This window comes from Thalassovita sp. (assembly GCF_034670005.1).
GTDB lineage: Bacteria > Pseudomonadota > Alphaproteobacteria > Rhodobacterales > Rhodobacteraceae > Thalassobius.
Genome location: NZ_JAXMOH010000005.1, coordinates 167517 through 215155 on the forward strand (window position 1 = coordinate 167517; position 47639 = coordinate 215155).

Below are 47639 nucleotides of genomic sequence, written 5' to 3' on the forward strand. Positions count from 1 at the left end.
CTTCACCGGATCGCCGTGGCGCAAGTTGATTTCCAACTGACCGGCGCCGCCTTCTTGGGTGATGCCGTCGATTTCGAAGCCCTGAGCTTCGGCGAAATCGTAGATATCGTCGATCACTGGGCCGAATTCGTCGACAGCAGTCATCGAATAGGCCTGCCGTGCTGCGGCGGGGCGACCGGAGCGGCCCATCATCGGTTCGATTTTCTTGGCCGGATCGGTATTCTTGGCAACGAGGAAAAATTCCATCTCCGGGGCCACCACCGGGTCCCAGCCCTGCTTGTGATACAGATCGACCACCCGTTTCAGCACGTTGCGCGGCGCATAGGGGATCACGTCGTTTTTGCGGTCATAGGCGTCGTGGATCACCTGCAGCGTCCAGTCGCCGGTCCATGGCGCGGCAGTGGCGGTTGACATGTCCGGTTTCAGGATCATGTCGCGTTCGATGAACCCCTCTTCGCCTGCGGCTTCGCCCCAATCGCCAGTGATGGTCTGGAAAAAGATCGAATCGGGCAGGTGGAAATAATCCTGCTTGGCGAATTTCGAAGCTGGCACCGCCTTGCCACGGGCAATCCCGGGCAGGTCAGAGATTATGCATTCGACCTCGTCCAGACGGCGGTCTTCGAGATAGGCCTGTGCGGCTTCGGGCAGGCTGTCCATGAAGTCATTCATCTGATTTTCCTTTGAAAAATGCGGCCATCTTTTGCGCCAGCCCGTGATCGTCCAGCGGTTGATCCAATTGTTCTGAAATCTGCTTGATCATGGGGTCGGGCAGCACGCCGGGCGCCCGGTGTTGAAGCAGCCCTTCCATCATGCGCGTGGTGAATTCCGGATGCGCCTGTACCGTCAGGATACTATCGCCATAGATCAGCGCCGCATTGGCGCAACTGTCATTCGAGGCCAGCACCCGCGCCCCTTCCGGTGCGGTAATGACCTGATCCTGATGCCAGGCGTTCAGCACCACCTCGTCATCACCGAAACGATAGCGTTGCGGTCCGGCGATCCAGCCGTGGTCGAATTTCTCCACCCGGCCGCCGAGGGCCTGCGCGATGATCTGATGACCAAAACAAACCCCGATCATCGGCTTACCCGATGCTTTCACATCGCGGATGAAGCTTTCCAGCGGCGCGATCCAGTCATGGTCTTCGTAAACCCCGTGTTTCGACCCGGTGATCAGCCAGCCATCGGCTGCGTCCACGGAGGCGGGGAATTCATTGTCCACGACATTGAAGGTTTCAAAATCAAAGCCATGCCCCTCGAGAAGTTTGGCGAACATGGTGGCGTAATCGCCCAGTTCGCCTTTCACTTCATCGGGCGCATGGCCGGTTTGCAGGATGCCGATTTTCATGGGTCACCAGTTTGTTCGATAATTGCGAAAGTATGTGCGGGTTAGGGAGAGGACGGCAAGGGGCGCAAGCGCCCCGTCACACCGTGTCGAGGTATATCTCGACACGTTCCGCTGGCGTCAGCTCACCCATGTAATGCAGCTCCTGCCGCTTGGTCAGGATGAAATTGCGGATCAGTTCGGGCGCAAAAATCCGCTTGATGACCTCGCTTTGTTCAAAGGCGTCGATCGCCGCGCCCCAAGTGTTGGGTACCTGTGGCAGGTCCAGCGCATAGGCATTGCCGGTGATCGGGTCTTGTGGTTCTATCCCGTCCTCGATCCCGGTCAGTGCCGCACCCAGAATCGCCGCCAGCATCAGGTAGGGGTTCACATCGCCCCCCGCAAACCGGTGTTCGATCCGCCGCGCCTTGTGGTCGCCGGACGGAACCCGGATCGCCGCAGTGCGGTTTTCATAGGCCCAGCAGATCCCGGTCGGCGCATGTGCGCCCGGCACCATGCGGTCATAGCTGTTCCAATGCGGCGCAAAGACTAATGTGCTGTCGGCCATCGCATTCAGGCAACCGGCTATCGCGTGGCGCAACGTGTCGGTGCCTTTTGGGCCGCCATCGTCAAAGACATTGTTACCATCCTGATCCAGCACCGAAAAATGGGTGTGCAGCCCGGACCCGGCGTAGTCTTCGTAGGGTTTAGCCATGAAGCTGGCCGCAAATCCGTGACTGCGCGCCAATCCCTTGACCAGCATCTTGAACAGCCAGGCATCGTCGGCCGCGCGCAGCGCGTCGTCGCAATGCATCAGGTTAATCTCGAACTGACCCAGACCCGCTTCGGAAATCGCGGTGTCTGCGGGAATGTCCATTTCTTCGCAGGCGTCATAAAGGTCGGTAAAGAAGTTGTCGAACGCGTCCAGCGCCCGGATCGACAGCGTTTCGGCGCCTTTGCGCCGCTTGCCGGATTGTTCGCTGATCGGAATTTGCAGTTTGCGGCCTGAATCGTCGATCAGGAAGAATTCCAACTCTACCGCGACGACCGGGGTCAGTCCGCGTGCCTTGTAGCGGTCCAGTACCGCGCGCAGCGCCTGACGGGGGTCGCCATCATAGGGGCTGCCATCTTCGCGGAACATCCAGATTGGCAGCAAAGCGGATGGGGCAGACAGCCATGGCATCGGCATGAAGCCGCGCTCGGTCGGTTTCAGCACGCCGTCGCGGTCGCCGCTTTCGAACACCAGCGGGCTGTCGTCGATATCTTCGCCCCAGATGTCGAGATTAAGTACCGACACCGGAAAACGGGTGCCGTCTTCGACCACCTTGTCGGCAAAGCGTGTTGGAATCCGCTTGCCGCGCGGCTGACCGTTCAGGTCGGCGGCGGCTACACGGATGGTGCGCACCTCGGGATGCTTTCTCAGCCAGTTTTTCATATTCATCGTCATACGCCTGATGAGGCCGTGCCCGTGCGGGAAACGCAAGCCCGTAGAAACGGGGGCGTTCAAGCGTCAGGTCCATGCCCTTGGTCCTAGTTATTTGATCAAAATTTCTGTGATGGGTTGTAGCAATCCAGTTTAACGGAGTTTTCCCGCAAACAGTCACCCAAAAATTTGATCAAATATTGTCTACTACCGGATCAGGTTCGGACGCAAGCGAATTTTTCGCCGTAATCCGTGTGGCAAATGCCGGTTCAGACGGCGGTTCATCAGACCAAAGCACGACACCACGATCAAAGTCAGCAGGATGAAATAGCCCGCCAGAATCGGGTAGGGGATGAACGGGTTAAAGGTCTTGTCAGCGAAATAATTGGCGTAATAGAGCGCATCGCCCTTTTGCCGCCATGCCGGGAAGCCGGAAAAATACACCAGCGTGGTGGCGTGAAACAGAAAAATCGCTTCGTTGGTATAGGCCGGCCAGGCCAGCCTGAGCATGGTCGGCCAGGTGATTTTGCGGAATTTTTTCCAACCCGAGAACCCATAGGCATCGGCGGCTTCCAGATCGCCCTTGGGTACTGAGCGCAGCGCTCCATAGAAGATTTCACCGCTATAGGCGGCAGTGTTGAAAAACAGTGTCACCAACGCCCCCAGCCAGGCGGCGGTGAAGGGCGCGAATATCGGGCTGACCTGTTTCAGGCTGAGAAACAGGAAATAGGCAAAGAAGAACTGAATGAAGAGAGGCGAGCCGCGGAAAATGAAAATGAACCATTCCGACGTTTTGCGCAGTAGCGGGTGTTCGGCGTTTTTGCCAAGCGCCAGTGCGGTGGCCAGAAAGAACCCCGACAACAGCGCCAGCGTCCCGAAATAGATGTTCCAGATCATCCCCGACCCGATCAGGGTGAATTGCTGGCACAGGGTGAAATCTTCTTTCGGCAGCAGTCGCGCGCCCACGCCGATCGAACGCAGTGCATAATCCTGAATGGTGATCCAGCAGCTCATGCTTTGGCCTTTCTCTGCTTCTCACCGCTCAGCGTCGCCTGTCCGTTGCTGAGTTTGACCATCAGTCGTTCCAGAACGACTTCGGACAGTTTGGTAAAGACCAGATAGAACACCAGCAGCGCCAGGAAATACCACATGCGCCAGTCGCCATGCGGGTAGCTGGTGAATTTCGCGGTCTTCGCCCCGCCCAGTTCCCGTGCCCAGTAAACGATGTCCTCGACGCCGAGCAGGAACAAAAGAGGGGTCGCCTTGATCAGCACCATCCACAGGTTGGACAGGCCGGGCAGGGCATAGACCCACATCTGCGGCACCATGATGCGCCAGAATGCCTGTCGGCGGTTCATGCCGTAAGCTTCGGCGGTTTCCATCTGCGCATGTGGCACTGCGCGCATCGCGCCATAAAGCACATTGGCGGCAAAGGCACCGAACACGATGGCAAAGGTGATCACAGCCAGAGTGAAGCCATAGACTTCGTGCACCCATTGCGCCGCGCTTGACAACGGCATTTTCGCCGCGTCGCAGACCACGAAATCGTTGCCCTGCCGGATAGGATCGGTCCAGTCAGGGCACAGTGTTTTATGCCTGATCCATTCAATCGCCTGATCGAATGCAATTACGAAGAACAGGAAAAAGGCGATATCGGGCACGCCCCGGACAATCGCGATATAGGCTTTGCCGATCCAGGCAAGCGGCAGCACACGTGACCGGGCAAGCATCGCACCGACGAATCCAAACCCCAGCGACACCGGCGCGGTGATCGCCAGCAGCAGAAGAACCGTGCCGAAAGACACGTAGAAGCCCATATGCTTACCAGTAGTGAGGTAGCAAGACAGCCAACTCAGGCCGGACAGCGTGTCGGGATCTGCGCAATAGGAAAAAATGGTGAGCCTCGCTTGGACGGAGAGGGCGGGTTTGAATATTTGTGGAACAGTGTCAGGGGGAAGGCAGCGCCTCCCCCTGACAGGGGCGCTTAGAACGTGGCGCCGATTTCCCATTTTTCGATCAGCGCGTTCAGGCTGCCGTCGTCTTTCATCGACTGGATAGCAGCATCGAACTTAGCTTTCAGTTCGCCATCGCTTTCGCGCACGCCCATGCCGACACCGCCACCGATCAGCTCTTCCTTGCTGAGCAGCATCAGGTCGTCGTTTTCGTCCGCGATCGGGGCCAGATAGGATTTGTCGGCCAGAACCGCGTCGGCTTCGCCATTGCGCACGGCGGCGATGGTTTCGTCGGGGCTGGAAAATTCCACCAAAGTCGCGCCGGACGCCGCGACGAACGCGGCCTGAATGGTGCCGGTCTGCGCCGCGATCACGCCGCCGGACAGATCGACATCGTCAGTCATCGCCATATAGGCGGAGGGATCGGGCTGCGAATAGTTCTGGGTGAAATCGATCACCTCGTCGCGTTCGTCGGTGATCGACATGCCGGCGATGATGGTGTCGTAGTTACCCGATACCAGGTTGGGGATGATCGAATCCCATTCGTTGGTGACCCATTCGCAGGTCAGTTCGGCGCGCTTGCACAGCTCATCGCCCAACTCGCGCTCGAAGCCGTCGACTTCACCACTGTCGTTGATGAAGTTCCACGGAGGGTAGGCGCCTTCGGTTCCCATACGTACGGTGTCGGCCATGGCCATCCCGGCGGTCAGCGCCAGAGCAGCCGTGCTGAGGATCAGCTTTTTCATTCATGTTCTCCCAATGTTGAACTTCGGTTTATTCAGCCGGACCCGTGCTTTTACCCATGCACGGTGGCCGACAGAAACTGTTTGAGCCGTTCGCTTTTCGGTGCGCCGAACAGCGTCTCGGGCGGACCCTGTTCTTCGACCAGACCCTGATGCAGGAACACGACATGGCTGGAAATATCCGAGGCCATTTTCATGTCATGGGTCACGATCAGCATGGTGCGGCCTTCGGCGGCCAGATCCCGGATCACCCGGATCACTTCCTGTTCCAGTTCCGGATCCAGCGCCGAGGTCGGTTCGTCGAACAAAAGCGCCTCGGGTTCCATGCACAATGCCCGCGCGATCGCCGCGCGCTGCTGCTGGCCGCCGGACAATTGCGCCGGGAACACGTCGCATTTGTCGCCGATCCCGACTTTGTCGAGATAGCCGCGCGCCGCCTGTTCCACCTCGGCCCGGTCGCGGCCCAGCACGGTGACCGGAGCCTCCATCACGTTTTGCAGGATGGTCATATGGCCCCACAGGTTGAACTGCTGGAACACCATGCTGAGATTGGTACGGATGCGCAGAACCTGTTTTGAATCCGCCGGTTGCCGCGCCAGACCTTCGCCATGCCATTTTACCGGTTCGCCCTTGAACAGGATTTCACCCTGCTGGCTGTCTTCCAGCAGATTGGCGCAGCGCAGAATGGTGGATTTACCCGATCCGGAGGATCCGATCAGAGATACCACATCCCCTTTGCGCGCGATGATATCGACCCCCTTGATCACTTCAAGGCTGCCATACGCCTTGTGCAGGCCGTTGATTTCGATGACTGGATCCTGTTCGGACAAAGCCGCCCCTGTTCTTTCTATCCCCGTTTGAAGCAAAGAATAGGGACGAAAAAAACGATCAGTGCAACTTTCAAAATGGGAAAACCTACAGAGAAACCGCCAAATTGACCCTCGGTCATCTGCAATTTGTCATTTTTTCGTCAAAGCAGCCAGCCTGCGCCGGGGCGTCTTCAGCCGGCTTTTTCCACCCGTTGCCGGGCCAGCGCACTGTCGCGGTCGTTGATGCCCAGCAGATTCGACACCATCCGCAATAACGCGTCTTCGTGCTGATCGCGCACACCATCGGCCAGAACCACCGACCACAGCGCCTCGATCACGCCGATGCGGTCGTCATAGGCGACCGCGTCCTTGATCGCGCGGGTGAATCTCACGGTGTCTGGGGCTTCGGCTTCCAGCTGTTCGGCCTGGCAACGAAGGTCCTGCACCCCGGCCGGATCCAGCCGGTACCGGGTGGCGGCGATCCTGTCGATCCGGGTGATTTCATCGGGGTCATAGCGACCATCGGACCGGGCGACGCGAACAAGAAGCGCGGTCAACGCCAACCGGGCATCCGGGCCATTCATCGGGGCGGGGGCTGGTTGCGCCAGCCGTTTCAGAAAATCAGCAAACATAGTGAGGATATAGACCCGGCGGGGTGGCAATCCAAGTCGGCATCACGCGCTTTCCTGTGCCCGGTTGCGGGCGGTCAGATTGTCGGCCTCGCTCAATCCCAACGCGTGCTGTACCCGGGTGACGATCTCGATCTCCTCGTTGACCTGAGCCCCGTCTGACAGCACCACCTGCCAAATTGCTTCCAACGCCATCAGGCGGTCTTCGAAATCGACGCCCTCGCGGATCAGTTCGGCAAAGATTTCGGTCGGCGGCGCGCGTTTTTCCAGCTTTTCGCAAGTGGCGCGCATCTTGGCGGCCGCGACCACCGACAGGCCATTGATATGGGCCAGAAGCCGGTCGATGCGTTTGATTTCCTCGACCTGATAGCTGTGATCGGACTTCGCGACCCTGACCAAAAGCGCGCCCAGAGCCAAGGCTGCATTTGGCTCTGGCAATTCTTCTTGTGCTTTATGCCCGGTCAGGGCGTTGAGGATGTTTGCAAACATATCCACAGGATAACGCATTTATGCCGCAAGTGAGAAAGCGAAATTTATCCGAATCGCCTCGGGCCGGGAAAAAAGGTAGGGTTGGGTACTACCTGTGTTTCGCCGGACCCCGGTTTCAGCCGTCATAGCCCGCAACGATCACCAGATCTCCGGTGGAAATCGGATCACGAAGCGCTTTGGCCTTCTGGTAGCCTTCTGATTCGTAACAGGCCACCGCGGCCTCATAGCTGGGGAATTCGATCACCACGGTTCGGGCGCGCGATGCGCCTTCCTTGGTCACCCCGGGACCGCCCCGGACCAGAAATTTCGCGCCGTATTCGGCGAAGGGCGCAGCATTTGCCCGTTTATAATCTTCGTAACGCGCGGGATCGTCGATATCGACATGCGCCACCCAGTAACCTTTGCTCATTTTGGCTCCTCCTGATGGCCGCGAGGGTGGAGTGTTTTCCAAAAAAAGCAAAGTGCGAAATAAAATTAAGTAGCTTTGGACTGAAAAGTCACGAGTTTGCCTTTTTCACACCCAAGTTTTCCCGCCAATGCCAGTAAATAATGACTGAAACGACTTATGGACAAAATCCAAGGCTAGCAGGTAAACGCTATGTTCCACATCAGACACAAGACCGACAACGCCCCGTCAGAAACCGGTCCGTCTATTATCCCCCGTGACGACGGAATTGAACCGATCCGGGCCGAAGCTTTGGCCTTCGACTGGGGGGATGGCGATCTGCGCTATCTGGGACGGCTTATGGCCAAGCTGGGGCTGGACCTTGCCACCGCGATACGGGTGTTCCTGAATGGTAAACCCGAACAGTTCAATTATCTGGACTGCTACGAGGTGCCGCTGGAACATACCGCGCGGGTTGCCTTGCTGGATTGTCTGCACAAGAAAATCAGCTGTGGCTTCTATTTGCCCGATCCGAATATCGGTCTTGGCCCGGTCCGGGAAGAGGCGGGTCAGTGGATCGCACGTCAGTCTGAGGATCGTGATCAGGGGCGGCAGGGGCGTTGGGTGTTCGACGAAACCCGGCTGGAATCGATTTCGGATCTCGCACCGCGCCCCATCCTGATGGCCCCCCAAACGCGGCCCAGATCGAGCCTGCTGCGGACTCTTTTCGAACCGATCTGGCTGCATAGCTGAACCGGCATCGATTCGAGACAACTCGATCTGAAGCCGTGTCTCGCGCCCATTTGTACGGGTGCCCCCACCATGAATCTCGCATTGCCAGCCTGCCACCATGCAGCGCTGGCCTGCCCCTGTGTCGCGCAGACCCCGTGCGCCTTAGACCAGGCGCGACGTTTCCACGGCGGCACGCACGAAATCAGCGAAAAGAGGATGCGGATCGAACGGTTTCGACTTCAGTTCAGGATGGAACTGAACCCCGATGAACCAAGGATGATCGGTCCATTCCACGATCTCGGGCAACCGGCCATCGGGTGACATGCCGGAGAAGTTCAGCCCGCAGGCCTCCAGCTTTTCCCGGTATTTCATATCGACCTCGTAGCGGTGGCGATGGCGCTCGTCGATTTCGGTGGAATGATAAACCTGGGACACTTTCGACCCTTGTGTCAGGTGGGCGTGATAGGCGCCCAACCGCATCGTGCCGCCCTTGTCGTCATCGGCTTTGCGGCGCACCTTGGCATTGCCCTGCACCCATTCCTTTAGGTGATACACGACGGGTTCGAATCGCTTTTTACCCGCCTCATGGTCGAATTCCTCGGACCCGGCGGTTTCAATCCCGGCGACATTGCGCGCCGCTTCGATCACCGCCATCTGCATACCCAGGCAGATGCCGAGATAGGGCACCTTGCGTTCGCGGGCGAATTGCGCCGCCTTGATCTTACCTTCGGTACCGCGTTCGCCGAACCCGCCGGGCACCAGGATCGCGTGGAACCCTTCCAGATAGGGAGCCGGGTCTTCATTGTCGAAAATCTCGGCATCGACCCATTCGACATTCACTTTGACCCGGTTGGCCATGCCGCCATGAGTCAGCGCCTCTTTGATCGACTTATACGCGTCTTCCAGCTGCACGTATTTGCCGACAATCGCGATATTGACCTCACCATCGGTGTGGTGAATCCGGTCGACCACGTCATCCCATTTCCGCATGTCGGGGCGCGGGGCAGGGGCGATGTCGAACGCATCCAGAACCGCCTGATCAAGCCCTTCACGGTGATAGGCCAGAGGTGCTTCGTAGATCGATTTCAGGTCATAGGCCGCGACCACCGCCTCTTTGCGCACGTTGCAGAACAGAGCGATCTTTTCGCGCTCTTTCTCGGGAATCGGATGCTCGGACCGGCAGACCAGAATGTCCGGCGCGATGCCAATCGATTGCAATTCCTTCACGCTATGCTGGGTCGGTTTGGTTTTTAGCTCACCGCTGGCGGCCAGATAGGGCAGCAGCGTCAGATGCATGAAAATGCACTGTCCGCGCGGTTTGTCATGGCTGAACTGGCGGATCGCTTCGAAAAACGGCAGACCTTCGATATCGCCGACAGTGCCGCCGATTTCGCACAGCATGAAATCGACCTCGTCCTCGCCGATGGCCAGGAAATCTTTGATCTCGTTGGTGACATGTGGAACCACCTGGATTGTTTTGCCCAGATAATCGCCGCGCCGTTCACGTTCCAGAACATTTGAATAAATCCGTCCCGAAGACACCGAGTCGGTCATCCGAGCCGGCACCCCGGTGAAGCGTTCGTAATGGCCCAGATCCAGATCGGTTTCGGCACCGTCATCGGTAACGAAGACCTCGCCATGCTCGAACGGGCTCATCGTGCCGGGATCGACGTTCAGATAGGGATCGAGCTTGCGCAGGCGCACCGAATAGCCACGGGCCTGCAGCAATGCGCCCAACGCGGCAGAGGCAAGCCCCTTGCCAAGCGAGGAAACAACACCACCGGTAATGAAGATGAAACGAGCCATATTGAAGGCATCCCCCGTGAATTTCGATTGGTGATAGCACACCAAAAACCAAGCCCCTACGGTTCCGAAAAACCGTAGCACCACGGGACTCAAGCCATACTAGATTCGTGAATAATTAGCAAGACGACCGCAAGATGCTGTTGCGGTCATCTTTGATGTCTCAATCGCTTGTGGTCAGTCGGCGCGCGGAACCAGTGGCGCGTCGTCACCCGACGACGGCGGCAACAATCCACTCCCCGCAGCGGGGGCGGTCGTTTCGGCTTCGGCGCCGGTTTCTTGTGTCGTGGCGGCATCGGTGCCGACACGATCCAGAACCGAGCTTCCGGCCGATTTTTCCGCCGCGATAACGGTCAACGCGATCGAGGTGCAGATGAATCCGATGGCCAGGACCCAGGTCACTTTGCCAAGCGCGGTTGCTGCCGCGCGGCCCGTTACGGCCCCGCCGCCACCGCCCATGCCCAGACCGCCACCTTCCGAGCGTTGCATCAGCACGACACCGATCAGCGACAGCGCCAGAAGAAGGTGGATGATGAGGACGACGTTTTCCATGGAGCAGCCTTCGGATTTGTTCGATGCGGCTACTTAAGGTCTATGGCCCGATGGCGCAACCCCGAAGCGCCGGGCCAGACGCAATTCCGATCCCCGGACTTGTTCCTGTGTGCGCAAGGTATCACAAAGGCGCCATGAGCACACAATACCAGATTCGCCCGGCCACTCTCGACGACGTTGCCAGCATCGCGCAGGTTCAGGTCGCCAGTTGGAACACCACCTATCGCGGCATCCTGCCCGATGCCCTGATCGACCGGATCGGGATCGAGGATCGCGCCAAATCGTGGCAGAAAATCCTGACTGAATTCACGCAAAGCGGTCAGGGTGGTGCGCTGGTGGTCGAAACCGATGGCCGTATCGTCGGCTTTGGGTCGTACGGCCCGCAACGGGATGCGGTGCTCGTGGCAGAGGGATTTGGCGGCGAATTCACCTCGCTCTATCTCGAACAATCCCATCAACGCACAGGTCTGGGCCGGGCGCTGATGGGCGCGATGGCGGCGGAACTGATCAAATCCGGGGAAACCGCAGCGGCGCTTTGGGTGATTTCGGCCAATACGAATGCGGGTGCGTTCTATCGGGCGCTGTCCGGGGAAACCGTGGCCGAACGCGCGGATCCACAAGGCGGGGATATGAATGAACACGCCTATGGCTGGTGTGATCTGTCCGCTCTGAACGGATAACAGGTAACGTTTTCAAGGACCGCTGCGCTCTGGCTCAGCGCACGGGGCGATTATTCGTCCACATCGTCAATATCGTACTGCCCCGACAGCATCCGACGGATGTGGCTCCAGCTCAGCCCGATGCCCAGAACGATCGACAGCGCCAACAGCGCGATCCACGTGTTCATTGTCGGATTGTGCAGATCGAGCATCTTGTAATCATACAGAACCCAGATCAGCGCAGCGATCACCGCCAGAACCAAAAACATGCCGAAGCCGCCTATCGAACGCAGCGTGGCGCGCAGATAGATGATATAGCCGATCGTCAGCAACAGCCCCAGCAATACCGCCATTGGCAATTGGTCGGCATAATGCGTCATCGCCCAAGTGGTATAGTTCCATTCCGTCGGGTTGAACGTGGCTGCCAGTAATATGAAAGCCACAACCCAGCGCAGCAATAATCCCATCTTGTCCCTCTTGCACAGCCCGGCGCGTCGGTCATGAATCGCGCAAACGGCGGCCCCTGTCCAGTGCCGCGGCGAATTTCCGGTTTCCCTGTGGTATCGTGGGATATATACGGACGCGGGTTTGATCCAGAAAAGGAACCAGTAATGGCAAACGTCGTCGTGGTCGGCGCCCAGTGGGGCGATGAAGGCAAAGGCAAGATCGTGGATTGGCTGTCGGAACGCGCCGATGTGATCGCGCGCTTTCAGGGCGGCCACAATGCCGGCCATACCTTGGTGATCGATGGCAAGGTCTACAAACTGCACGCGTTGCCTTCTGGCGTGGTGCGCGGCGGCAAGCTGTCGGTGATCGGCAATGGCGTCGTGCTGGACCCCTGGCACCTGATCAGTGAAATCGAAACGGTCCGCGCCCAGGGGGTCGAAATTTCTCCCGAAACCCTGATGATCGCGGAAAACACCCCGCTGATTCTGCCGATCCACGGCGAATTGGACCGCGCCCGTGAAGAAGCCGCCAGCAAGGGCACCAAAATCGGCACCACCGGTCGCGGCATTGGCCCGGCCTATGAGGACAAGGTGGGCCGCCGGTCCGTCCGTGTCGCCGATCTGGCGGACCCGGCCACGCTGGAAGCCCGGGTCGACCGCGCGCTGCAGCACCACGATCCGCTGCGCAAGGGGCTGGGCATCGACCCGGTTGACCGTGACGCGCTGATCGCCAAGTTGAAGGAAATCGCGCCGCAGATCCTGCCCTTCTCCGCTCCGGTCTGGAAGGTGATGAACGAAAAGCGCAAGGCGGGCAAACGCATCCTGTTCGAAGGCGCGCAGGGCGCATTGCTGGATATTGATTTCGGCACCTATCCCTTTGTGACCTCGTCGAATGTAATCGCCGGGCAGGCCGCCACCGGGGTCGGCATCGGCCCGGGATCGATCGATTACGTGCTGGGCATCGTCAAGGCCTACACCACCCGCGTCGGCGAAGGACCTTTCCCGACCGAACTTCTCGACGAAGACGGTCAGCGGCTGGGCGAACGCGGCCATGAATTTGGCACCACCACCGGGCGTAAACGCCGCTGCGGCTGGTTCGATGCGGCGCTGGTGCGGCAAACCTGCGCCACCAGCGGGGTCAACGGTATTTCGCTGACCAAACTCGATGTACTGGACGGGTTCAATGTGCTGAAAATCTGCGTCGGTTATGACCTCGACGGTGAACGGCTGGATTATCTGCCCACCGCCAGCGACCAGCAGGCGCGCTGCAAACCGATCTACGAAGAAATGCCCGGCTGGTCGGAATCGACCGAAGGGGCGCGGTCGTGGAACGATCTGCCCGCCAACGCGATCAAATACGTTCGCCATATCGAAGAACTGATCGACTGTCCTGTCGCCCTATTGTCGACCTCGCCCGAACGCGATGACACCATCCTCGTTACTGACCCGTTCGCAGACTGATGGCGCTTAACTACAAAGCCCGCCGTCGCTGGTCCTTGGTCATCCTGCTGATCGGCCTGCCCGCCTATATCGTGGTGGCGGTCAGCGTCGTGAACATGATCGACCGCCCGCCGATCTGGCTGGAATTGCTGATCTATATCGGTCTGGGTATCGTCTGGGCACTGCCGTTCAAGGCCGTGTTCAAAGGGGTCGGACAGGCCGACCCCGACGCCCCTCAGGACGATCAGGACTGACCCTGCACCTGTTCAAGTTCTGGTGAACAGACGTTTTCATTCATTGACCTTCCTGCGCTGGAAGGTGGTTCAACCGGACCGGAAACGCGCTCAACAGGGCAGGAACAGATCATATGAACAAGAAAATCTTCGCGGCGGTTGCTATCGCGGCTGCCGCTGGTGTTGCCTACTCTTTCATTGGTACAACACCCGGTGGTGAGGCCGGCTTCGCGCAGGCAGAGCCGCCGCGCGGTACGCAGATCGTACAGGTGACCCTGCCTGCAACCTTGTCTGAAACGGCCCGGATGGGCCAACGTGCATTCGATGCGAAATGCGCCAGTTGTCACGGCCCAAACGCGGCGGGTCAGACCGGAATTGCCCCGCCATTGATCCACAAAATTTATGAACCGGGCCACCACGCGGACCTGTCCTTTGTGATGGCAGCAAGGCGCGGGGTAAGGTCACATCACTGGCCGTTCGGCGATATGCCTCCGGTCGAAGGTGTCACCGATGCGGATGTGAAAATGATCGTGCGCTATATCCGCGAAGTCCAACAGGCGAACGGAATTTTCTGACTGGGAGTCAGGCGGCAAATACCATTTTTTGGAAAATGGTATCCCGTAGGGGAATCGAACCCCTCTTTCCAGGTTGAAAACCTGGCGTCCTAACCGATAGACGAACGGGACACGCTGTGGTGTGGAGCGCTTTCTAAGCAAAAGGCATTTTTAGCGCAAGTGCCAAAATGCGTCGTTTGCAGCAATTTTTTTAACGACAGTGCGGCACAGAATTCCGCCGCGAAACCGCCCCGATTGGGGGGCAGTCCCGTCGGCGGACCCGGTTACAGCGCCTTGCCTTCGAAATCCGCCGCCGAATGGCGTTCGGGAACCTGTTCGTTTTCGTTGCCGCGCAGCCGGTTGACCATCACCCCGCGCTTGACCGCCGGACGGGCCGCGATTCTTTCGGCCCAGTCCTGAACATGGGTGTAACGGCCCACATCCAGAAACTCTGCCCCATTGGGATAGGACTTGTCGCGCGCCAACTGGCCATACCACGGCCAGATCGCGATATCGGCGATGGTATACTCATCGCCCGCGATATAGGGCCGTTCGGCCAACTGCCGGTCCAGAACATCAAGCTGGCGTTTGACTTCCATCGCGTAGCGGTTGATCGGATATTCGAATTTTTCCGGCGCATAGGCAAAGAAATGGCCAAATCCACCGCCGAGGAACGGCGCGCTGCCCATCTGCCAGAACAACCAGTTCAGCGCTTCGGTTCGCCCCGGGCCTTCTGCGGGCAGGAAGGCGCGGAATTTGTCGGCCAGATGCAGCAGCATTGAACCGCTTTCGAACAGCCGCAGCGGGGTTTCCCCGGTCAGATCCAGCAGCGCCGGGATCTTGGAATTGGGATTCACCTCGACAAATTCCGACCCGAACTGGTCGCCGTTGCCGATATTGATCGGCCAGGCGTCGTATTCCGCGCCTGAATGCCCGGCTTCCAGCAGTTCTTCGAACATCACGCTTACTTTCACCCCGTTGGGCGTGGCCAGTGAATAAAGCTGGAAATCGTGGTCGCCACGGGGCAGGGCGGCATCATGGGTTGCCCCGGCGATGGGGCGGTTGATGCTGGCGAATTCGCCGCCGTTTTCTTCGTCCCAGGTCCAGACCTTGGGCGGAACGTATTGCGTCGTCATGTGATCACCTTGAAATGCGGGGTCAGAAACAGGGCCGTGCAGCCCGGTCCGTAGTTATAACGGCGTTTTCGCCACTGTCATGGTCCCAGACGAGCAATCCTCTGTGCGAAAGTGCACATTGACGCGCAATACGACGGAATGTCTGCGATAAGACAGAGAATGTCGATGAGAAGGGGAAACGCGCTACGGCAGTGAATGGCATCCCGTAGGGGAATCGAACCCCTCTTTCCAGGTTGAAAACCTGGCGTCCTAACCGATAGACGAACGGGACATGCCTGTCGCGTGCGCGGTATGTAGGCAAAGCCCGCCGCCGCCGCAAGCGGAAAATGCCGCAGTGGTGGCGGAATTCGACGCTCAGAGCTGTGTGGCCTCGGCGGCGTCTTCCAGCCGCAGCTGAACCGATTGCCGCCCGCCCCAGCTGTTGATTTCCAGCCGCCCGGCCAGATGGAACCGCGCGCCGCTGCGATCCGACAACCGCGGACCCAGCGGCCCGTCGAAAGCTCCGAAGCAAATCGCGTCGATCCGTGCGCCCAGCCCGTCACCGAAACTGAGCTTGAGATGCGATTCGCCAACCCGCTTGGCGAAACTGATCTGAACGTCCGGAAATACATAGCGCGGGGCAGGGGCGCTGGCCCCGAACGGCCCGGCCTTTTCGATCTGTTCGACCAATTCGACCTGCGCCGCGCCCGGCATCAAAATCCCGTCCAGTTTCAGATCCGCCGGTCCGGCATCGCCCGCGCCCTGCCGGGCCAGCAATTCCGACAGCCGTGTCATCGCGGCGTCTACCTTGTCGCGGGCCACGGTCAGACCGGCGGCCATCTTGTGACCGCCCCCTTTGATCAACAGACCCTCGGCTGCAAGCCGCTGAATACTGGCCCCCAGATCGACACCGCTGATCGATCGGCCCGATCCCTTGCCCTCATCCCCCTCCAGCCCGATCACGATGGCAGGGCGGTTGGTCATTTCTTTCAGCCGGCTGGCCACGATACCGACCACGCCGGGGTGCCACCCTTCACCCGCCGCCCAGACCAGCGGCGCGTCCAGTCCCCGGTTTTCGGCCTGCTCGATCGCCGCCGCGCGCACGGCGTTTTCGATTTCGCGCCGTTCGCTGTTCAACTCGTCCAGTCGTTCAGCCATTGCCCGCGCCTCTGCAGGGTTGTCGGTCGATAACAGCCGCGCGCCCAGATCGGCGGCACCGATCCGGCCCCCCGCATTGACCCGCGGGCCCAGTACAAAGCCCAGATGATAGGACGTCGGGGCCTGATCTATCCGGCCTACATCCGACAGCGCCACCAGCCCGGGCCGCGCCCGTCGCGCCATGATCTTCAACCCTTGCCGCACCAGCGCCCGGTTGACCCCGATCAAAGGCGCCACATCGGCCACCGTGGCCAGCGCGACCAGATCCAGCATCGCCATCAGGTCGGGGCCCTGCGCGCCCTCGCCGCGCATCTGCCGGTTCGCCTCGACCAGCATCAAAAACACCACCGCGGCGGCACAGAGATGCGCCAGGTCGCCGGTTTCGTCCTGCCGATTGGGGTTCACCACAGCCAGACAATCGGGCAGGGTTTCGCCACCCAGATGGTGGTCCAACACCACCACATCGGTGCCCCTGGCTGCTGCAATCGCAGCGTAGCTCAGCGTGCCACAATCGACGCAGATAATCAGATCGTGATCGCGCGCCAGTGCTGCCATCGCCGGTTCGTTGGGGCCGTAGCCTTCGTCGATCCGGTCCGGCACGTAAAGCGTCGCCTGCCGCCCCATCCGGCGCAACCAGTCGATCAGCAGCGCCGCAGAGGACCCGCCATCGACATCGTAATCGGCGAAAATGGCAATCTTTTCGCGCGTCTTCACCGCACGCAGGAAACGCGCGGCGGCCTTTTCCATGTCTTTCAGGGACTGTGGGTCGGGCAGCAGGTCGCGCAGCTGCGGGTCGAGGAACCCCGGAACCGCCTCGGGGGCGACGCCGCGCCGCGCCAGTGTCTGGCACAGGGGGCTGGGCAGGTCAGTCTGCTGGCGCATCGCCTCAGCCATCCGCTCGACCTCCGGTCCCGGTCCGATCCAGCGCCGCCCGGTCAGCGACCCCTCAACCCCCAGATATGCCCGCTCACCCGTTTTCAAAAAGCCTCCTGGCCTTTTCGCTGTTCCCAAAATACTCCCGCCAGAGGCGTCCCGCCACAATCGCCGTCGTGACGGTCCAGGCGGGGATCACACGCTTTCGATCCGCAGCGCCACCGGCGCTTCGGCCATCACGTCGGTTTCGGCAATCGCGGCCAGCGCGGCGTCGACATCAGCCCGCGTCGCTTTGTGGGTCACGATCAGCACCGGAGCCTTATCATCGACATGGCCGTATTGCCGCATCCGGTTGATCGACACGCCTGCCTCGCCCAGAATCGAGGCGATCTTGGCCAGCGCCCCCGGTTTGTCCTTCAACCCCATCCGCAGGTAATACGGCGCGGGCAGGGTGGATTTGCCTCGTGTAGCCTGTTTCAGGGTTGTGGCGGGCTGACCAAAGACCGGGTAGCGCACACCGCGCGCTATATCGCAAACATCGCCCATCACCGCGCTGGCGGTCGGGCCTTCGCCCGCGCCCGCGCCGCGCAACACGATCTGACCGACGCTGTCGCCTTCGACGACCACCATGTTGGTGCCGCCTTCCAACTGGCCCAGCGGGCTGTCGGCAGGCACCAGGCAGGGCGACATGCGCTGTTCCAGTCCGCGACCGGTTAGCTGCGCCACGCCCAGCAGCTTGATGCGATAGCCCATATCGGCGGCCTGACGGATATCTTCCAGGCTGATCCGCTGAATCCCTTCCAGTTCGACCCCGTCGAAATCGACCTGAGTGCCGAAGGCCAGCGCGGACAGGATTGCCAATTTGTGCCCGGCATCAATCCCGCCCACGTCGAGATTGGGATCGGCTTCCAGATAGCCCAGCTTGGCGGCTTCATCGAACAAGGTGTTGTAGCCCTGTCCGGTGGCTTCCATCCGGGTCAGGATGTAGTTGCAGGTGCCGTTCATCACCCCCATGACGCGGCTGATTTCGTTCGCTGCCAAACCCTCGGCCAACGATTTGATGATCGGGATACCGCCCGCCACGGCGGCCTCATAGCGGATCACCCGACCCGTCGCTTCGGCCTGTTCTGCCAATGCCTGACCGTGACGGGCCAGCAGCGCCTTGTTGGCCGTGACCACGTCTTTACCCGCGGCCAAAGCGGCCTCGATCGAGGCCTTCGCCGGGCCGTCTTCGCCGCCCATCAATTCGACATAGACGTCGACATCGTCACGCTGGGCCAGCGCGACAGGGTCGTCTTCCCAGCCATAGTTCGACAGGTTGACGCCGCGATCCTTGGTCCGCGACCGGGCCGAAATGGCGCTGATCGTTACCTCGCGACCGGTACGTGCTGTCAGAAGAGCCGCCTGTTGACGGACGATTTTCACGACGCCGACACCGACGGTGCCCAGCCCGGCAATGCCAAGGCGCAAGGGGTGGCTCATCTGGCCCTCCTGACTGTTACGGATCTTTGACAGGCGATGTACCGGGTCTTGCTGCCCGGCGCAACGCGGCAATTGGCGGTCCGCGGCAGCGTCGCCTTAATCCACCGCAAGCTGCCGCAACCGGGCGGCGCGGGCGCGCAGCGCCCCGGCACGGGCTTGCAGGGCGGCATCGGTATCCTCGGTGATAGCGCTCTGTGCATTGGCCGCCAGAATCGGCTCCAGCGGCAACAGCGCCGGAAAATCGGCCTGTCGCGCCGCCGGTTCAATCCGGTCATCCAGATCGGGAAAATCGGCGCAGCCGGTCAGGCCGGTCAGGGAAAGGGCAATAAACAGGGCGGTGGTCGCGCGCATGGCGAACTCTCATCAGCAGGGCTTGTCCCGTTCTTGCACCAGAACCGGTCTTGCGGCAAGAGATAGCGATTCGTCGTTGGTGGTATTGGCGGGCAGATGCCTCTTTGATTTGAACGAATGTTCATATAAATTCCCCGCATGGCCAGAACAGCAGGTTCCCATTCCGATATCACCGGTCCGCGCGTGCTTGATGCGGCGATGCGGCTTTTCGCGCGCCACGGCTATGCTGCCGTATCGATGCGCCAGATCGCCAAGGAGGTCGGCGTGCAGGCCGGAGCGCTGTACAATTACACCCCCGATAAGCAATCGTTGCTGTCTGATCTGATGCGGCGTCACATGGATGATCTGCTAGCCGCGCGCGCCGCGCACCGGCACCCCGGCACCGCGCTGGAAAAGCTTGAAGAGTTTACCCGGTTCCATATCCGCTATCACCTCGACCGCTCGGACGAGGTGTTCATCGCCTATATGGAACTGCGCAACCTGACGCCGGAAAATTTCATCGCGGTCGAGGCCCTGCGCCGCCGTTATGAAAACGAACTGGAATCCATTCTGCGGCAGGGAGCAGAGGAAGGTGTGTTTGCCATCACTGATAGCCGGATCGAAACCATGGCGGTCATCGCCATGCTGACCGGCGTGACCACATGGTATCGCGCCGAAGGCCGGCTTTCGGCGGACGAGGTTGAAGGCATCTATTGGGACATGGTGCGCAAGGCCGTCTCGGTCTGAGTGTCGCAAAGCCTCTCGCATTGCGACGACAGACCGGCTATCAGCGGCGCAACAGGCAAAGAGGTGCGAAATGGACGGTTCGGGACAACAGAAAATTCTGGCCACGGCACAGGCATCAGTTCTGCGGCGCTGGACGGGGATCGGTTTGCTGGTGCTGCTGGGGGCGATGATGGTCGCGTTGGCCTTCAGTATCCCGTCCGCTTCGGCGCTGGGACTTCAGGTGGTCCTGATCCTGCTCGGCGCGGCGATGATTGCCTTTGCGGTCAAGATGCATGGCGCGACCCGGCTCGGCCTGCAACTGACCGAAAGCGCCCTGTGTGATAGCGATGGTACCGAAATCGCCCGGGTCGAGGATATCGTTAGCGTCAATCGTGGCACCTTTGCGTTCAAGCCGTCGCATGGCTTCATGCTGCTGCTGGCGCAGCCGCGCGGGCGGCGCTGGCAACCCGGCATCTGGTGGCGGATGGGCCGGCGGGTCGGGATCGGCGGGGTGCTGCCCGGCGGGCAAACCAAAGCGATCGCCGAAATTCTTCAGGTCATGATCTCGGAACGGTCGGACGGCTGATCCCCGGTCAACTGTCCGGGTACCGGTTCCAGGCCAGTTGCGGGGCGAAACGCGGGCTGGTGAAAGACATCTGGTAAATATCCGATTCATTCAGCCCGACCTCGAAGAGCGGCGTGAAGTGGCTCCAGGATTCGACCACGATGATGCGTTCATTGTCGATCAACGAAGGCAACCGGTCTGTCATCGTATTTAATTCGGTTTCGGTCAGCGCCACCGCACCACCGCGCGCTTCGGACCAATCCAATGAATAGGCGGCTTCTTCTTCGTCCCACATCGCCACGGTGATGCGGATGCGGGGCGATGAATTGCCCTTGGCCAGAAACGTGAACAGCGATTGCATACTGTCGATATAGCCGTCATCGACCGCCGCCGTTTCGCGCGACAACAGGTCACCAACGGTGAAATTGGCTTTGATATTGACGCTGGTCTGCCGGAAGGCGTCGAAATAGACATAGCTGGCCAGGAACGCCCAGAAAAGGAACGGCACCACGATTACCGCTTCCAGCGCGACCGTGCCGTCGCTTTCTTTGGCAAAGCGGCGCAGCAGGGCTTTGATTTTACACATAATCCGCATCACATCGGCTCCTGAACAAAGGCGGAAGACGCCACCAAGGCATATTGCCCCGCTCCATCCGTCACCAACTTTTTGCCCAATCCGACCGATGGGAACAATGGGTTGACCTTGAAACAGACCCTGAGCAGCATCAGCTCGTTTTCCTGACCGTTTTCGAACGTGCGCACCGGCGACACTTCTTCCGAGGCATCGGTGCAATCGGCTTCCTGCGGCGGCGCGACCCAGTTGCGCGGATCGAGCTGGATCATTTCCAGCCGCAAATTATTTTCGCAATCGTTCAGGATCGACGCCAAGTCGCAGATCTCCTGCTTGATTTCGTCATGCTGCGGTGCCAATCCGGTGCCAAGGCGGATATCGCGTACCACCAGGTCGGTCGCCCGTTCGATGATCGTGGTGCGCATGGTGATCAACCCCAGTTCCCACGATGACCCCATCAGGACCACGAAGATCGGGAATACGATCACGAACTCGAGCGTGGCAGAGCCTCTTTCGCTGCGGCGGAACCGGGTAAGGAAACGTTTGAACATACTCATTGCGTCAACCTCAGTTTACTGATTGATGCGGCGATGGATTCGAACGCGTCACTGATATCCAACCCGTTCACGTCGAAATGATGGCTGGCAGAGCTGGCACATCTTTCCAGCAATCTCTGGCCGCGGCGGGGGGCCTCGAAACCGATCGTGAATACCACGACGCCTTGGTCCTTTGCCGCGTTGCAGACATGTCTGGCACGCTGATCCTTGGCGGAGGCGTCTTTCTTGGAATAGGCATTGGTAAACCAGGTCGACCACCGATTGCCCTGATAGGAATGGTTGATATCGGCGTTATAGGCCAGCGACACTTGGTTGAAGAGTTCGGGATAGGTCAGTTGAACCGCATCGCCGGGTTCTTCCACCGTATTGCAACCGCTCCAATATGAGCATTGCTGATAGCTGCCGTTGCCATACGGGTGATCGTACCAGTCGCCGTACCAGTTGTTCGCGCTCGGCCACCAGTATTCGGTGCTGTTTCCGTTGCTGTGCTGAACCGAATAGTGTTCGCTATCGAAGTCGAACTCGCCGGTGTCGCGGTAGCCGTTGCCATTGGTGTCGCCGGTAACCGGCTTGTACCAGACATCTGACAGACCGTCGCGCATCGACGGATTCAGCATGTATTGGTCGGTGTTCTGACCGTCCGTCATCAACACGATGATCTTGAGGGTGGTGTCGTCGTCATAGGCGACCGGACGGTCGGTAAAGTCGGCATCGACCACGTTCTTGTTGATCAAAGCATTGACCACCGGCCGGGTGCTGGGGTCCAGCAGCAGCGATCCCCATTTCAGCCCGATATCGATCGACGTGTTGCCCTTGGCCTGCAGCGCGTTGATACGTTCGTGCAGCAGGTTTTTGTCGTTGGACAGTGGCAGGATCTGCGCATAATCCGCGATCGGGCAGACCCAGTATTGGTCCCGGCTCGAAACCCGTGGCCAGACATCGAAATGCCCTGTCAGTTCCAGCATCTCGGTCTGCGACACGCTGCTGCTGCTGAACTGGTCGTCGTTGAAATTGACGCAATGGGAATAATCGTGTTCGGCGGTCGTGGTGTATTCCTCCAAAATCGACCGTCCCGCATTTACCTGCATGGCGTAGGGAATGATCGAAATCGAAGCAGTCCCCGAAGAAGACGCATCCAGAATAGCATCGACGAATTCGATGGCAGCCGGTTTCAGCCGTGCAAGCCGCGAATTGCTGCCCATCGAACCCGAGACATCGAGAACCAGCGAAATTTCCACGCTGCCGATGCTTTCGGCGGCGCCACCCGATGCGGGGGCGGTCAATTCGTTGATGCCTACCAGCGACAGGAAATTGGTGCTCAGATGCGATTGTGCCGTGGCGTTGACCGATTTGTATCCTAACCCTTCTTCGACCGAAACATTTGTTAGGTATTCGGCGATTCCGGCCTTGGTGAAATAGTCGGTGACGACAGAGTTGGCATCCGCGGTCTGGTCCATGTCGGCTGCGGCCAGAACGGCACGATCAAGCGTGTTCTGAAGCTTGGCGCGGTCGCGTTCATAGCGCATCAGGTCAATGCCGATCCCGGCAACCATCAACATGCAGATGAATGCAAAGATCGCAAACATCGTCATCGACCCGGCCTCATCCCGACGAAACCGTCTGAGCCGGTCAAGTCTCTTGGCCAAGTTTTCTTGACGGCCAAAGCCGCAGCAGTCAAAAATCCGCTGTTCCATCATGTCACCTTTACATCCGGCCCGCCGGAGGATGTCCCGATCCCCGGCAGACACATTAAGTGCTTTGAATGTTGTGCTTTGGATTCGTGGCCAAATTTGGGCGCGGCAAAGGCTATGCTGGGATAGTGTTGCGCAGTTTTGGGCAATGCCCAGAAAACCAAATGGATTGTTTCCGGAATTGGCCGGAATCGTTAAAGTCTTACGGACTTGCCTGGTTGACAGCCGGGTGCGGCGCGTTCTCCTTGCGGCGATCTGGATCTGCTGGCATCAAGGGACAAGACGACTGAACCAGAGGTGTTTTATGATCCGTTTACTTTGTCTTGCTGCCCTCGTTCTGGCCACCCCTGCGCTTGCCGAAACCAAACAGCAACGGCAGGACCGCTGCGCCATTCAGGCCGGGATCGTGCGGCAGGCGGTCGATCTGCGCACGCGCAACAAGTCCGAGAAACGCGCAGGCAAGCTGATCCTGAAATCCGACCCCATCGCGGGCAGCAAATACGAACAGAACGTGGATGTGCTGGTGGATTGGGTCTACAATCTGCCAAAACAGCAGCTTGAGCCGGAAACCATCGTCCAGTTCGAAACCGCCTGTAATGAATTCATCCAATAAATCAGAGGCGTGACGCTGTTCCATCGCGGTTGACGCGCTGGCCCATTTTCTTGTGGCGCGGCGCGCTCTATAGTTCCCGGCATGAGTCTCCCACCCGGCTTCCTTGATGAATTGCGCAACCGCATCAGCCTGTCTCAGGTGGTGGGGCGCAAGGTCATGTGGGACGCGCGCAAATCCAATCAGGGCAAGGGCGACATGTGGGCACCGTGCCCGTTCCATCAGGAAAAATCCGCGTCGTTTCACGTCGATGACCGCAAGGGCTTCTATTACTGCTTCGGCTGTCAGGCCAAGGGCGACGCGATCAGCTTCATCCGCGAAACTGAAAACGTCGATTTCATGGAAGCGGTGGGGATTCTGGCCCGCGAAGCCGGGATGCCGATGCCGCAGCGCGATCCGCAGGCGCAGCAGAAATCCGACCGTCGTACCCAACTGGCTGAAATCACCGAAATGGCGGCACAGTTTTTCCGGTTGCAGCTGAAACGCAACGGGGCCGAGGCGGCGCGCGCCTATCTCGACCGGCGGGGACTGAAACCCGAAACCCAGGACAGGTTCGAGATCGGCTTTGCCCCCGATGGCTGGCAGGGCTTGTGGGATCACCTGTCCGGCAAGGGCGTCGCCGAGGATCTGATCCTCGGTGCCGGGCTGGCCAAGGCGTCGAGCAAAGGCAAGAAACCCTATGACACGTTCCGCAACCGGATCATGTTCCCGATCCGCGATCCGCGTGGCCGCTGCATTGCCTTTGGTGGTCGAGCGATGGACCCCAATGATAATGCCAAATACCTGAATTCGCCGGAAACTGAACTCTTCGACAAGGGGCGCAGCCTGTATAATCAGGGCCCCGCCCGCGAAGCGGCCGGCAAGGGTAAACCCTTGGTCGTGGCCGAAGGCTACATGGATGTGATCGCACTGTCCGAGGCGGGCTTCGGGGCCACTGTCGCGCCATTGGGGACCGCGATTACCGAAAGCCAGCTGCAATTGCTGTGGCGGATCGGGCCGGAACCGGTCATCGCGCTGGATGGCGATACCGCCGGGCTGCGGGCTGCGATGCGGGTGATCGACTTGGCTCTGCCGCTGCTGGAGGCCGGCAAATCGCTGCGTTTTGCGCTGATGCCCGAAGGATTGGACCCTGACGACCTGATCCGGGCACAGGGGCCTGTAAAAATGCAAACCCTGCTGGATGCGGCCATCCCGATGGTCGATTTACTGTGGCGGCGCGAAACCGAAGGCCGGAACTTCGACAGCCCCGAACGCAAGGCGACGCTGGACAAGGCATTGCGTGACAAGATCAAGCTGATCCGCGATCCGTCGATCCGCGCTCATTACGGTCAGGCGATCAAGGATCTGCGCTGGGACCTTTTCCGGCAGAACCGGCGCAAGGCCTTCGTGCCCGGAAAACCGTTCCAGCCGGGGCAGGGGCGCGGCGGTCGTCGGGGCGATTTCGGCCCCGCCTTCAATCCCGGCACCAAATCTTCGATGCTGGTGTCTGCCGGGGATACCGCGCAGACCCGGCTGCGCGAAGCGGTGATCCTCGCCACCTTGGTGCGACAGCCCGACCTGATCGCGGAATTCGATTATCAGATCGATCATCTCGATTGCGCTGATCCCGATTTCGCCCTGCTGCGCGATCGGCTGCTGGACCTGTCGCATCACGACGATATCGCCGATCTGGAAGCCCGCTTGCCCGAACTGCTGGGCCCGGGGGTTCTTGAAAATCTGTATTCGCTGCCCCATGTGGCGATTGCGCCCTCTGTGCGGCGTTCGGGCGATATCGAAACCGCACGGATGACCGTTACGGAAGAATTCGCCAAGCTGCAGGCCGAACGCGGCCTCAGCGCTGAAATCGCCGAAGCCGAAGAGGAACTGGGAGGGGTCGCGGACGAAGCGGTAACATGGCGCCTGCATCAGGCCGCAGAAACCAAAAACCGCGCCTTGCGCAGCGAACAGGAAGACAAATCGCGCTATGACATCGGCAAGAACGGGGCCCGAATCAATCGTGACGAACGCGACGCGCTGGACCGGGTTTTGGGACAAATCAGCTTCACAAAACGGCCGCGTTAGCCGTTTTGGTGAAGAATTGGGAAAGAAATACGGGTAAACGGGTTTTCGAATCGGGTAATCGCGCTATTGATTCGCGGTAACGAATCACCCGACACATCCGCGCAGACCGCCCGTGCAGGAGAGCTAAATGGCCGCTAAAGATACCGAAGACCGCAAGCCAGACGATCAGGACGCCGAAGTTTCGCTCGATATGAGCCAGACCGCCGTCAAACGCATGATCGCCGAAGCGCGCGAAAAAGGTTACATCACCTACGACCAGCTCAATCAGGTGCTGCCGCCTGATCAGGTCTCCTCGGAACAGATCGAAGACGTGATGTCGATGCTGTCCGAAATGGGCATCAACATCATCGAGGATGAAGAAGCCGAGGACGAGGAACAGAAAACCACCGCCGTGGTCGACGTGTCCTCGAATAAGGGGGAACTCGCTGTCTCCTCCGGCGGCACGGAAAAGCTTGACCGGACAGATGACCCGGTGCGTATGTATCTGCGCGAAATGGGATCGGTCGAACTGCTTAGCCGCGAAGGCGAAATCGCCATCGCCAAGCGGATCGAAGCAGGCCGCAACACGATGATCCTCGGGTTGTGCGAAAGCCCGCTGACATTTCAGGCGATCACCATCTGGCGCGACGAACTCCTGTCCGAAGACATTTTGCTGCGCGATGTGATCGATCTGGAAACCACTTTCGGCAACACGCTGGAGGAAGAAGGCGAAAGCGAACCCGTCGTCGAGGCGGCCAATGTTGCCGCCGCGCCCAAAACGGCCAAGGATGATCAGCCCGAACTCGATGCCGACGGTAACCCGATCCGCAGCGACGATGATGACGACGATGATGACGACGAACAGGCCAACATGTCGCTGGCTGCGATGGAAGCGGCGCTGAAACAACGGGTGCTGGACACGCTGAACCGTATCGCCGAAGATTTCGAACACCTGTCGGAAATGCAGGACCTGCGGATTTCGGCCACCCTGAACGAAGACGACACGTTCAGCGCACAGGAAGAAGCGACCTATCAGAAACTGCGCTCGGAAATTGTCGAGCTGGTGAACGGTCTGCATCTGCATAACAACCGGATCGAAGCGTTGATCGACCAGCTGTACGGCATCAACCGCCGGATCATGCAGATTGACAGCGCGATGGTGAAACTGGCTGATCAGGCGCGCATCAACCGCCGCGAATTCGTCGAGGCTTACCGGAATTCCGAACTCGACCCGACCTGGCTTGAACGGATGGGGGAAAAGCCCGGGCGCGGCTGGCAAATGTTCATTGAACGCTCGTCCGACAAGGTCGAAGAACTGCGCAATGACATGGCCCAGGTTGGCCAATATGTCGGTCTCGACATCTCGGAATTCCGCCGCATCGTGTCTCAGGTCCAGAAGGGCGAAAAAGAGGCGCGTCAGGCCAAGAAGGAAATGGTCGAAGCCAATCTGCGTCTGGTGATCTCGATTGCCAAGAAATACACCAACCGCGGGCTGCAATTCCTCGACCTGATCCAGGAAGGCAACATCGGCCTGATGAAAGCGGTCGATAAATTCGAATACCGCCGCGGCTATAAATTCTCGACTTACGCGACATGGTGGATCCGGCAGGCAATCACCCGCTCGATCGCCGATCAGGCCCGCACCATCCGTATCCCGGTCCACATGATCGAAACGATCAACAAGCTGGTCCGCACCGGCCGCCAGATGCTGCACGAAATCGGCCGTGAACCGACGCCGGAAGAATTGGCCGAAAAGCTGCAGATGCCGTTGGAAAAGGTCCGCAAGGTGATGAAGATCGCCAAGGAACCGATTTCACTGGAAACCCCGATTGGCGACGAAGAAGACAGCCAGCTGGGCGATTTCATCGAAGACAAGAACGCGGTTCTGCCGCTGGATTCCGCCATTCAGGAAAACCTGAAGGAAACCACCACCCGGGTTCTGGCCTCGCTCACCCCGCGCGAAGAACGGGTGCTGCGGATGCGGTTCGGCATCGGCATGAACACCGACCACACGCTGGAAGAAGTCGGCCAGCAGTTCAGCGTGACCCGCGAACGGATCCGTCAGATCGAGGCCAAGGCGCTGCGCAAGCTGAAGCACCCCAGCCGGAGCCGGAAGCTGCGGAGCTTCCTGGATCAGTGATCGATATCCATCCAGAACTTCCGGAGGTTCTCTTCAAGTATACTTCGGAAGCAGGGCTGTTATCGATCTTACGAAACAAGAGTTTGCGGTTTTCGCGGCCAACTCGCTTCAATGATTTGTATGATGCCAAGCTTCAGTTGAGCGCTGGATATGATCGAGAAGCAGTCATATCCGGCGCGCTTGAGAAGCTGTACGCAAGTATTTCTGGTGAGGACCAAACTCCGCTTGTCGGTTCAATGGGGGCACTAATTGAGTCAATGCGCCCGAAGTTTTCAGAAGATTCGGATAAGGAGCAGTTGTTTGCAGAACTGAGACTTGGCCTTGAGGAGTCTTTGGATAATCTGCCGGATCTCTTGAAGAAGTATGAACCGGAATTTGAAGCACACTTTCAACTGTCTAAAATTCTTTGTCTTTCTTCGGACGGTTACTCACCACCGATGTGGGGGAACTACGCGGATAACCTCAAAGGTGCTGCGGTTGGCTTCACGCCTACAGTAGAGGCTGACAGCTTATTTCTAACGGCAAAGCCAATTCGCTATTTGGACAAAAGGCCAGCGCTATTGGACGAGGAGCCTCTTATTGAGCAGTTATCTGCCCGTAGTAAGAACGATCCAGATGAAATAAGTGAGCGGATCGTGTTTACTAAGGCAATGGCCTGGCAGTACGAAGCTGAGTGGCGGATTGTTGCTGGTCATGGATGGAAGCCGGAGTCCGAAACGGAGCAGGTTCAATTCCATATTGGCGATCTGCGATACATCGTTTTGGGGACAAGATTTGATCTTGAGAAAGTAGCGGAGGTTAAGGAGTTGATGGCTACTTTTCCAAATGCGCGACTTATGTATCTATCGGATGACTATTCATTTATAGAGGCGTAGCTTCAATGCGTTGTAGGGTGGACTTTCAGCCCCCTCACACCCCCTTGCCCTCAACCGCCCAAGCCCGCACACTGGCGCCCAAACGGAACCAACGGGATCACCCTATGTCACTGCTTTCCAAACTCTTCGGCGCCGGTCGGTCGGCGCCAAAGGCCAAACCCGAACCGCAACCCGAAGACTATAACGGCTTCCGCATCTTCCCCGATCCGATGCCGGGCGAGGGCGGGTTCCGCGTTGCCGCCCGGATTGAGAAAGAAATCGACGGAGACTTAAAAACCCATCAAATGATCCGCGCCGACACCATCCAGTCGCCCGAAGAAGCCCGCAGCGCGAGCCTGCGCAAGGCCAAGGTCTTCATTGATCAGATGGGGAACGGCATTTTCCGCTGACATGCAAACCGTTTTCAATGTCCAAACGCGCGGACAGGGGCTTTACGAATTCACCCGGCAGGTGACGGCTTGGGTTTCTGAACAGGGCCGCGATACCGGCCTGCTGACCCTGTTCGTGCGCCATACCTCCTGTAGCCTGCTGATTCAGGAAAACGCCGATCCCGAAGTGCAGACCGATCTGCGCAACTTCTTTCACCGGCTGGTGCCGCCCACGACCGATCCGTCGATGTCCTACCTGACCCACACCTATGAGGGCCCCGATGACATGCCCGCCCATATCAAGGCCGCGATGATGCCGGTCACGCTGTCGATCCCGGTCAGCGGTGGCCGCCCGGTGCTGGGCACATGGCAGGGGATTTACCTGTTCGAACACCGCAATGCCCCGCATCACCGGCAGGTCGCGGCGCATCTCGCCGCCTGACAAATCGGTGATAATGGGTTTCACCCCCTGCGCTGGGCTGCGTTTTTCGTCATATTGGCCGCAACACTACACAGGATATTGTAATGAAATCCGAACGCTTCAGTTTCACCGGCCATGACGGCAGCACGCTGGCGGCCCGGCTCGACCTGCCCGAGGGTCAGGTCTGTGCCACGGCGCTGTTTGCCCATTGTTTCACCTGTTCCAAGGATATCCCCGCCGCGCGCCGCATTTCGTCCCGGCTGGCATCGCAGGGCATTGCCGTTTTGCGGTTCGATTTCACCGGGCTGGGCCATTCCGAGGGGGAATTTGCCAATACCAATTTCACCACCAATGTGGCCGACCTGATCCTTGCCGCCCGGGCGCTGGGGGAAAAGCTGATGCCGCCACAATTGCTGATTGGTCATTCTTTGGGCGGGGCGGCGATGCTGAAAGCGGCGGGGAATATCCCTACCGCCCATGCTGTGGCCACCATTGGTGCGCCGTTCGACCCGTCCCATGTGGCGCAAAATTTCGCCGCACAGCTCGATGAAATCCGCGCGCAGGGCAAGGCAGAGGTTGATCTGGAAGGGCGCCGTTTTACCATCTGCGAACATTTCCTCGACGATATCGCCGCGCAACAGATGGGGCCCGCGATCCGGGAAATGAAAAAGGCGCTGCTGGTCCTGCACGCGCCGCGCGATACCGTGGTGGGCATCGACAATGCGGCTGAAATTTTCGCCGCCGCACTGCATCCGAAATCCTTTGTCACGCTGGATGATGCCGATCATCTGATCAGCCGCGAAGAAGATGCCGAATATGTCGCGGATACCATCGCCACATGGGCTGGCCGCTATGTCGATCTGGTCGAAGAAGACTTCCCCAAACACGCCCCGGACGGTGTGATCCGGGTGTCCGAAGCCGATGCCTCCGGTTTGCTTCAGGATGTCAATATCGCGGGTAAACATCATATGCTGGCCGATGAACCGCTGGAAATGGGCGGCACCGATCTGGGCCCCAACCCTTATCAGTTCCTTGCCGCAGGCCTTGGTGCTTGCACCACCATGACCCTGCGGATCTATGCACGCCACAAGAACCTGCCGCTGGAACATGTGTCGGTCGAGGTCACCCATGACAAACGCCACGGCGAAGAAATCGACCCCGAAAAAGGCACCGGCAAGGTTGATGTGTTCCGGCGTGAAATCCGTCTGTCGGGGGGGCTCAGCGAAACCGAACGCCAGTCGCTGTTGCGCATCGCTGACCGTTGCCCTGTCCACAAAACGCTGCATTCGGCCTCTGTCATCGAAACGGTGCTGCGCCCCGACGATGAATAAGACGACAAATCGCCGGATAGAAAACAGCCGCGGAATGAACCGCGGCTGTTCTGTTTTGCTACATACCGCCCGGATTACGACGCTGCTTTGAAATCTATCTTCTCAGCGCCATCGTCGAGGTCCAGATCGATGACCATCGGCGTATCTTTTCCAGAACCCTCGGCGGTGGGAATGTCCGCGCCGCCCTGCAAGGCACCCGTTTCGACTTTGAAAAAGCCGATGACTTCGGCCAACTGTTCGGCCTGGCTCGACAATTCGGTCGCGGCCGCAGACAGTTCTTCCGATGCGGCGGTGTTGCCTTGGGTCACGCTGTCCAGACGCTGCACCGATTCATTGATCTGGGTCGACCCGATTGCCAATTCGCGTGAGGCGGAGGTGATGTCGCTGACCAAAGACGAAGTCCGCTCGATCTTCGGCACCAGATCCTGCAACATCTCACCGGCTTTGGTCGCCGACGAAACCGTGTCCTTGGACAGGATCGAAATCTCGGCTGCCGCCTGCTGGCTGTTTTCTGCCAGCTTGCGGACTTCCGCCGCGACCACCGCGAAGCCACGACCATGTTCGCCTGCGCGGGCCGCCTCAACGGCTGCGTTCAGCGCCAACAGGTCGGTCTGACGTGCGATTTCCTGCAGGATCATGATGCGATCACCGATGGTCTTCATCGATTCCACCGCCTTGCTTACCGCCTCGCCCGATGTAATGGCGTCAGTGGCCGCCTGGCGAGCGATTTCATCGGTGGTGTTGGCATTGTCCGACGTGGTCGAGATATTGGCCGACATCTGCTCCACCGCCGTGGACACTTCTTCGGTCGATCCAGCCTGTACCGAGGCGCCTTCGGAAAGGGTTTCCGACGTGCCCGAAACCTGGCTTGCGCCGGCGACAAGATTGCTTACTGCCGAACCGACGTTTTCCACCGTATCCCGCAAATGTCTTACCATATCGTTCTGGGCGTTCAGCAGGTCGCTGAGTTCGTTATTGCCCTTAACCGTCACCGTGCTGCGCAGATCGCCCGAAGCCACCTTGCGCGCCAGCGCGATCGACTCGTTCAGCCCGGAAGAAAGCTTGCGGATGATCAACACCGAAGAAATCAGCATAAAGGCGACCGCCCCGGCCATTGCCATGAACAAATTTTGGCGCACTGCAAAATAATCTTCCTGCGCTTTCAGAACCGCCTGATTCATCTCGTCCGAATAGAAGGCTTCGACGTCCTTTGCCAAACTGTTGATCTTGGCCATCGCCGGGTTTGCGTCATGATGGTACACTTCATTCGCGCGTGAATCGCCTGCGAATTCATAGGTGATTGATTGTTCGGTATACTGTGCGAACTTGTCCACTTCTGCTGCCATGCTTTTCAGGCTTGGCTGCAAGGTTTCGGACGAATAGGTCGTCATGTCCGCGATGATCTTGCTTGCTTCGGTGGCGGTATTTTTCAGGTTTTCCTGCAAGTTCGGGATCCTGTTCGGATCGTCCTCGCCGCCTTCCCAACCGATCAGAATATTGGCAACGCTAAGCTGCATGTTCCGGGTCATGATCAAAAGGCTTTCAGCCTGCAGAACATGTGCAGTTTGAACATGAACGACTTGTTCCATGTTCTTCTTACCAAGTTCCAAGGCTCTGAGCGACAAAAGCATACTGCCTGCAAAAATGATGAAAACGGCTGCGAAACTTGCAGCTAACCTTAGTTTTAACGTGAAACGCATCTTACTTCCTTTACTACGTCCGTGGGGGATCCGACAGAAGCCCGGGTGCGGGCGTGGGTGCAAAGGAAGCGATCCACTTTAGAAATGTTGCACTCGCTTGCAAACCGGGTTTCTGGCCTGTGTTCTTGATCCTCCACATCAGGTGTGGCGGTAAAAAAGCTAATGGTCCGGGCAGCGGGGTTTTATGAAATCGGTCGGGAAAATCTGCTATTCTATACACAAGAATAGTGAAAATCTGCCTGTTTTCCATGTAGCCGCGCAGGTGGTATTGTCGGTACGTCTGCCGGTTGTTTTAAAGCTCTGTTCCAAGCGCCTCCGATTCAGCCGGAACTTCACCGGTGCCCCCTGGCGTTTCCGTCAGGATCAGGTTTTGCGGATTGCTATCTATGCGGTCCAAATTAGTTGCTCGCGCACTCTTGGGGTGAACGAGTACACACTTTCGATACCCGCCCGCCCATCATTGCGGATAGACGGAGCAGATTATCGGCTTTTTTCATAAAACTCCCGGGTTCCCGCCGTTTCTTTCACCTGACGCTATAGGTGTTGAGTGATTAGAGTGTGTGGGTGTATTCCCGCGTCGTGAATCCGGAGCGTGCTCCACGAGGGAACCGCGTTGGTTTGCGGTCGTGGATAGCCGGAATCAGCCTCTGATCCTCCCCGAAGGAAGCAGGAGGAAAATTGATGCGCTTCACGTTAAAAACCCGGTTGGTCGTGACCTTTTCGGCGGTATTTCTGATCTTTGCAGGCAGCATGTTCCTAGCGGTGAAAGCCTTGGAACATGCCAATGAAAAGATGGAACATATCGTGGATGTTCAGACCGAACATCTGCTGGATGCGCAGCGGCTTCTCGTTTTGACGCGCAACATGCAGATCGACGCGGCCAATATCCTGATCGGCTGGGCCGGGGGCGAAGACGATCCCGACCGCATTTCGAACCTGCAGACAAGCCTGGCTGGCGCCGCTGACGAAACGGCCACCATTCTCGAAGCGATGAAGCAATATTCCGGCGAAGACTTGCAAAAAACCCTCAAACGTCTTGGCAGCCAGGTCAAGCGGTTTACCCAAAACGTTCGGGGTGCGGTCGCTTACGAACTGGACGGCGATGGGCGGGCGAACGAAGTTTACCACTACGGCGTCAACCCGACGATGATCAAGGTGAACCAATACGCCGCCGATGTCGAAACGTATCAAACCGCCGAAATGGACAAGGCCGTCGACGTGGCGCGGGCAGACTACCTCGACGTGCGCCGCAACCTGTTCATTGCCATGGGCGTCGCTGTTGCCCTGATGCTGGTATCTTCGACCCTGATTATCCGCACCCTGTCCTCGGGTATGACCCGGTCGATCGATCTGGCGCGACGGGTGGCTGCGGGCGATCTGCGCACCACCGCCAAAGTGACGGGTAATAACGAGATTTCCGATCTGCTGAAGGCGCAGAACGACATGGTGGTTCGGCTGCGCGATACGGTGGAAAACGTGTCTGCTGCGGTCAATAATCTCGTCGCCGGAGCAAGTCAGGTTTCCGGCACGTCAGAAACCCTGTCCGAAGGGGCCTCGGTACAGGCTGGATCGACCGAAGAAGTGTCGGCTGCGGTGGAACAGATGTCGGCCAATATCTCGGCCAGCTCGGACAACGCCGCCACCACCGATGAAATCGCTCAAAACGCTGCCCGCGATGCCAAGAGTTCCGGCGATGCCGTCAGCGACGCCGTCGAGGCGATGAAAACCATCGGTGAACGCATCATGATCCTTCAGGAAATCGCGCGTCGGACCGACCTTTTGGCCCTGAATGCCGCGGTCGAAGCGGCCCGCGCCGGGGAACACGGCCGTGGTTTTGCCGTGGTCGCGGCCGAAGTCCGCAAACTGGCCGAAAACAGCCAGCAGGCAGCCGCGGAAATCTCCGCATTGTCGTCCAATACCGTAAGCTCGGCCACCAGGGCGGGCGAAATGCTGCATGATCTGGTGCCGAATATCGAACGGACCTCCTCGCTGGTCAGCGACATCACCTCCGCCTCACGCGAATTGGCGATCGGATCGAGCCAGATCAATGAATCCGTGCAGCGTCTGGACAGCGTGACCCAGGGCAACACCGCGGCATCGGAAGAATTGTCGGCTGCCGCGACCGAATTGTCGAGCCAGGCCGAACATCTGGCCGAGGTGATCAGCTTCTTCCAGGTTGACGATGACAGCGCCACAGACGATCCCGATCCGGTCGAGGCTGAAACCGACGCGGAACCGGCAGACGATCAGAAAGATGAGGCGCTGTTGATCGATCTCGACATCGACGATGATGAAGAAAAGATCGATTTCAAAGCCGTCTCGTAAATCGGCCGGTCCTTTTCGAAAAACTCACAGCCGCGGGTCATGCCGCGGCTGTTTGCATTTGTCACCGGGCCGCGACACGTACCAGGGAACCGCGTCATCTGGTGGCTGCAACTTCCCTCTACCCAAACTCTAGAGGCTGACCTATAGTGCCTGTGGATAAGTGGGGAAAACCCACAGAATGAGGCGGTAATTTAAGAGGGGGCCGACCATGCGTTGCCCGTTTTGCGGAAACATAGATACTCAGGTGAAGGATTCACGGCCTGCGGAAGACCACGTTGCGATCCGGCGCCGGCGCTTTTGCCCGGCTTGTGGCGGTCGTTTTACCACCTATGAACGGGTGCAGCTGCGTGATCTGGTTGTGATCAAATCGAACGGACGGCGCGAAGATTTCGACCGGGATAAGCTGGAACGCTCGATCCGCATCTCGATGCAGAAACGCCCGGTCGAACCGGAACGGATCGACCAGATGATTTCAGGCATCGTCCGGCGGCTGGAAAGCATGGGCGAAACCGACATCCCGTCGAAAACCATCGGCGAGATCGTGATGGAGGCGCTGGCCCGGATCGACACCGTCGCTTATGTCCGGTTTGCCAGCGTTTACAAAAACTTCCAGGCCGCGGGCGATTTCGACAAATTCGTCTCCGAGCTGCGCCCCGATACCACCCCGGAAGAGTGAGCCGCGTAACTGTGACCGACGACGACGCCCGCTACATGGCGCTGGCCCTGTCCTTGGGGCGGCGCGGTCAGGGCAACACCTGGCCCAACCCCGCGGTGGGCTGCGTGATCCTGCGCGAGGGGCGTATCGTCGGGCGCGGCTGGACCGCCCCGGGCGGACGGCCCCATGCCGAAACCCGGGCGTTGGCACAGGCCGGCGCACAGGCGCGCGGCGCCACCGCCTATGTCAGCCTTGAACCCTGCGCCCATCACGGTCAGACCCCCCCCTGCGCCGCAGCGCTGATCAAAGCGGGGGTTGCCCGGGTCGTCTCTCCGCTCACCGACAGCGATCCGCGGGTGTCCGGCAAAGGCTTCGACATGTTGCGCGCCGCCGGGATCGAGGTCACCACCGGCGTTCTGGCCGGGCGTGCCGCGCGCGATCACGCCGGGTTTTTCCAGCGGGTCGAAACCGGTCGGCCCCGGGTTACGCTGAAACTGGCCAGCAGCTTCGATGGCCGCATTGCCACCGCCACCGGCGAAAGCCAGTGGATCACCGGACCGCAGGCGCGGCGCTGGGTGCATGGGCTGCGGTCGCGTCATGATGCGGTGATGGTCGGGGCGGGCACCGCGCGGGCCGACGATCCCTCGCTCACCGTGCGCGACCTGGGTATTGCGCGGCAACCGGTGCGCATCGTGGTCTCGCGCAGGCTCGATATGCCGTTGATGGGCCAGCTGGCGCAAACCGCACGCGACATCCCGGTCTGGATATGTCACGGCCCCGGCCTCGATCCGATCCTGCACCGGACCTGGACCGATCTTGGCGCCATATTGATCGAATGCGATGTGCAACACGGTCAGATCGACCCGACGGCATTGCTTGCCGCGCTCGGGGACAACGGGCTGACGCGCATTTTCTGCGAAGGCGGCGGCGGGCTGGCGGCCTCGCTTCTGGCGCATGACAGGGTCGATGACCTGATCGGCTTCACCGCCGGTATGACCATCGGTGCCGAAGGGTTGCCCGCCATTGGTGCGATTGGCCTGACCCGCCTGTCCGACGCCCCGCGCTTCACGTTGCAAGACGTCCGTGCCATCGGCCCCGATATCCTGCACCGCTGGACCCGGGTTGGCTGAACTTTCTCCTGAAATCCCGACCCGGGTTTCTTCTTGGTCCAAATACTCAAATTCCGCCGCAGGCGGTCAGGCGCGAAATTTTCCGCAGGAAAATTTCGGGAAAATCCTGTGCGCGCCGTGGCGCGCGCCGCCAGATCAGGCTGCAGAACCGCATTAACGCCACAGATGGGCCCAACTGGCCAGCGCACCTTGCAGCTTGGCCAGCACCTTCAACCCGGGCCCCTGACCGGCCTCGGCCGTTGCCAGCCGCGCGACGATCACCTCAACCGGGCAGGGCAGGCCGCTCACCGGATCGCGATAGCGCGGGTAATCGATCAGGGCGGCATGGATCAGCCCGCTCAACCCGACCCGCGCCTGACGCCGCTCCGGCACCGGACCCAGATCGCGGCTCAGACCCCAACCGGCATAGAACGGCGCGCCCAGCGTGGTCACGCTCACCCCGCGCAACAATGCCTCGAAACCCAGCAGCGACGTCATCGTCCACACCTCAGCGACCCGGTCCAGCAGCGCAACCGGATCGGCCTGATCCAATACCGCATCGGCCAGCTCCAGCGCCGCCGCGCGCGGCACTGCGCCGGGGCGCAGCCCGGCCTCGACATCCGGGTGCGGCTTATACAGGATCACCGCATCCGGATTGGCCTCCCGCGCAGCGCGCAGCAGGTCCAGATTGGTCCTTACCGTACCCGCGCCCAACCGGATCGAGGCATCGTCTTCCACTTGCCCCGGCACCAGAATCCGATGGCCTTCGGGCAAATCGGGCAAATCACCGCCCAGGTTATACTTGCTCAACCCCGCCTTGATCACGCCGCGGCGCAGGGCCTCGGCCCGCGCCTCCTGATCGGGACGCAACGTTGCCCGGGACGCGATCAGCCGCTCCAGCCGGCTTTCCCGGCTCGGGTCGTAGTAAATCCCCAGATCGTCACAGACCAGAGACAGCGGCGGCACCAGCTCTGCGCCCAACCCGCGCGAGCGCAGGAACCCGTCTTCGACCCGCACCAGTCCCTCGGGCGGCTCTGCCAGCGTCTCGGCCTTGCCAGCCCAGATCATCTGCCGCCGCGCCGATCCCGCGACCGGAATGCTGCGAAACCGCATCGCTTTGACGCCACCGAAAAAACCGTTCAGCGCGCCGCGTTTCCACAACCTCATGCCGCTGCCGTCCCATCCCTTGCGGTCTTCGCGCCACGCCCGCACCTGTGCTTCAAATCCGTTCAGCGCGTCTTCCAGTGAACACAGCCGGTCACGGCAGGCGTCATACCACAGCGGATAAAGCATCATCGCCCCGGCGAATAATTGCGCCCGGGTCAGATTGCGCCGCCGCCGGGCCAGCGGCTGGAAATCCTCGCTCAACCCCCAGCCGGCATAGAATGGCTGGCCGAACACTTTCGGCCTATGACCGGCCAATATCGCCTCGAAACCCAATTGCGACGACACGGTATAGACCGCCACGGCCCCTTCCAGCAGCGCCCATGGGCTGACGGGCTGGTCATAAAGCCGGATTCGATCGGTTGCGTCCGCATCGCTGAAATAGCCGCTGCGGAACCCCTGCTGGCTTTCGGGATGAGTCTTGATCAGGATTTGCGCGCCGGGATTTTCGTCCTGCGCGTAATACAGCATTTCGCGGAAACTGTTGCTGTCCGCCCCGCCCAGCCGGACCGCCGCATCGCCCTTGGTCTGATCGATCACCAGAACATAGCCCGGCTTGGGCGGCGCGATATCGGGATCGAACCCGGCATATTTCGTCAGTTCCGCCTCGCGAAGCCGCGCCATGCAGCCCCGGGCACGGTTCAGCAGGGCGCTGTCATCCAGCGGATGTTCATTCAGCAGCCGTTCCAGGTCCGACGGTTTGGAACCATCGAAATGCAGCCCCTCGCGGCAGATCACCAAGCCCAGCGGCGGCTCGCCAGCCCGGCCCGGATGCAGCGACCGCAAGAAGGCATCTTCCACCCGGATCAGCCCGGCCCCGGTCTTTTCCGCCATGGCTTCGCCGCGTGCGGCATAAGGTGAATGCCCCCAGACCGCGATCAGGTCCTCCGCCCCGGGGCGGAACAGCCGCAGGTCCAAACCGGCCAGCTGCAGAATGCGCCGTACCCGGCGCTGGCGCAAAAAACCGGCATTGAAAAAGGCAACCCGCCGTGGCGGGGCCCCGGCGGGTTCAAGCCCGATCCAGTCGGGACGCGTCATCAGCCGCCGGCAAGCGTGGTAAGCGAGCTTGCCGAAGTCAGCGACCCGGTGAGCGATGAAATGGTCTTGTTCCACTGAGTGAACGGCGCTTCGGTGACATAAAGCGTGTCTTCGTCGCGCACGGCGAAATCGCGTGCCAGGAACAGGCCGTTGGGCTTGGTCAGATCCAGCACGTAAACCAGACGCTGCGCCCCGACCAGATCGCTGCGGCCCAGTACTGCATTGGCGATTTCGGCCGGTTCGTTACGCAGAATGAACACGCCGGTCGGGTCGGCCGCAGTGGCCACCAACCCGCCAACCTGCGCAATCGCTTCGACTGCCGATACGGTCTTGCTTTCGAACCCGACCCGGGTCTGCGTGCCGGTCGCGCCAAGCGCGGTAAAGCTGCGCGCATCGCCTTCGACCAGAATGCGGTCGCCGCCGCGCAACGCGATGTCCAGCTCAGGGTTTTCATACAGATCCTGCAACCAGATCCGGCCGCGATCACCATTGCGGATCACGGTGACCTGGGCGATGTCGGTTTCAATGGTCACGCCCCCGGCGCGGGCCAGCATCGCGGACAAGGTCCGGGTTGGCCGTTCGATGGCGAACACGCCTTGTGCGCCCACTGCACCGACCAGAGACACCGTCGAGCCGTCTCCGGCGGCCCGGCGCACCTCGACCTGCGGGTCAGGGGTCTGTTCTTCCAGTTTGCGGGTGATCACCCCGCGCAGCGCTTCGGGTGTGTTGCCAGCGGCGCGAATGCGCCCGGCATAGGGCACAAAGATGAACCCGGCGCCATCGACCTGCACATCGGCCAGTGTGGTGGCCGAACTGGCCGAACTGGCCAACAGACCATCCTCGACGTTTTCCCAAATCGTCAGGCTCAGAGTGTCGCCGGGACGGATGATATCCGATCCCAGTTTGCCTGCCCGGGTGAATTTATCGGAAAAGCCAAGCGCAGGGGTCACCGCCGTGGCGCGGGTCACCCGGTCATTGACCGACACGATGAACGCGTCACCCTGACGCTGCACCGATCCGGCAAAGATTTCACGTTTGGTAGGGCCGGTGCGCGGCAAGCCGCAGGACGCCACAAGCGCCACAACGACCAGAAGGGCGACGGACTTCGCCCTGCGAGTTGCTAGGAGTTTCACTGCTCGGTCTCCTCGACCTGTTATTATATGCCTCAAGTCTTTGCCCCAAACCTATAGGAATACAGAGCAAAAATCCAGCACTACAGCTTGTGTCCGTCAGTTCACCACACGCAACTGTTGCCTGGGAGCCGCGGTTCCCGACTTCAGCGCGTCATAAGGATCTTCTTCGCTCAGCATCATATCGACCACATGACGCAGCAATTGCTTGCGTCCGCGGGCGGAATAAAACCCGCCGGGCACCTGGCTGGTTTCCAGCAAGAAGCGGCGGTAATCTCGATAGGCGGGCAGATCTGGCCGCCTTGCCGCCTTGAAAAATTGCGGCAGCGGCTGATCGGAAACGAATTCGGGCTTGGCGTAAACCGCGTCACCGTAGACTTTCAACGGGATGCCCCGCCACAGCACCTGCTGCCCGGCGGTGGAATTGACCGTCACCGCACTGCGGGCATCGTTCAGCAGCCGCGCCAGCTTTCCGCCGCGCACAAAATGCACCCGGCCGGCAACGCCCGCCTGTTTGGTCAGACGGCGGATTTCGCGCCGCAGCGGCACCCGGCCATTTTCCAGCGGATGCGCCTTGATGACCAGATGATGATGCCCCGGCGCGCCTTGTGCAAACCCATCGATCGTCAATTCCAGAAACTCCGTCATCGTCGAAAACGGTGAATGTTTCTGGAACGCGCTGTCATGTTCCAGTTGCAACAGCGCAATGTGATAGGGGAACCCGCCATGACGGATGCGAAACGTGGCCAACCCGCGTTCGGCCATCTGCACCGGCGTCATCAGCAGCCGGTTGAGGTAAAGATGGAATTCACGCGCCACCGGCAGGTCCCGATGGGGCCGGAATTGGCGGTACTTGCCATTCCGGAACATCACGAACCAATGATATAGCGCTCCGTAAAACACATGTTGGCGCATATCGCCCCAATGGCCCGGCGGCAGGAACGTATCCATGTCCGACCGTTCCAGCGCCGTGCGCATCTCGTCCACGCTCAGCCGCATCAGCCGGGAATTGCCATTGCTGCCGCCGCGCTCATAAGTGACCCAGAACGGGCGCAGATAGCCTTCCTCGAACACATGCACATACAGGCCAGCGCGTCGGGCCCGTGCCACCACTTCGGCATGGATCGGGCGGGTGTCGCCATATAGGACGATATCGGTGACGCCCTTTTCGGCCACCAGCGCGTCAAACCTGTCCGGCCAGTCTTCGGGGCGGCCTTGATAGGGGATATAGCTGGCGCCGTGGAACCAGAACGCCCGGTCGCCGGCATTGAACCCGACGCGCCAGACCTCGGCACCGGCGCGGCGCAACATGCGGCCAAGCTGGTGGAAAAATGGTCCATGTGGCCCCTGAAGGCACAAGAATACGCGTTTATTGCCGAATGCTTTGATCATATCGAAAAGATCTGTCCTGCCGGGGTTTAGAATGTCCTAGCCTGTCTAACGGGCAAAAATAAGGCAAAAAGTGACGGCAAACCGGCTTGTTTCCCTTAAGGTCAACGGCTAGGTCAGGGATCAGTTTAGACAGGGGGCGGGAATGTTCACCGGCATCATCACCGATATTGGCGAGGTTCAGGCGCTGGAACAGCGCGGCGATTTGCGGGCGCGGATCGGCACAGGCTACGATATGTCCAGCGTCGATCTGGGGGCCTCGATTGCCTGTGATGGCGTCTGCCTGACGGTGGTTGCCAAGGGCGCGGATTGGTTCGAGGTGGACGTGTCGGCCGAAACCGTGTCCAAGACCAACCTCGACACTTGGGGGCAGGGCCGCAAGCTCAACCTGGAACGCGCGCTCAAGGTCGGTGACGAATTGGGCGGGCATATCGTGTCGGGCCATGTCGACGGCGTGGCCGAAATCGTGACGATGACGCAAGAGGGCGATAGCACCCGGGTCACGCTGCGCGCGCCCGAAGCGCTGGCCCGCTTCATCGCGCCGAAAGGATCGGTGGCGCTGAATGGCACTTCGCTGACGGTAAACGAAGTTAAGGGCTGCGATTTCGGTATCAATTTCATTCCGCATACCAAGGACGCGACGACTTGGGGTACGGCCCGGGTCGGCGACCGTGTTAATCTGGAAATCGATACGCTTGCGCGCTACGTCGCCCGGCTGCGCGACTTCGGCTGAGCTGTTAAAAGGTCTGCGCTTGCAGCGCAGTCAGCAATTGCGCTGACGCGCGCATGTTGGGGGCACTGCCCCCAAACCCCCGGAGTATTTTTGCCAAGATGAAACCAGAAAGACCCAGTGTTTCATCTTGGAAAAATACTCCGGCCGGAGGCAATCCCGAGGCAGAGGCCGTGGGCCGGAGCCGAGACAGGACTGCGCACGCTCCATATGGCAATAATAGTGTGCATGTCCTCCAACCTCTTGTCGTGACGGGGCCGACCGCTTAAGTAGGGCTTTGGCGGGTGCTGCTCTTCTCGTTACTCGGTTGAATTCCAGTGGCCTTAAGCAATTCCGAGGGGGCTGGCTCTGTTCAGGTCCTGGCCTGATTACCTGGCGCCCACCTGTACATACAGGTCCTCGGGAATGAGATAACCCCACGGTTGCTGCGGGCCCGCCACTTTTTACCTGAAGTTTGTCGGCATTTGCGCGATTTGCACCGCCAAACGCTACGGATGCCCCATCGGAGCCATCACAACAAAAAACCGGCCTCGATACGGGCCGGTTTCAGACGGTTCAAACCGCGCGTGAGATCAGCGGGGGGACCGGGTGTTGCGCGCTTTCGCTTCGGACCGGACCGGCACCATACGGGTCATGTCGACGCGGATCGGGTCGCGGCGACCGCCGTGATGATCGTCGTCGTCCTTCAAGCGCATCACTGCGATACCGAACTGAACCCCGGCGAAAACGATGCCATTGGCGAACCACAAAATGAAGACCGCCAGAAGGCCACTGCTGGAATGGCTGACCAGATGCCACAGGTTGGCGACGTTGAACCACAGCAGCATCGCCACGAAGGCTGCTGCGATAGCGTAGCCGATCAACACGTTGACGATATACAGTCGGATCAGTTTCGGCATGGTATCGGTCCCCCTTTGCACCTTTATAAGGTATCCCAGTTCTGGAATACTTCAAGGCGCTGGCGTTTTTCCGGCGGGGTTTTGTTCGATCCGTACCAATTTGCCGCAGATTTCGGCGCTCAGAACGCCTCAGGCTGTGCTTCGCGCGCCATGTGGTCAAGCACGGCATTGACGAATCTGGGTTCCTTGCCTTCGGGAAAAAAGGCGCGGGCAACATCGACATATTCGGTGATCACGACCTTGGGCGGGGTGTCCGATTGGGTCATTTCGGCCCCAGCGGCGCGGAACAGCGCCCGCAATGTCGGGTCGATCCGGGCGATCGGCCATTTAGCCACCAGCGCCCGATCGGTCATCTGATCGATTTTGGCCTGCCAGTTCACCGCGTCCTTCATGATCTGTCGAAACAGCGCTGCATCGCCGTCCAGCATCTCGTCGTCTTCGTAAACCGCACCGAAGCGATGCTCGAGGAATTCGACAATGACCTGTTCGACGGTCTGGCTCGACTGTTCCATCTGGAACAGCGCCTGCACCGCGTAAAGCCGGGCTGCCGATTTCATCTTGCGCTTTTGATTGTTGGAAAGCGGTTTATCGTCGGAGGCAGAGGTCATGCGGTAGGGTTGTCCTTGAGTTCGCCAGCCAGCTTGTATTCTTCGGCGTCGGGCACGAATCCCACGCCCTTGCGCTGGCCGCCCCACTTACGGCCGAGCGCGATCAGATGCAAGGCCGCAGCCGCGGCTCCGCCGCCTTTGTTCTGATCTGCGGGATCGGCGCGGACTTCGGCCTGTTTGCGGTTTTCCACCGTCAGGATGCCATTGCCGATGCATAGCCCCTGCAAGCCCAGCATCTGCAAGGCGCGCGAACTGTCGTTGCAGACCGTGTCGTAATGGGTGGTTTCTCCGCGAATGACGCAGCCCAGTGCGACATAGCCGTCAAAATTGCTCATCCGCTCGGCAATGCCGATGGCGGTGGGCACTTCCAAAGCGCCGGGCACTTCGACGATGTCCCAGCTACCGCCGCAAGCCTCGATCTCGGCCTTGGCCCCGGCGACCATATTGTCGGCGATATCCTTGTAATAAGGCGCGACCACGATCAGCAGCTTCACCGGTTTGTCGAATTCCGGGCGCGGCAGGATGTAATGGGTTTCATGTCCGGCCATGTCAGTCTTCCTTCTCGATCGGGCTTGTGCCGACGATTTTGAGCCCGAACGCGTCGAGCCCGACATATTTGGTCTTGGGCGAGTCGGTCAGCAGGATCAGATCACGCAGCCCCAGTTTGTTGAGAATCTGCGCGCCAAGACCGGTCTGCTTGATGGTGCGCGGGCCCTCTTCCTCGCTGGCAAACAGCGCGTTGCGCGGTTGCCGGAACAGGCAGACAACGCCACGGCCTTCGGCTGCGATGCGTTCCATCGCGTGCGGCAGTTGCCGGGCCGATTTTGGGCCAAGTCCCAGAACGTCGGTCGCTTCATGCAACGCATGGGTGCGGGTCAGCACCGGTTCCGGCGTGGTGATGTCGCCCTTGATCATCACGACGTGTTCCACCCCGTGGGTCTGGTCGGTGAAGAGGCGCAATTCCCAGTCGCCGCCGAATTCCGAAGTGACGGTTTTACGCGAGGTTTCCACCACCAGATTATCGTTGCGGGCGCGGTATTTGATCAGGTCGCTGATGGTGCCGATCTTAAGCCCGTGCTCCCTGGCAAATTCCACCAGATCGGGCAGCCGCGCCATTTCCCCATCGGGTTTCATGATCTCGCAGATCACCGCCGAGGGGTGCAGCCCCGCCAGCCGCGAAATATCGACCGAAGCCTCGGTATGGCCGGCGCGCACCAGAACGCCGCCGCGCCGGGCGCGCAGCGGAAATACGTGACCCGGGGTGGCCAGCGCCGCCATGGAATTCTGTTCGTTGATCGCGGCGGCGATGGTCAGCGCCCGGTCGCCCGCCGAAATGCCGGTTGAGACGCCTTCGCGCGCCTCGATCGACACGGTGAAGGCGGTTTCGTGCCGCGAGGAATTGTTCACCGCCATCATCGGCAGGCCCAGCCGGTCGATCCGTTCGGCCGTCATCGGCAGGCAGATCAGCCCGCGGCCATGAGTGGCCATGAAATTGACCGCCTTGGCGTCAGCGAATTCGGCAGCGATGATCAGGTCGCCTTCGTTTTCACGGTCCTCGTGATCGACCAGGATATACATCCGGCCCTGGCGGGCATCTTCGATGATGTCCTCGATCGGGCTGATCGCGTCGCGGAGTTCGGCCTCTACAGGGCCGGGCGTTTCAAAGGCGGAAGTTTCGGGCATGGGACCCCCAGTCAGATTTCCCCCCGCAGATAGCGCAGCCGCGCCGCGTTGGCCAGAGGCAACGCGGCGTTCCACAGCCCCTGTGCGGCAGAGATCAGAACGAGGATCAGAACTGCCAGAGCGCGGGAACGAAACTGAACCTGTCGTTTTCACGCTGCACGTGACCGACGCCGGGGAACGGGAAATGGTAGCCCAGCACCGCCATCCGGTCAGCCGCCGCCATGTCCAAAAGCCGCTTGCGGGTAGCCACGGTGGTTTCGCCGTCGGCATCGGTACCGTTAAACCAGCCCGGCTGACGGAAGCTCATATAGGCATGGGTCATGCTGTCGCCCAGCGCGATCAACTGCTTGCCGCCGCTTTCCAGCACCACGCTCATATGGCCCGGCGTATGGCCCGGCGTGTCGATCAGCCGGACGCCCGGAGCGACCTCGTGACCATCCTGCGCCAGAGTCCAGTCGACACCGTCGCAATTGATCGAATTGACCGCGCCCAGCACGAATTGCTGATCCTCGGGGGCGACCATGTTGACCAGGTCGTCCTGCATCCAGTACCCGTGTTCGGCCGCGCCGAGGATATATTCGGCATCGGGAAAAATCGCTTCGTCGAAATCGTCGCGGATGCCCCAGATGTGATCCGGATGGGCGTGGGTGATCACCACATGGGTAATCGACCCCGGATCTATTCCGGCGGCTTCGATATTGCCGACCAGCCGCCCGACCGTGTCGAAAAACCGGTTGCCCGATCCGACATCGACCAGAACCACCGCATCGCCGATCTCGATCAGCAGATGGTTGGTATGGGAATACCCCGCGTCGGTGGGCAGGAAATACCGGGTCAGGAAGGCCTGAACATCTTCCGGGTCGGCATTCACCCCCAAACCTGCAGCCGGAACGCGGAAATACCCATCTGACAGGATGGTCAGCCGGGCGTCGCCCAGTGTAAATCGGAAATAGCCCGGGTTTTGCCCGCTGGGCGCACCCAGTTCTGCCCGCGCCATCCCCGGCAACGCAAAGCCCGGCGCCAGCGCGGCCAATTTCAGAATATCACGACGGCTGGGTTTGATGATCGACATGGCGGGCCTCCCTTTTCACACAAGGATAACGTGGCGCATCGATATCTCAATATCAATTGCGAATATGTTGTTTGATGACCCGCTTTTTCCGGGGGCGGGGCGCAGTTTTGTGTGGGGTCTGCCTTGGGATTGCCGCGATGGGCGGAGTTCTTGGCGGTCGGCGTCGCAAACAAACCGGATATTCAAAAAAATACGGCACCCCGAAGGGTGCCGTAGCAGTGTATTTGTTTTGGTCGCTTAGAAGCGCATGCTGAGCGAAAGCTGGAGCGCATGGCTGTCATAGTCGCTGCCGAACGATCCAACATAGCCGGCATTCAGCATGGTTTCTTTCCCGGCCGAACCGCCGATCTGGGAACTGACCCCAAGATAGAGCGACACCCACTCCATGTTCATGCCGTCGACAGGCGTGCTGCCCGAGGGCAGGCCGATGAAGCCGGTTTGCACCAGCTGATCGTCGCCCGATGCGCTGTTATAAGTCAGCGCCCCCGTCAGCTTGGTCGGCTGCGCAGAAGCCAGTTTATATTCGCCGCTTAAGCCCGCCGACAGGATCGTGACCTGACCCGATTGATCGCCAACCGACAGGTTCCAGGCCCCGGCACCGGTTTCATTGAAACCGTTAACCGACATGTCATAGTATTCGACCGATCCGGTCGGACCAAAGCGGAAGCCGCCTTGGTTGAACATGTATTCGCCCTTCAGCGCTGCGAAGACCTGCGATCCGCTGGTGCTGCCGGTGGCAACCGAGCCCATCACGTTGCGCGTGGTGTCGAAGGACAGGTCCTGATAGCCCAGCATCGCCTGTGCGGCACCGCCCTTGCCGAAGGCCGCCCGGCCAATGGCTGCGATGAACACGCCCGATCCGTCGACGGAACCGCGGGACAGGGCGGCATCTGCTGTGGCATTCGAATAGCCAGCGACCAGCCCGATGGAGCTTTTCCCGTTGAACCGCTTTTCCGCGCCGAACACGGCGTTCCAGCTATCGACATCGTGTCCGTCGTCAGAGTTTTTCGGAATGCTGAGCTTGTTTCGTAACGGAGGCTCTGGTTCGGTTTGTATTTGAGTTTATGCGGCAGCGGATTGGTGCTGCAAGCGACGTTTTCGGATCGTCTGTTTC

Annotated in this window: 48 protein-coding genes and 2 tRNA genes (1 of these 50 only partly in view); 18 read left to right on the forward strand and 32 right to left on the reverse strand. The window is 59.8% G+C overall.

What is annotated here, in order from left to right; all coding sequences use genetic code 11:
- The 10 genes from VOI23_RS11505 to VOI23_RS11550 form a co-directional block, all read right to left on the reverse strand.
- Positions 1-669, reverse strand: partial view of a glutamine synthetase family protein gene (locus VOI23_RS11505; RefSeq protein WP_323784951.1) — the start only. Its footprint begins 690 nt before the window's first position; 669 of the gene's 1359 nt are visible here — the first part of the coding sequence; the start codon lies at positions 667-669; the stop codon falls past the left edge of the window.
- A complete protein-coding gene (locus VOI23_RS11510; protein WP_323784952.1) occupies positions 662-1345 on the reverse strand; it encodes a type 1 glutamine amidotransferase in 684 nt (227 codons plus the stop codon). The genes VOI23_RS11505 and VOI23_RS11510 overlap by 8 nt, the downstream gene beginning before the upstream one ends.
- Before the next feature lie 76 nt (positions 1346-1421).
- Positions 1422-2756 (reverse strand): glutamine synthetase family protein, encoded by a 1335-nt coding sequence (locus tag VOI23_RS11515; protein ID WP_323785009.1) that lies wholly within the window; start codon positions 2754-2756, stop codon positions 1422-1424.
- A 195-nt stretch (positions 2757-2951) separates the two neighbouring features.
- Positions 2952-3758 carry an ABC transporter permease gene (locus tag VOI23_RS11520; RefSeq protein WP_323784953.1) on the reverse strand — a complete coding sequence of 269 codons (807 nt, stop codon included), beginning with the start codon at positions 3756-3758 and terminating at the stop codon, positions 2952-2954.
- Positions 3755-4639 carry an ABC transporter permease gene (locus VOI23_RS11525; protein ID WP_323785010.1) on the reverse strand — a complete coding sequence of 295 codons (885 nt, stop codon included), beginning with the start codon at positions 4637-4639 and terminating at the stop codon, positions 3755-3757. The genes VOI23_RS11520 and VOI23_RS11525 overlap by 4 nt, the downstream gene beginning before the upstream one ends.
- 89 nt (positions 4640-4728) lie before the next feature.
- Positions 4729-5442 (reverse strand): transporter substrate-binding domain-containing protein, encoded by a 714-nt coding sequence (locus VOI23_RS11530; protein WP_323784955.1) that lies wholly within the window; start codon positions 5440-5442, stop codon positions 4729-4731.
- Positions 5443-5492: 50 nt separating this feature from the next.
- Positions 5493-6269, reverse strand: a complete 777-nt coding sequence (locus VOI23_RS11535) for an ABC transporter ATP-binding protein (protein ID WP_323784956.1) — start codon at positions 6267-6269, stop codon at positions 5493-5495.
- 170 nt (positions 6270-6439) lie between these two features.
- A complete protein-coding gene (locus VOI23_RS11540; protein WP_323784957.1) occupies positions 6440-6880 on the reverse strand; it encodes a TerB family tellurite resistance protein in 441 nt (146 codons plus the stop codon).
- A 42-nt stretch (positions 6881-6922) separates the two neighbouring features.
- Entirely contained in the window at positions 6923-7366 is a 444-nt protein-coding gene (locus tag VOI23_RS11545; protein ID WP_323785012.1) for a TerB family tellurite resistance protein, read from the reverse strand.
- A 115-nt stretch (positions 7367-7481) separates the two neighbouring features.
- Positions 7482-7775: a DUF1330 domain-containing protein gene (locus tag VOI23_RS11550; RefSeq protein ID WP_323784958.1), complete on the reverse strand. Its 294-nt coding sequence runs from the start codon at positions 7773-7775 to the stop codon at positions 7482-7484.
- Positions 7776-7964: 189 nt separating this feature from the next.
- On the opposite strand from VOI23_RS11550, the gene VOI23_RS11555 reads away from it, so the two are divergent.
- Positions 7965-8504 (forward strand): hypothetical protein, encoded by a 540-nt coding sequence (locus tag VOI23_RS11555; protein WP_323784959.1) that lies wholly within the window; start codon positions 7965-7967, stop codon positions 8502-8504.
- Between the two features lie 141 nt (positions 8505-8645).
- Here VOI23_RS11555 and VOI23_RS11560 read toward each other — a convergent pair whose 3' ends face one another.
- Together VOI23_RS11560 and secG are read right to left on the reverse strand one after the other, a co-directional pair.
- A complete protein-coding gene (locus VOI23_RS11560; RefSeq protein WP_323784960.1) occupies positions 8646-10289 on the reverse strand; it encodes a CTP synthase in 1644 nt (547 codons plus the stop codon).
- Between the two features lie 174 nt (positions 10290-10463).
- Positions 10464-10838, reverse strand: coding sequence for a preprotein translocase subunit SecG (gene secG, locus VOI23_RS11565; protein WP_323784961.1), 375 nt, complete (start codon positions 10836-10838; stop codon positions 10464-10466).
- A 134-nt stretch (positions 10839-10972) separates the two neighbouring features.
- Between secG and VOI23_RS11570 the strand changes: the two genes are divergently transcribed.
- The gene (locus VOI23_RS11570; RefSeq protein WP_323784962.1) at positions 10973-11518 is read left to right on the forward strand and encodes a GNAT family N-acetyltransferase; all 546 of its coding nucleotides are present in this window, start codon (positions 10973-10975) and stop codon (positions 11516-11518) included.
- A 50-nt stretch (positions 11519-11568) separates the two neighbouring features.
- On the opposite strand, the gene VOI23_RS11575 is transcribed toward VOI23_RS11570, so the two are convergent.
- Entirely contained in the window at positions 11569-11964 is a 396-nt protein-coding gene (locus VOI23_RS11575; protein ID WP_323784963.1) for a DUF6524 family protein, read from the reverse strand.
- Positions 11965-12108: 144 nt separating this feature from the next.
- On the opposite strand from VOI23_RS11575, the gene VOI23_RS11580 reads away from it, so the two are divergent.
- The 3 genes from VOI23_RS11580 (at position 12109) to VOI23_RS11590 (ending at position 14191) form a co-directional block, all read left to right on the forward strand.
- Positions 12109-13404, forward strand: a complete 1296-nt coding sequence (locus VOI23_RS11580) for an adenylosuccinate synthase (RefSeq protein WP_323784964.1) — start codon at positions 12109-12111, stop codon at positions 13402-13404.
- Positions 13404-13637, forward strand: coding sequence for a DUF2842 domain-containing protein (locus VOI23_RS11585; RefSeq protein WP_323784965.1), 234 nt, complete (start codon positions 13404-13406; stop codon positions 13635-13637). The genes VOI23_RS11580 and VOI23_RS11585 overlap by 1 nt, the downstream gene beginning before the upstream one ends.
- A gap of 113 nt (positions 13638-13750) precedes the next feature.
- On the forward strand, positions 13751-14191 hold the full coding sequence (locus tag VOI23_RS11590) for a cytochrome c (protein WP_323784966.1): 441 nt from the start codon (positions 13751-13753) through the stop codon (positions 14189-14191).
- 36 nt (positions 14192-14227) lie between these two features.
- On the opposite strand, the gene VOI23_RS11595 is transcribed toward VOI23_RS11590, so the two are convergent.
- The 6 genes from VOI23_RS11595 to VOI23_RS11620 all read right to left on the reverse strand — a co-directional run bounded on the left by VOI23_RS11595 (position 14228) and on the right by VOI23_RS11620 (position 19149).
- A tRNA-Glu gene (locus VOI23_RS11595) sits at positions 14228-14302 on the reverse strand.
- A gap of 152 nt (positions 14303-14454) precedes the next feature.
- A complete protein-coding gene (gene yghU / locus VOI23_RS11600; RefSeq protein WP_323784967.1) occupies positions 14455-15306 on the reverse strand; it encodes a glutathione-dependent disulfide-bond oxidoreductase in 852 nt (283 codons plus the stop codon).
- Positions 15307-15502: 196 nt separating this feature from the next.
- Positions 15503-15577 (reverse strand) — tRNA-Glu (locus VOI23_RS11605).
- A gap of 83 nt (positions 15578-15660) precedes the next feature.
- Entirely contained in the window at positions 15661-17424 is a 1764-nt protein-coding gene (gene recJ, locus VOI23_RS11610) for a single-stranded-DNA-specific exonuclease RecJ (RefSeq protein ID WP_323784968.1), read from the reverse strand.
- Between the two features lie 87 nt (positions 17425-17511).
- On the reverse strand, positions 17512-18798 hold the full coding sequence (locus VOI23_RS11615) for a homoserine dehydrogenase (RefSeq protein WP_323784969.1): 1287 nt from the start codon (positions 18796-18798) through the stop codon (positions 17512-17514).
- Between the two features lie 96 nt (positions 18799-18894).
- Positions 18895-19149, reverse strand: a complete 255-nt coding sequence (locus VOI23_RS11620; protein ID WP_323784970.1) for a hypothetical protein — start codon at positions 19147-19149, stop codon at positions 18895-18897.
- A gap of 138 nt (positions 19150-19287) precedes the next feature.
- On the opposite strand from VOI23_RS11620, the gene VOI23_RS11625 reads away from it, so the two are divergent.
- Together VOI23_RS11625 and VOI23_RS11630 are read left to right on the forward strand one after the other, a co-directional pair.
- The gene (locus VOI23_RS11625; RefSeq protein ID WP_323784971.1) at positions 19288-19875 is read left to right on the forward strand and encodes a TetR/AcrR family transcriptional regulator; all 588 of its coding nucleotides are present in this window, start codon (positions 19288-19290) and stop codon (positions 19873-19875) included.
- Between the two features lie 70 nt (positions 19876-19945).
- Positions 19946-20440, forward strand: coding sequence for a hypothetical protein (locus VOI23_RS11630; protein ID WP_323784972.1), 495 nt, complete (start codon positions 19946-19948; stop codon positions 20438-20440).
- 7 nt (positions 20441-20447) lie between these two features.
- Here VOI23_RS11630 and VOI23_RS11635 read toward each other — a convergent pair whose 3' ends face one another.
- The 3 genes from VOI23_RS11635 to VOI23_RS11645 are packed head-to-tail and all read right to left on the reverse strand — an operon-like array spanning position 20448 to position 23139.
- Positions 20448-21014 carry a hypothetical protein gene (locus VOI23_RS11635; protein ID WP_323784973.1) on the reverse strand — a complete coding sequence of 189 codons (567 nt, stop codon included), beginning with the start codon at positions 21012-21014 and terminating at the stop codon, positions 20448-20450.
- Positions 21014-21547 carry a TadE/TadG family type IV pilus assembly protein gene (locus VOI23_RS11640; RefSeq protein ID WP_323784974.1) on the reverse strand — a complete coding sequence of 178 codons (534 nt, stop codon included), beginning with the start codon at positions 21545-21547 and terminating at the stop codon, positions 21014-21016. The genes VOI23_RS11635 and VOI23_RS11640 overlap by 1 nt, the downstream gene beginning before the upstream one ends.
- The gene (locus VOI23_RS11645; protein WP_323784976.1) at positions 21544-23139 is read right to left on the reverse strand and encodes a TadE/TadG family type IV pilus assembly protein; all 1596 of its coding nucleotides are present in this window, start codon (positions 23137-23139) and stop codon (positions 21544-21546) included. The genes VOI23_RS11640 and VOI23_RS11645 overlap by 4 nt, the downstream gene beginning before the upstream one ends.
- A 403-nt stretch (positions 23140-23542) precedes the next feature.
- Between VOI23_RS11645 and VOI23_RS11650 the strand changes: the two genes are divergently transcribed.
- From VOI23_RS11650 to VOI23_RS11680, 7 genes are all read left to right on the forward strand, one after another.
- Entirely contained in the window at positions 23543-23851 is a 309-nt protein-coding gene (locus VOI23_RS11650; protein WP_323784977.1) for a hypothetical protein, read from the forward strand.
- A gap of 81 nt (positions 23852-23932) precedes the next feature.
- Positions 23933-25909, forward strand: coding sequence for a DNA primase (dnaG, locus tag VOI23_RS11655; RefSeq protein ID WP_323784978.1), 1977 nt, complete (start codon positions 23933-23935; stop codon positions 25907-25909).
- 127 nt (positions 25910-26036) lie between these two features.
- The gene (rpoD, locus tag VOI23_RS11660; protein WP_323784979.1) at positions 26037-28028 is read left to right on the forward strand and encodes an RNA polymerase sigma factor RpoD; all 1992 of its coding nucleotides are present in this window, start codon (positions 26037-26039) and stop codon (positions 28026-28028) included.
- Complete coding sequence (locus VOI23_RS11665) at positions 28025-28903, forward strand: DUF2971 domain-containing protein (RefSeq protein WP_323784980.1); 879 nt, start codon at positions 28025-28027, stop codon at positions 28901-28903. Before rpoD ends, VOI23_RS11665 begins: the two co-directional genes overlap by 4 nt.
- A gap of 104 nt (positions 28904-29007) precedes the next feature.
- Positions 29008-29292 (forward strand): HlyU family transcriptional regulator, encoded by a 285-nt coding sequence (locus tag VOI23_RS11670; RefSeq protein WP_323784981.1) that lies wholly within the window; start codon positions 29008-29010, stop codon positions 29290-29292.
- Position 29293: 1 nt separating this feature from the next.
- The gene (locus tag VOI23_RS11675; protein ID WP_323784983.1) at positions 29294-29713 is read left to right on the forward strand and encodes a secondary thiamine-phosphate synthase enzyme YjbQ; all 420 of its coding nucleotides are present in this window, start codon (positions 29294-29296) and stop codon (positions 29711-29713) included.
- Positions 29714-29796: 83 nt separating this feature from the next.
- Positions 29797-31023, forward strand: coding sequence for a bifunctional alpha/beta hydrolase/OsmC family protein (locus VOI23_RS11680; RefSeq protein ID WP_323784984.1), 1227 nt, complete (start codon positions 29797-29799; stop codon positions 31021-31023).
- A 74-nt stretch (positions 31024-31097) separates the two neighbouring features.
- On the opposite strand, the gene VOI23_RS11685 is transcribed toward VOI23_RS11680, so the two are convergent.
- Positions 31098-32723 carry a methyl-accepting chemotaxis protein gene (locus VOI23_RS11685; protein ID WP_323784985.1) on the reverse strand — a complete coding sequence of 542 codons (1626 nt, stop codon included), beginning with the start codon at positions 32721-32723 and terminating at the stop codon, positions 31098-31100.
- 681 nt (positions 32724-33404) lie between these two features.
- Here VOI23_RS11685 and VOI23_RS11690 point away from each other — a divergent pair.
- The 3 genes from VOI23_RS11690 (at position 33405) to ribD (ending at position 36833) form a co-directional block, all read left to right on the forward strand.
- A complete protein-coding gene (locus VOI23_RS11690; protein WP_323784986.1) occupies positions 33405-35048 on the forward strand; it encodes a methyl-accepting chemotaxis protein in 1644 nt (547 codons plus the stop codon).
- Between the two features lie 208 nt (positions 35049-35256).
- A complete protein-coding gene (nrdR, locus tag VOI23_RS11695) occupies positions 35257-35724 on the forward strand; it encodes a transcriptional regulator NrdR (RefSeq protein ID WP_323784987.1) in 468 nt (155 codons plus the stop codon).
- Between the two features lie 11 nt (positions 35725-35735).
- Positions 35736-36833: a bifunctional diaminohydroxyphosphoribosylaminopyrimidine deaminase/5-amino-6-(5-phosphoribosylamino)uracil reductase RibD gene (gene ribD, locus VOI23_RS11700; RefSeq protein ID WP_323785013.1), complete on the forward strand. Its 1098-nt coding sequence runs from the start codon at positions 35736-35738 to the stop codon at positions 36831-36833.
- Between the two features lie 153 nt (positions 36834-36986).
- Here ribD and VOI23_RS11705 read toward each other — a convergent pair whose 3' ends face one another.
- From VOI23_RS11705 to VOI23_RS11715, 3 genes are all read right to left on the reverse strand, one after another.
- On the reverse strand, positions 36987-39014 hold the full coding sequence (locus tag VOI23_RS11705; protein ID WP_323784988.1) for a capsular polysaccharide biosynthesis protein: 2028 nt from the start codon (positions 39012-39014) through the stop codon (positions 36987-36989).
- Positions 39014-40147, reverse strand: coding sequence for a polysaccharide biosynthesis/export family protein (locus tag VOI23_RS11710; protein WP_323784989.1), 1134 nt, complete (start codon positions 40145-40147; stop codon positions 39014-39016). The genes VOI23_RS11705 and VOI23_RS11710 overlap by 1 nt, the downstream gene beginning before the upstream one ends.
- A 96-nt stretch (positions 40148-40243) precedes the next feature.
- Positions 40244-41536, reverse strand: a complete 1293-nt coding sequence (locus VOI23_RS11715; RefSeq protein ID WP_323784990.1) for a capsule biosynthesis protein CapA — start codon at positions 41534-41536, stop codon at positions 40244-40246.
- A 142-nt stretch (positions 41537-41678) separates the two neighbouring features.
- Here VOI23_RS11715 and VOI23_RS11720 point away from each other — a divergent pair, with 142 nt between their 5' ends.
- Positions 41679-42266, forward strand: a complete 588-nt coding sequence (locus tag VOI23_RS11720) for a riboflavin synthase (RefSeq protein ID WP_323784991.1) — start codon at positions 41679-41681, stop codon at positions 42264-42266.
- Positions 42267-42835: 569 nt separating this feature from the next.
- Here VOI23_RS11720 and VOI23_RS11725 read toward each other — a convergent pair.
- From VOI23_RS11725 to VOI23_RS11750, 6 genes are all read right to left on the reverse strand, one after another.
- Complete coding sequence (locus VOI23_RS11725) at positions 42836-43162, reverse strand: hypothetical protein (RefSeq protein WP_323784992.1); 327 nt, start codon at positions 43160-43162, stop codon at positions 42836-42838.
- Positions 43163-43281: 119 nt separating this feature from the next.
- Complete coding sequence (nusB, locus tag VOI23_RS11730) at positions 43282-43770, reverse strand: transcription antitermination factor NusB (RefSeq protein ID WP_323784993.1); 489 nt, start codon at positions 43768-43770, stop codon at positions 43282-43284.
- On the reverse strand, positions 43767-44318 hold the full coding sequence (locus tag VOI23_RS11735) for a 6,7-dimethyl-8-ribityllumazine synthase (protein WP_323784994.1): 552 nt from the start codon (positions 44316-44318) through the stop codon (positions 43767-43769). The genes nusB and VOI23_RS11735 overlap by 4 nt, the downstream gene beginning before the upstream one ends.
- Position 44319: 1 nt before the next feature.
- A complete protein-coding gene (gene ribB / locus VOI23_RS11740; RefSeq protein ID WP_323784996.1) occupies positions 44320-45453 on the reverse strand; it encodes a 3,4-dihydroxy-2-butanone-4-phosphate synthase in 1134 nt (377 codons plus the stop codon).
- A 106-nt stretch (positions 45454-45559) separates the two neighbouring features.
- A complete protein-coding gene (locus VOI23_RS11745; protein ID WP_323784998.1) occupies positions 45560-46525 on the reverse strand; it encodes an MBL fold metallo-hydrolase in 966 nt (321 codons plus the stop codon).
- A 237-nt stretch (positions 46526-46762) separates the two neighbouring features.
- Positions 46763-47581, reverse strand: a complete 819-nt coding sequence (locus VOI23_RS11750) for an autotransporter outer membrane beta-barrel domain-containing protein (RefSeq protein WP_323785015.1) — start codon at positions 47579-47581, stop codon at positions 46763-46765.
- Between the last annotated feature and the right edge of the window lie 58 nt (positions 47582-47639).

What these genes read in the sequence shown, in the direction of transcription:
- VOI23_RS11510 (WP_323784952.1), bottom strand. Translation starts at nt 1,345, where the DNA reads ATGAAAATCGGCATCCTGCAAACCGGCCATGCGCCCGATGAAGTGAAA.
- VOI23_RS11515 (WP_323785009.1), bottom strand. Translation starts at nt 2,756, where the DNA reads ATGAAAAACTGGCTGAGAAAGCATCCCGAGGTGCGCACCATCCGTGTA.
- VOI23_RS11520 (WP_323784953.1), bottom strand. Translation starts at nt 3,758, where the DNA reads ATGAGCTGCTGGATCACCATTCAGGATTATGCACTGCGTTCGATCGGC.
- VOI23_RS11530 (WP_323784955.1), bottom strand. Translation starts at nt 5,442, where the DNA reads ATGAAAAAGCTGATCCTCAGCACGGCTGCTCTGGCGCTGACCGCCGGG.
- VOI23_RS11540 (WP_323784957.1), bottom strand. Translation starts at nt 6,880, where the DNA reads ATGTTTGCTGATTTTCTGAAACGGCTGGCGCAACCAGCCCCCGCCCCG.
- VOI23_RS11545 (WP_323785012.1), bottom strand. Translation starts at nt 7,366, where the DNA reads ATGTTTGCAAACATCCTCAACGCCCTGACCGGGCATAAAGCACAAGAA.
- VOI23_RS11550 (WP_323784958.1), bottom strand. Translation starts at nt 7,775, where the DNA reads ATGAGCAAAGGTTACTGGGTGGCGCATGTCGATATCGACGATCCCGCG.
- VOI23_RS11555 (WP_323784959.1), top strand. Translation starts at nt 7,965, where the DNA reads ATGTTCCACATCAGACACAAGACCGACAACGCCCCGTCAGAAACCGGT.
- VOI23_RS11560 (WP_323784960.1), bottom strand. Translation starts at nt 10,289, where the DNA reads ATGGCTCGTTTCATCTTCATTACCGGTGGTGTTGTTTCCTCGCTTGGC.
- secG (WP_323784961.1), bottom strand. Translation starts at nt 10,838, where the DNA reads ATGGAAAACGTCGTCCTCATCATCCACCTTCTTCTGGCGCTGTCGCTG.
- VOI23_RS11570 (WP_323784962.1), top strand. Translation starts at nt 10,973, where the DNA reads ATGAGCACACAATACCAGATTCGCCCGGCCACTCTCGACGACGTTGCC.
- VOI23_RS11575 (WP_323784963.1), bottom strand. Translation starts at nt 11,964, where the DNA reads ATGGGATTATTGCTGCGCTGGGTTGTGGCTTTCATATTACTGGCAGCC.
- VOI23_RS11580 (WP_323784964.1), top strand. Translation starts at nt 12,109, where the DNA reads ATGGCAAACGTCGTCGTGGTCGGCGCCCAGTGGGGCGATGAAGGCAAA.
- VOI23_RS11585 (WP_323784965.1), top strand. Translation starts at nt 13,404, where the DNA reads ATGGCGCTTAACTACAAAGCCCGCCGTCGCTGGTCCTTGGTCATCCTG.
- VOI23_RS11590 (WP_323784966.1), top strand. Translation starts at nt 13,751, where the DNA reads ATGAACAAGAAAATCTTCGCGGCGGTTGCTATCGCGGCTGCCGCTGGT.
- yghU (WP_323784967.1), bottom strand. Translation starts at nt 15,306, where the DNA reads ATGACGACGCAATACGTTCCGCCCAAGGTCTGGACCTGGGACGAAGAA.
- VOI23_RS11615 (WP_323784969.1), bottom strand. Translation starts at nt 18,798, where the DNA reads ATGAGCCACCCCTTGCGCCTTGGCATTGCCGGGCTGGGCACCGTCGGT.
- VOI23_RS11620 (WP_323784970.1), bottom strand. Translation starts at nt 19,149, where the DNA reads ATGCGCGCGACCACCGCCCTGTTTATTGCCCTTTCCCTGACCGGCCTG.
- VOI23_RS11625 (WP_323784971.1), top strand. Translation starts at nt 19,288, where the DNA reads ATGGCCAGAACAGCAGGTTCCCATTCCGATATCACCGGTCCGCGCGTG.
- VOI23_RS11630 (WP_323784972.1), top strand. Translation starts at nt 19,946, where the DNA reads ATGGACGGTTCGGGACAACAGAAAATTCTGGCCACGGCACAGGCATCA.
- VOI23_RS11635 (WP_323784973.1), bottom strand. Translation starts at nt 21,014, where the DNA reads ATGCGGATTATGTGTAAAATCAAAGCCCTGCTGCGCCGCTTTGCCAAA.
- VOI23_RS11640 (WP_323784974.1), bottom strand. Translation starts at nt 21,547, where the DNA reads ATGAGTATGTTCAAACGTTTCCTTACCCGGTTCCGCCGCAGCGAAAGA.
- VOI23_RS11645 (WP_323784976.1), bottom strand. Translation starts at nt 23,139, where the DNA reads ATGACGATGTTTGCGATCTTTGCATTCATCTGCATGTTGATGGTTGCC.
- VOI23_RS11650 (WP_323784977.1), top strand. Translation starts at nt 23,543, where the DNA reads ATGATCCGTTTACTTTGTCTTGCTGCCCTCGTTCTGGCCACCCCTGCG.
- dnaG (WP_323784978.1), top strand. Translation starts at nt 23,933, where the DNA reads ATGAGTCTCCCACCCGGCTTCCTTGATGAATTGCGCAACCGCATCAGC.
- rpoD (WP_323784979.1), top strand. Translation starts at nt 26,037, where the DNA reads ATGGCCGCTAAAGATACCGAAGACCGCAAGCCAGACGATCAGGACGCC.
- VOI23_RS11670 (WP_323784981.1), top strand. Translation starts at nt 29,008, where the DNA reads ATGTCACTGCTTTCCAAACTCTTCGGCGCCGGTCGGTCGGCGCCAAAG.
- VOI23_RS11675 (WP_323784983.1), top strand. Translation starts at nt 29,294, where the DNA reads ATGCAAACCGTTTTCAATGTCCAAACGCGCGGACAGGGGCTTTACGAA.
- VOI23_RS11680 (WP_323784984.1), top strand. Translation starts at nt 29,797, where the DNA reads ATGAAATCCGAACGCTTCAGTTTCACCGGCCATGACGGCAGCACGCTG.
- VOI23_RS11685 (WP_323784985.1), bottom strand. Translation starts at nt 32,723, where the DNA reads ATGCGTTTCACGTTAAAACTAAGGTTAGCTGCAAGTTTCGCAGCCGTT.
- VOI23_RS11690 (WP_323784986.1), top strand. Translation starts at nt 33,405, where the DNA reads ATGCGCTTCACGTTAAAAACCCGGTTGGTCGTGACCTTTTCGGCGGTA.
- nrdR (WP_323784987.1), top strand. Translation starts at nt 35,257, where the DNA reads ATGCGTTGCCCGTTTTGCGGAAACATAGATACTCAGGTGAAGGATTCA.
- VOI23_RS11705 (WP_323784988.1), bottom strand. Translation starts at nt 39,014, where the DNA reads ATGACGCGTCCCGACTGGATCGGGCTTGAACCCGCCGGGGCCCCGCCA.
- VOI23_RS11715 (WP_323784990.1), bottom strand. Translation starts at nt 41,536, where the DNA reads ATGATCAAAGCATTCGGCAATAAACGCGTATTCTTGTGCCTTCAGGGG.
- VOI23_RS11720 (WP_323784991.1), top strand. Translation starts at nt 41,679, where the DNA reads ATGTTCACCGGCATCATCACCGATATTGGCGAGGTTCAGGCGCTGGAA.
- VOI23_RS11725 (WP_323784992.1), bottom strand. Translation starts at nt 43,162, where the DNA reads ATGCCGAAACTGATCCGACTGTATATCGTCAACGTGTTGATCGGCTAC.
- nusB (WP_323784993.1), bottom strand. Translation starts at nt 43,770, where the DNA reads ATGACCTCTGCCTCCGACGATAAACCGCTTTCCAACAATCAAAAGCGC.
- VOI23_RS11735 (WP_323784994.1), bottom strand. Translation starts at nt 44,318, where the DNA reads ATGGCCGGACATGAAACCCATTACATCCTGCCGCGCCCGGAATTCGAC.
- ribB (WP_323784996.1), bottom strand. Translation starts at nt 45,453, where the DNA reads ATGCCCGAAACTTCCGCCTTTGAAACGCCCGGCCCTGTAGAGGCCGAA.
- VOI23_RS11745 (WP_323784998.1), bottom strand. Translation starts at nt 46,525, where the DNA reads ATGTCGATCATCAAACCCAGCCGTCGTGATATTCTGAAATTGGCCGCG.